53 protein-coding genes and 5 pseudogenes (2 of these 58 only partly in view) are annotated in these 57212 nt (G+C 64.0%); 47 read left to right on the forward strand and 11 right to left on the reverse strand.

The annotated features are described in order from the left end of the window. From IED13_RS16735 to IED13_RS16765, 7 genes and pseudogenes are all read left to right on the forward strand, one after another. Positions 1–263, forward strand: partial view of a sensor histidine kinase gene (locus IED13_RS16735; protein WP_191124825.1) — the 3' end only. The gene continues 1105 nt to the left of window position 1, outside the view; the window shows 263 of its 1368 coding nt (coding positions 1106–1368); its start codon lies off the left edge, out of view; it ends in the stop codon at positions 261–263. Between the two features lie 721 nt (positions 264–984). Then, positions 985–1839, forward strand: a complete 855-nt coding sequence (locus IED13_RS16740; protein WP_248307713.1) for a class I SAM-dependent methyltransferase — start codon at positions 985–987, stop codon at positions 1837–1839. Positions 1840–2087: 248 nt separating this feature from the next. After that, positions 2088–2360: a hypothetical protein gene (locus IED13_RS16745; RefSeq protein ID WP_089172820.1), complete on the forward strand. Its 273-nt coding sequence runs from the start codon at positions 2088–2090 to the stop codon at positions 2358–2360. A gap of 590 nt (positions 2361–2950) precedes the next feature. Continuing rightward, the gene (locus IED13_RS16750; RefSeq protein WP_191124826.1) at positions 2951–4678 is read left to right on the forward strand and encodes a sensor histidine kinase; all 1728 of its coding nucleotides are present in this window, start codon (positions 2951–2953) and stop codon (positions 4676–4678) included. After that, positions 4675–6051 (forward strand): sigma-54-dependent transcriptional regulator, encoded by a 1377-nt coding sequence (locus IED13_RS16755; RefSeq protein ID WP_089172824.1) that lies wholly within the window; start codon positions 4675–4677, stop codon positions 6049–6051. Before IED13_RS16750 ends, IED13_RS16755 begins: the two co-directional genes overlap by 4 nt. A gap of 92 nt (positions 6052–6143) precedes the next feature. After that, complete coding sequence (locus IED13_RS16760) at positions 6144–6962, forward strand: MipA/OmpV family protein (protein WP_157732855.1); 819 nt, start codon at positions 6144–6146, stop codon at positions 6960–6962. A gap of 104 nt (positions 6963–7066) precedes the next feature. Continuing rightward, positions 7067–7812, forward strand: a pseudogene (locus IED13_RS16765) (IS5 family transposase). 1301 nt (positions 7813–9113) lie between these two features. On the opposite strand, the gene IED13_RS16770 reads toward IED13_RS16765, so the two are convergent. Both IED13_RS16770 and IED13_RS16775 read right to left on the reverse strand, forming a co-directional pair. After that, positions 9114–9416, reverse strand: coding sequence for a hypothetical protein (locus tag IED13_RS16770; RefSeq protein ID WP_089172826.1), 303 nt, complete (start codon positions 9414–9416; stop codon positions 9114–9116). A 312-nt stretch (positions 9417–9728) separates the two neighbouring features. Next, entirely contained in the window at positions 9729–10469 is a 741-nt protein-coding gene (locus IED13_RS16775) for a hypothetical protein (protein ID WP_089172827.1), read from the reverse strand. A gap of 804 nt (positions 10470–11273) precedes the next feature. On the opposite strand from IED13_RS16775, the gene IED13_RS29360 reads away from it, so the two are divergent. From IED13_RS29360 to IED13_RS28580, 4 genes are all read left to right on the forward strand, one after another. Then, positions 11274–11630: a TFIIB-type zinc ribbon-containing protein gene (locus tag IED13_RS29360; protein ID WP_089172909.1), complete on the forward strand. Its 357-nt coding sequence runs from the start codon at positions 11274–11276 to the stop codon at positions 11628–11630. Positions 11631–12298: 668 nt separating this feature from the next. Continuing rightward, positions 12299–12883: a DUF4337 domain-containing protein gene (locus IED13_RS16785; protein WP_089172829.1), complete on the forward strand. Its 585-nt coding sequence runs from the start codon at positions 12299–12301 to the stop codon at positions 12881–12883. A gap of 218 nt (positions 12884–13101) precedes the next feature. Continuing rightward, positions 13102–14112: a diacylglycerol/lipid kinase family protein gene (locus tag IED13_RS16790; RefSeq protein WP_089172830.1), complete on the forward strand. Its 1011-nt coding sequence runs from the start codon at positions 13102–13104 to the stop codon at positions 14110–14112. Next, the gene (locus IED13_RS28580; RefSeq protein WP_157732856.1) at positions 14109–14606 is read left to right on the forward strand and encodes a hypothetical protein; all 498 of its coding nucleotides are present in this window, start codon (positions 14109–14111) and stop codon (positions 14604–14606) included. The genes IED13_RS16790 and IED13_RS28580 overlap by 4 nt, the downstream gene beginning before the upstream one ends. Positions 14607–14838: 232 nt before the next feature. On the opposite strand, the gene IED13_RS16800 is transcribed toward IED13_RS28580, so the two are convergent. Continuing rightward, positions 14839–15057 (reverse strand): hypothetical protein, encoded by a 219-nt coding sequence (locus tag IED13_RS16800; RefSeq protein ID WP_068078947.1) that lies wholly within the window; start codon positions 15055–15057, stop codon positions 14839–14841. A 101-nt stretch (positions 15058–15158) separates the two neighbouring features. Here IED13_RS16800 and IED13_RS28585 point away from each other — a divergent pair, with 101 nt between their 5' ends. The 7 genes and pseudogenes from IED13_RS28585 (at position 15159) to IED13_RS16825 (ending at position 19094) form a co-directional block, all read left to right on the forward strand. Beyond that, the gene (locus IED13_RS28585) at positions 15159–15473 is read left to right on the forward strand and encodes a cold-shock protein (RefSeq protein ID WP_157732857.1); all 315 of its coding nucleotides are present in this window, start codon (positions 15159–15161) and stop codon (positions 15471–15473) included. A gap of 13 nt (positions 15474–15486) precedes the next feature. Continuing rightward, positions 15487–15819, forward strand: a pseudogene (locus IED13_RS29365) (HAD family hydrolase); the annotation flags it as partial. A 55-nt stretch (positions 15820–15874) separates the two neighbouring features. Continuing rightward, positions 15875–16183 carry a hypothetical protein gene (locus IED13_RS28885; RefSeq protein ID WP_248307694.1) on the forward strand — a complete coding sequence of 103 codons (309 nt, stop codon included), beginning with the start codon at positions 15875–15877 and terminating at the stop codon, positions 16181–16183. A 104-nt stretch (positions 16184–16287) separates the two neighbouring features. Further along, positions 16288–16923, forward strand: coding sequence for a peroxiredoxin (locus tag IED13_RS16810; protein ID WP_089172834.1), 636 nt, complete (start codon positions 16288–16290; stop codon positions 16921–16923). Positions 16924–16960: 37 nt separating this feature from the next. Then, positions 16961–17581: an MBL fold metallo-hydrolase gene (locus tag IED13_RS16815; RefSeq protein ID WP_191124828.1), complete on the forward strand. Its 621-nt coding sequence runs from the start codon at positions 16961–16963 to the stop codon at positions 17579–17581. 142 nt (positions 17582–17723) lie between these two features. Continuing rightward, a complete protein-coding gene (locus tag IED13_RS16820) occupies positions 17724–18557 on the forward strand; it encodes a DsbA family protein (RefSeq protein WP_248312629.1) in 834 nt (277 codons plus the stop codon). Between the two features lie 99 nt (positions 18558–18656). Beyond that, on the forward strand, positions 18657–19094 hold the full coding sequence (locus tag IED13_RS16825) for a MerR family transcriptional regulator (RefSeq protein ID WP_089172836.1): 438 nt from the start codon (positions 18657–18659) through the stop codon (positions 19092–19094). Positions 19095–19156: 62 nt separating this feature from the next. Here the strand turns inward: IED13_RS16825 and IED13_RS16830 are convergent, their stop codons facing one another. After that, positions 19157–20062: a DUF1223 domain-containing protein gene (locus IED13_RS16830; protein ID WP_157732859.1), complete on the reverse strand. Its 906-nt coding sequence runs from the start codon at positions 20060–20062 to the stop codon at positions 19157–19159. A gap of 486 nt (positions 20063–20548) precedes the next feature. Between IED13_RS16830 and IED13_RS16835 the strand changes: the two genes are divergently transcribed. From IED13_RS16835 to nadE, 6 genes and pseudogenes are all read left to right on the forward strand, one after another. Continuing rightward, positions 20549–22177, forward strand: coding sequence for a B12-binding domain-containing radical SAM protein (locus tag IED13_RS16835; protein WP_210323645.1), 1629 nt, complete (start codon positions 20549–20551; stop codon positions 22175–22177). A gap of 98 nt (positions 22178–22275) precedes the next feature. Next, a pseudogene (locus IED13_RS16840) lies at positions 22276–22455 on the forward strand (IS5/IS1182 family transposase); the annotation flags it as partial. Positions 22456–22873: 418 nt separating this feature from the next. Continuing rightward, positions 22874–23503, forward strand: coding sequence for a DsbA family protein (locus IED13_RS16845; RefSeq protein ID WP_157732860.1), 630 nt, complete (start codon positions 22874–22876; stop codon positions 23501–23503). Next, positions 23500–24132, forward strand: coding sequence for a DsbA family protein (locus IED13_RS16850; protein ID WP_377801176.1), 633 nt, complete (start codon positions 23500–23502; stop codon positions 24130–24132). The genes IED13_RS16845 and IED13_RS16850 overlap by 4 nt, the downstream gene beginning before the upstream one ends. Positions 24133–24255: 123 nt before the next feature. Next, entirely contained in the window at positions 24256–24561 is a 306-nt protein-coding gene (locus IED13_RS16855; protein ID WP_089172841.1) for an ArsR/SmtB family transcription factor, read from the forward strand. Positions 24562–24837: 276 nt separating this feature from the next. Beyond that, positions 24838–25213: pseudogene (gene nadE, locus IED13_RS28890) on the forward strand (NAD(+) synthase); the annotation flags it as partial. Between the two features lie 657 nt (positions 25214–25870). Here nadE and IED13_RS16860 read toward each other — a convergent pair. Then, the gene (locus IED13_RS16860) at positions 25871–26620 is read right to left on the reverse strand and encodes a tetratricopeptide repeat protein (protein ID WP_191124830.1); all 750 of its coding nucleotides are present in this window, start codon (positions 26618–26620) and stop codon (positions 25871–25873) included. A 221-nt stretch (positions 26621–26841) separates the two neighbouring features. Between IED13_RS16860 and IED13_RS16865 the strand changes: the two genes are divergently transcribed. After that, a complete protein-coding gene (locus IED13_RS16865) occupies positions 26842–27015 on the forward strand; it encodes a MucR family transcriptional regulator (protein WP_089172843.1) in 174 nt (57 codons plus the stop codon). A 17-nt stretch (positions 27016–27032) separates the two neighbouring features. Here the strand turns inward: IED13_RS16865 and IED13_RS16870 are convergent, their stop codons facing one another. Further along, entirely contained in the window at positions 27033–27236 is a 204-nt protein-coding gene (locus tag IED13_RS16870) for a hypothetical protein (protein ID WP_157732861.1), read from the reverse strand. Here IED13_RS16870 and IED13_RS16875 point away from each other — a divergent pair. The 8 genes from IED13_RS16875 to IED13_RS16910 all read left to right on the forward strand — a co-directional run bounded on the left by IED13_RS16875 (position 27229) and on the right by IED13_RS16910 (position 40992). Beyond that, positions 27229–27516, forward strand: a complete 288-nt coding sequence (locus IED13_RS16875; RefSeq protein WP_089172844.1) for a hypothetical protein — start codon at positions 27229–27231, stop codon at positions 27514–27516. The two genes, IED13_RS16870 and IED13_RS16875, sit on opposite strands and share 8 nt — an antisense overlap. Positions 27517–27767: 251 nt before the next feature. Continuing rightward, positions 27768–28289 (forward strand): helix-turn-helix domain-containing protein, encoded by a 522-nt coding sequence (locus IED13_RS16880; protein ID WP_089172845.1) that lies wholly within the window; start codon positions 27768–27770, stop codon positions 28287–28289. 93 nt (positions 28290–28382) lie between these two features. Further along, positions 28383–29102, forward strand: a complete 720-nt coding sequence (locus IED13_RS16885) for a hypothetical protein (protein WP_191124831.1) — start codon at positions 28383–28385, stop codon at positions 29100–29102. 9 nt (positions 29103–29111) lie between these two features. Further along, the gene (locus IED13_RS16890) at positions 29112–33110 is read left to right on the forward strand and encodes a PIN domain-containing protein (protein ID WP_089172847.1); all 3999 of its coding nucleotides are present in this window, start codon (positions 29112–29114) and stop codon (positions 33108–33110) included. A gap of 546 nt (positions 33111–33656) precedes the next feature. Next, positions 33657–34700 carry a DUF3991 and toprim domain-containing protein gene (locus IED13_RS16895; RefSeq protein ID WP_248312630.1) on the forward strand — a complete coding sequence of 348 codons (1044 nt, stop codon included), beginning with the start codon at positions 33657–33659 and terminating at the stop codon, positions 34698–34700. A 65-nt stretch (positions 34701–34765) separates the two neighbouring features. Further along, entirely contained in the window at positions 34766–35368 is a 603-nt protein-coding gene (locus IED13_RS16900) for a DUF1419 domain-containing protein (protein WP_089172848.1), read from the forward strand. Positions 35369–35380: 12 nt separating this feature from the next. After that, the gene (locus tag IED13_RS16905) at positions 35381–35779 is read left to right on the forward strand and encodes a DUF3085 domain-containing protein (protein WP_089172849.1); all 399 of its coding nucleotides are present in this window, start codon (positions 35381–35383) and stop codon (positions 35777–35779) included. Positions 35780–35886: 107 nt separating this feature from the next. Beyond that, positions 35887–40992 (forward strand): DEAD/DEAH box helicase family protein, encoded by a 5106-nt coding sequence (locus tag IED13_RS16910; RefSeq protein WP_191124832.1) that lies wholly within the window; start codon positions 35887–35889, stop codon positions 40990–40992. Here IED13_RS16910 and IED13_RS16915 read toward each other — a convergent pair. Together IED13_RS16915 and IED13_RS16920 are read right to left on the reverse strand one after the other, a co-directional pair. Beyond that, positions 40989–41420: a type II toxin-antitoxin system MqsA family antitoxin gene (locus tag IED13_RS16915; RefSeq protein ID WP_089172850.1), complete on the reverse strand. Its 432-nt coding sequence runs from the start codon at positions 41418–41420 to the stop codon at positions 40989–40991. The two genes, IED13_RS16910 and IED13_RS16915, sit on opposite strands and share 4 nt — an antisense overlap. Before the next feature lie 2 nt (positions 41421–41422). Then, a complete protein-coding gene (locus IED13_RS16920; RefSeq protein ID WP_089172851.1) occupies positions 41423–41728 on the reverse strand; it encodes a type II toxin-antitoxin system MqsR family toxin in 306 nt (101 codons plus the stop codon). Positions 41729–42022: 294 nt separating this feature from the next. Between IED13_RS16920 and IED13_RS16925 the strand changes: the two genes are divergently transcribed. The 4 genes from IED13_RS16925 to IED13_RS16940 all read left to right on the forward strand — a co-directional run bounded on the left by IED13_RS16925 (position 42023) and on the right by IED13_RS16940 (position 45455). Continuing rightward, positions 42023–43690, forward strand: coding sequence for a ParB N-terminal domain-containing protein (locus IED13_RS16925; RefSeq protein ID WP_089172852.1), 1668 nt, complete (start codon positions 42023–42025; stop codon positions 43688–43690). Between the two features lie 90 nt (positions 43691–43780). Further along, on the forward strand, positions 43781–44254 hold the full coding sequence (locus IED13_RS16930; RefSeq protein ID WP_191124833.1) for a hypothetical protein: 474 nt from the start codon (positions 43781–43783) through the stop codon (positions 44252–44254). Then, entirely contained in the window at positions 44251–45135 is an 885-nt protein-coding gene (locus tag IED13_RS16935; protein WP_089172853.1) for a DUF7007 domain-containing protein, read from the forward strand. The genes IED13_RS16930 and IED13_RS16935 overlap by 4 nt, the downstream gene beginning before the upstream one ends. Beyond that, positions 45132–45455, forward strand: a complete 324-nt coding sequence (locus tag IED13_RS16940) for a hypothetical protein (RefSeq protein ID WP_089172854.1) — start codon at positions 45132–45134, stop codon at positions 45453–45455. The genes IED13_RS16935 and IED13_RS16940 overlap by 4 nt, the downstream gene beginning before the upstream one ends. A 77-nt stretch (positions 45456–45532) precedes the next feature. Here the strand turns inward: IED13_RS16940 and IED13_RS16945 are convergent, their stop codons facing one another. Both IED13_RS16945 and IED13_RS16950 read right to left on the reverse strand, forming a co-directional pair. Next, a complete protein-coding gene (locus IED13_RS16945) occupies positions 45533–45967 on the reverse strand; it encodes a type II toxin-antitoxin system VapC family toxin (protein WP_089172855.1) in 435 nt (144 codons plus the stop codon). Next, the gene (locus tag IED13_RS16950; protein ID WP_089172856.1) at positions 45967–46206 is read right to left on the reverse strand and encodes a type II toxin-antitoxin system VapB family antitoxin; all 240 of its coding nucleotides are present in this window, start codon (positions 46204–46206) and stop codon (positions 45967–45969) included. The genes IED13_RS16945 and IED13_RS16950 overlap by 1 nt, the downstream gene beginning before the upstream one ends. Positions 46207–46393: 187 nt before the next feature. Here IED13_RS16950 and IED13_RS16955 point away from each other — a divergent pair, with 187 nt between their 5' ends. The 8 genes and pseudogenes from IED13_RS16955 (at position 46394) to IED13_RS16990 (ending at position 56113) form a co-directional block, all read left to right on the forward strand. After that, positions 46394–46579 (forward strand): hypothetical protein, encoded by a 186-nt coding sequence (locus tag IED13_RS16955; RefSeq protein WP_089172857.1) that lies wholly within the window; start codon positions 46394–46396, stop codon positions 46577–46579. Between the two features lie 592 nt (positions 46580–47171). After that, a complete protein-coding gene (locus IED13_RS16960) occupies positions 47172–47759 on the forward strand; it encodes a hypothetical protein (protein ID WP_191124834.1) in 588 nt (195 codons plus the stop codon). 368 nt (positions 47760–48127) lie between these two features. Further along, positions 48128–48844, forward strand: a pseudogene (locus IED13_RS16965) (ArdC family protein); the annotation flags it as partial. A gap of 331 nt (positions 48845–49175) precedes the next feature. Continuing rightward, a complete protein-coding gene (locus IED13_RS16970; RefSeq protein WP_254985791.1) occupies positions 49176–50531 on the forward strand; it encodes a tyrosine-type recombinase/integrase in 1356 nt (451 codons plus the stop codon). Next, positions 50528–52369: a hypothetical protein gene (locus IED13_RS16975; RefSeq protein ID WP_172241057.1), complete on the forward strand. Its 1842-nt coding sequence runs from the start codon at positions 50528–50530 to the stop codon at positions 52367–52369. Before IED13_RS16970 ends, IED13_RS16975 begins: the two co-directional genes overlap by 4 nt. After that, positions 52369–54531 (forward strand): hypothetical protein, encoded by a 2163-nt coding sequence (locus IED13_RS16980; protein ID WP_246705995.1) that lies wholly within the window; start codon positions 52369–52371, stop codon positions 54529–54531. The genes IED13_RS16975 and IED13_RS16980 overlap by 1 nt, the downstream gene beginning before the upstream one ends. Continuing rightward, the gene (locus IED13_RS16985) at positions 54528–54968 is read left to right on the forward strand and encodes a hypothetical protein (protein WP_089172863.1); all 441 of its coding nucleotides are present in this window, start codon (positions 54528–54530) and stop codon (positions 54966–54968) included. The genes IED13_RS16980 and IED13_RS16985 overlap by 4 nt, the downstream gene beginning before the upstream one ends. 221 nt (positions 54969–55189) lie before the next feature. Beyond that, a complete protein-coding gene (locus IED13_RS16990; protein ID WP_089172864.1) occupies positions 55190–56113 on the forward strand; it encodes an ArdC family protein in 924 nt (307 codons plus the stop codon). 14 nt (positions 56114–56127) lie between these two features. On the opposite strand, the gene IED13_RS16995 is transcribed toward IED13_RS16990, so the two are convergent. Further along, positions 56128–56556, reverse strand: coding sequence for a MerR family transcriptional regulator (locus IED13_RS16995; RefSeq protein ID WP_089172865.1), 429 nt, complete (start codon positions 56554–56556; stop codon positions 56128–56130). A gap of 86 nt (positions 56557–56642) precedes the next feature. Here IED13_RS16995 and IED13_RS17000 point away from each other — a divergent pair, with 86 nt between their 5' ends. Then, on the forward strand, positions 56643–57068 hold the full coding sequence (locus tag IED13_RS17000; RefSeq protein WP_089172952.1) for a mercuric transporter MerT family protein: 426 nt from the start codon (positions 56643–56645) through the stop codon (positions 57066–57068). Positions 57069–57091: 23 nt separating this feature from the next. After that, a protein-coding gene (locus IED13_RS17005) for a heavy-metal-associated domain-containing protein (RefSeq protein ID WP_089172866.1) crosses the window boundary here: on the forward strand, positions 57092–57212 show its 5' end (the start). The gene runs 167 nt beyond the window's last position; 121 of the gene's 288 nt are visible here — the first part of the coding sequence; the start codon lies at positions 57092–57094; the stop codon falls past the right edge of the window.

Genomic DNA, 57212 nt, shown 5'->3' on the forward strand with positions numbered 1-57212 from the left:
CGCTGATTACGATGCATTTGACGAGACAGTTCTCGGAAGCCGTCGCGGAGGTTGCCGATAATGGACCGGGTATTCCTGAGCAGGAGCGTTCGAAGGCGTTCCGGCGATTTTATCGGCTCGAGCGCAGCCGAATCACGCCCGGGAACGGCCTTGGCCTCAGCATGGTCGCCGCGATTGCCGATGTGCATCACGCGACGGTGCAGGTTCTCGACAACGCTCCAGGCCTGCGGGTCGCGGTTCGGTTCGCTTCCGGCGACTCCTGATTTCTCCGAATTGGAGTCCCCCCTTGAAGCGCACATGGTGACGGCCAGCAATTAACCGGGGAGCCGGCTTTCGCAGGATGAAAGCCGATGGTTCCGCGATCTGCTAATCCGGTCGCCGCCAAAAGTGAAGACGCTCGATGGCTGAACGCCTGTAACGCCAATTAGCGCGTCGCCTATGCACGGAGGGCAAGGCATCCCGAGTTCCGCGATCAGGTCAGTCATCGAGGTCTTCGGAGAGCCCGCTCTCCGAGCACCCTGTTGGCCACAGGCGCATATGCCGGGCCCGTGCCCCAGACTGTGCGCCGAGGTTGAGGAACACGTCTTTGCTTCGCGCTTGCTGCTGATCGAGTCGCGCCGGGGCTTTTGACCGCGTCCACATTGCGTGCGTTTAGGCGTGAAGGCGGCGCGATCCGTGTTTGCCCTCCGTAATACCGGAGATTGCTAGCCGGTCTCGCGCGAGATCAGTGCGACCTCGAACATTACCGATCCGTATAGTCCCGGTCGAACTCCCGGGACCGGTATTGCTGCATTGTTCGTGCGCTCGTCCCTGGGTGAGAAGCCTCGTCCGGTTGGAGCGCGACCGAATGCAACCGTTCCAGCCGAGGAGGCTCAACTCCCGATGCCTGCAGTTTGGTATACGCTGCGCCATCTCGTGCCTTGGACGGGCTATCCTTATGTTGGACAGAGCGTTCAATGCAATCTATGTGGCTCGAGGGAGACTGTGATCATCGGACGCATCGATCGCCGACTGAAACGTCTGACAAGCGTCTGCTGTTCGCAATGCGGCCTCATCCGTACCGATCCGATGCCCACGGCCGAGGAGCTCGCATCGTATTATGCGGATAGCTACCGGTTGGACTATCAGGGAGCATTCGGCGGTCAACCTCCCCGGTTCCATGTCACCCGCAGTCTGCGGGAGGCTCGAGCGCGTGCAGCGCTACTGGCACCGGCTCTCCGCCCAGGCGCACAGGTGCTTGATTTCGGTTCCGGTTCCGGCGAGTTCATCGCACTAGTTCAAGAGGCCGGATGTGAGGTCGTTGGGATCGAGCCTAGCCGCGCTTATGCTGCCTTCGCGCGGCGACGGTATGGGGTGACGGTGATCGAGGACGAGAGTCAAGCAAGCTTTGCCCCGGAATACTTCGATGTCATCACCACCCATCACGTGCTCGAGCATTTGCGCGATCCCGTGGACGCGTTGAGACGACTGGCGCGTTGGCTCGCACCGAATGGTGTTCTCTATGTCAGCGTTCCGCATATGGCCGCCGAGCACAAGCGGCCGCACGAGCGGTTTCATTTCGGCCATACGCACGGCTTTGTACCAGAAACGCTCAATCTCGCTGCCCTGTGCAGCGGCCTCGAGCCGGACCCGCGCTTCTGCCCGGAGGGAACCACGGTCGTGTATCGGAAGACGAACGGCCCCGCTCCCCCTACGATCGCGGCACCCGAGATTGTGGCCCGGATTATCGACCTCTACTCGCGCCAACGTCTTCTGCCATACGTTGCTTCGGGCGCATGGCTTTGGCCGGTGCTCCGCCGAAACGCCAAGGTCCTCCGGGATAGCGTATTTTTGCGATGACGCGCGATCCACTATGGCGCGAAATGTGTGGAACGACCCGCGGTGCAAGGGCGTTTTCAGTTGATTTCATCGGCCGGGAACGGTGCGGTCATTTGTCCCGCGGTCCGGTCTTTCAGCGCGGCTCATGATCGCTGGGTTCGATGAAGTCCGCGAAGTTCGGATTCCGATTGAAGCGGGCGGGGTATTCGGAAGCGAAGTCGGCAGGCCATTCCGATTTGGAGCCGACACCCTGAAGGCGTACGGGAGGCTTGGGTCAGCTCCTCTGGCAGACGATTTCCGTTTCGACCGCGACGGAGATTGTGATGCCCACGGAGTGGAAGCTGACCATGCGACAACTGCGGCAGATGCTGCGTTTGGCAGAAGCCGATGGCGCGGACATGCATTTCATAAGCCTCGTGACTCTTGATGTCCTGCATGACTTTTCTCTTGACCCTCTAGTGACCTCAGCTTGGACAGAGCACTCCTTGCATCGCCAAGAAGCGGAGACGATCCATGACCGGCGCTCGGAAACCGAAGGTTGAGTTTGTCAGTTGGAAGGTCGGCGGCATGGATTGCACCAGCTGTTCGGCCAAAGCCTTGGGTAAAGGACGAACGGATTGAGCTTCTGCCGTTTGCATCACGTTGATTCGCCTCAGTAGTCCTACCCGGCGGGCAGAATGGGCAGCCCTGGTTTGCGGATCGCACCCGTTCCGCCGCGCTGATCGGGCTTCTACCGGACAGCGCCGATACGATGACCGACCTCGTCGGCCGCTGGTCCGCTTCCGGAGGGGGGCAGAGATTGCGGCCGCCCGCTGCGGTACAGCACTATTTGGCCGAACCGTCTGGCTGAAGGAGCTGCATTTCGACCAATTCACTCCCGACGAAAGGTTGCGCCAGTTCTTGAGGAGGTTTTGTTCTTGGTGAGGACGGGAGGTTGGCTAACAGCGGCTCCGATCCCGTGGACCGCAAGCTTTGTCGTTCAACGCCGGAACCGGTGGCACCATTCACCCGGGCGGTGTGAGGCTGCATCTTCGGCGGCCTGATATACGACGACGACATTGGGTCGCGGCAGTTTTGAAACCTGGCCATCGCGGGCAGGTAAACCATCGTCGAACGGGACTGGGAGCCCAGCATGCTCATAAAGATGACCACGCTCAGGCTCAGGCTGGTGATCGGTTTCATGCTGGTCAGCGTGCCCGCCATGTTAGGCTCGGCTTATATCGCCGCCCAGTTGATTTCGGACGCCTTCGAGGACAATGTCGAGCAGTGGCTCGGCGAGACTTCCCGTTTCTTCTCGCTTGATATCGCCGAAGCGCAGCAGGAGGCGCAGCGCGTCGCGAGCGTCGTCGGCCGCCGGCTGGAGCAGACGACCGACGACCAGAAGATGCAGCGCGCCGCCGAGGGCGAATTCGCCGTGCTGAGTACCGTCGGCTACGACCTGATCGCGATTTACCGGCCCAATGGCGAGATGCTGTTCAAGACCCGGGACTTCACCAGCATCGGCCCGCTTCCGACCGAGACTGGCCAAGGGCTGTTCCGCATCGAGGCAGACGGCAAGCGCTGGATCATGGCCGGCGCCGTCCAGTCCGTGGACCTCAACGGCCAGCAGACCAATGTCCTGGTCGGGACCTGGCTCGACGAGGCACATCTCGGCGGCATCAAGGTCGTGACCTCGCTCGACGTTCGCCTGTTCGCCGATTTCGACGGACAGCTCCAGCCGGTCGTACAGACCCATCCGGATCGGCGCGCCGCTATCCCCAAGGCAATCCGCGCGCGGCTCGCGGCCGGCGAGGAGCGGATCTTTGAACCGGCCGCTGACGGCGGCAACTATCGCGCCGTCTATTCCGGCTTTCGCGGCATCGACGGTGGGCTTGCGGGTGTCAGCTTCATCGGCCTGCGCCGCGAGGCCGGTTTCTTCGAGCAGCTCGGGCAGGAGAGCCTGTTCCTCGGCATCTTCGTGCTCGGCAGCGTCATCTCCATCCTGGTCGGCCTCCTCATGTCGGCGGTGCTGGTGCGGCCGCTACGGGCGCTCACCCGTGGCGTGCGGGCGATCGCCGCCGGCGATTTCGACCAGCGCGTCCCGGCCAGCGGCGGGCGCGAGATCGCCGAGCTGGCGACGGGCTTCAACGGCATGGCCGAGCAGCTCGGCAAGCTCCAGGCGCTGGAGCAGGAGCTGCGCCGCCGCGACCGGCTTTCGGCGCTCGGCCAGGCCGCGATGGTGATCGCGCATGAGGTGCGCAACCCGCTCGGCATCATCAAGACCTCGACGGAGGTGGTGCGCAACCGCGCCAAGCTCGGCGACTCCGAGAGCAAGATGCTGGGCTACGTCATCGACGAGGTCCGGCGCATCGAGACCCTGATCCGCGGCTTTCTCGACTTCGCCCAGCCGAAGGCGCCGGTTATGACCGCCTTTCCGCTGCGCAACGTGATCGACCGCGTCGCGGCGATCGCGGAGCCCGAGCTCGCCACGCGCAAGCTCTCGCTGCTGGTGGAGGACAAGACGGACAACGCCATGATCAAGGGCGATGCCGACCAGCTCCACCAGGCCTGTCTCAACCTCGTCCTCAACGCCATGGACGCGATGCCCGAGGGCGGCGTCATCCTCGCCACCGTGACCGGCGACAGGGAAACCGTCTCGCTGACGATCCACGACGAGGGCGACGGCGTGCCGGAAGAGATCCGCGCCGAGATCTTCAACCCGTTCTTCACCACCAAGGCGAAGGGCACCGGCCTCGGCCTTGCCAAGGTCCAGAGCGTGGCCGAGGCTCATGGCGGCCGGGCATCTTGCGAAAGCCCGGATGGACAGGGCGCAGCCTTCACGATGACGTTGCCCCGCGTAGAATCCGGAGCGGCGCCATGACCCAGAGCATCCTGGTCGTCGACGACGAAGAGCGGCTGGCCGACGTGCTGGCGGCCGCGCTGGAGGATCTCGGCTACCGCGCCACGGCGGTGACGAGTGCCCAGGCCGCGCTGGCCGAGCTCGAGCAGGCCCATTTCGACCTGGTTCTGACGGATCTGCGCCTGCCGGTCATGGGCGGGCGCGCCCTGCTGCGGGAGGCGCGCAGCCGCTGGCCTGGGAAGCCGGTCGTCGTGCTGACCGCCTTCGCCACCGTGCGCGACGCGGTCGAGCTCGTGAAGGAGGGGGCTTTCGACTACATCGCCAAGCCCTTCGAGATGGAGGATGTCGCGGCCACGATCCGGCGTGCGCTGCGCCTCGCCGAGGTCGTGCGCGACAACGAGCGCCTGCGCAGCGAGCTGGAAGGGCGCTACAGCTTCGACACGCTGATCGGCAACAGCCCGCCCTTCCGCCGGGTGATCGAGCAGGTCACCGAGGTCTGCGAGACGCGCGCCACCGTGATGCTGAACGGCGAGAGCGGCACCGGCAAGGAGCTCGTCGCCCACGCCGTGCACTTTAACAGCCCGCGCCGCAACCGGCCCTTCGTCGCGGTCAACTGTGCCGCCATTCCCGAGGCCCTGCTCGAGAGCGAGCTCTTCGGCCATGTGAAGGGGGCCTTCACCGGTGCGCTCTCCGACCGGATCGGCCGCTTCGCCGCGGCCGATGGCGGCACCCTGTTCCTCGACGAGATCGGCGACATGCCGATGGCGATCCAGGCCAAGCTGCTGCGCGCGGTGCAGGAGCGCAGCTTCGAGGCGATCGGCGCCAATCGCAGCCAGACCGTCGACGTCCGGCTGATCGCGGCGACCCACAAGGACATGCGCCAGGCCGTGGCGGACGGGCGCTTCCGCGAGGACCTGTTCTACCGGCTCAACGTCTTCCCGATCCAGCTACCGGCCCTGCGCGAGCGCGCGGAGGACATCCCGCTGCTGGCTGGCCATTTCCTGACGGAGCTCTCCGATTCGATCGGCAAGCGCGTCACCGGCTTCTCGCCGGCCGCGCTCGCGGCCATGGCCGGCCATGACTGGCCGGGCAACATCCGCGAGCTGCACAACTGCGTCGAGCGCGCCGTGATCGTTGCCAAGAGCCCGACGATCGACATGCCCGACCTGCCGCGCGACCTCTTCGGCGCCCCGCGCCGCAACGGCCGCGACGCGCTGCCGCGCGATCTCGACGCCGAGCTGGAGCGGATCGAGCGCGACTTCATCCTGGAAGCCCTGCGCCGCAGCGATGGCGTGCAGGTCAAGGCCGCACGTCTCCTGGGCATAGCCGAGCGCAGCCTGTGGCATCGCATCAGGAAACTTGGCATCAAGCTCGGACGAACGGTGGCGGAATGACAGGCCTGCACGAACCGGCGGCCTGCCGGGGTGATTGCAAGTGCGAAGCCTGATAGAGACAGCGGGCCCTCGCGGCGCGCCGGAGAATGTGGATGGCTATGCGTACCCTGAGTGCCTGCTGCCTGGGCCTCTTCCTCGCGACCGCGGCGAGCGCCCAGGAGGCGGCGCCCAACCTCGCCGATCCGACGCCCGCCAAGGGCTGGATCGTCACGCTCGGCGGCTCGCTCCAGCTCGGCCCGAAATATGACGGCTCCAGCTCGGCCGGCCTCTCCTTCATGCCCTCGCTGAGCTGGCGCCGCGTCGGCGAGAAGCCCGGCTTCAGCGCACCGGATGACAGCCTGGACTATGCGCTCTACGAGACCGACCGCTTCAGCGTCGGCGTGGCGGGCGCCTTCAGGAGCGGTCGCTATTCCGGCTCGAACAACCGGCTCTTCGGCCTGCGCGACGTGCCCTGGTCGGTCGAGGCCGGCGTCTTCGCCGAATTCTGGCCGATCCTGGATCGCCTGCGCACGCGCGTCGAGGTCCGTCAGGGCTTCCACGGGCATCACGGCGTCGTCGCGGACCTCTCCGCCGACTGGGTCGAGCGCTTCGGCCGCTTCACCCTCTCGGGCGGGCCGCGCCTGGCGCTCGGCTCCGCCTCCTATATGCGCCGCAATTTCGGGATCACGCTGCCGGAATCACTGGCAAACGGCTATCTCGCCGCCTATCGCCCGTCCGGCGGCGCCAAGAGCATCGGCCTCGCCTCGGCCCTTGAATATACCTGGTCCGAGCAGTGGTCGACGACGCTGTTCGCGCGCTATGACCGGCTGATAAGCGAGGCGGACCGCTCGCCGCTGGTGCGCACCAGCGGCCAGCGCGACCAGTTCACGGTCGGCCTCGGCATGAACTACTCCTTCCAGTTCGGCAATTAGGTTTCGTGGACAAAGCTTGACGGCAAGACTCGGGATTGATTCAAGGCTGCCTTTTGGAGGCAGCTTTGGGCGAACGGATCGGTCTTTCGGATGAAGAATGGGAATTGATCGGCCCGCTGCTGCCCTCGGAGCGCGGGCGCGGCTGCCGACCCGCGGGTGACAACCGCCCCTTCTTCGAGGGCATGATGTGGATGGCGCGCACCGGCTCGCAGTGGCGCCACCTGCCGGACGAGTATGGCAAGTGGAACAGCGTCTTCCGCCGCTATCGGCGTTGGGTCGAGACGGGAGTTTTCGACGCCATGCTCGAAACCCTGGCCGAGATGGCGGGCCGGGAGCGATCCGCCGACATGATCGATAGCACCATCGTCCGGGCGCACCACTGCGCTGTCGGCATAAAAAAGGGACTCAAGCGGCCGAGGCGCTTGGCCGATCGCGTGGTGGGTTCACCACGAAACTCCACGCCTCTTGCGACGGAAAAGGCCGCCCGCTCGGCCTCGTCCTGACGCCGGGCGAAGCCCACGACGTGAAGGGCTTCGGCCCGCTGTTCCGGATGATCGCCGATAAAGCCAAGGCGCTGCTCGCCGATCGTGGCTATGACGCGGATGCCATTCGGGAGGAGATCGCGTTCCACGGTGTCCGGGCCGTGATCCCGGCGAAGCATGGCCGTCGCAACCCGGCCCTTCATGATCGCGACAAATACCGCCAGCGCAGCCGTGTCGAACAACTCTTCAACAAGCTCAAGAACTGGCGTCACATCGCCACCCGCTATGACAAAACCAGAGAGTCCTATCTCGGCTTCGTCAGCCTCGTATCAGCATTGCTGTGGCTACCCTTTGTCCACGAAGCCTAGTTACTAGATCGGAGGCCGCACTGCGGCGTCGAGAGCAGCAGTCCGTTCCAGATCAAGCTTGCCGGACTTAACGCGTCATTCTCTTTTCTTCCAGAAAAGTACCCGTTCCCGCAATATCGTGCCGTACATCCGCGGCGCTGGCGAATGACACCTGGGTCGATGACGGCAAGTCCCGCTTTCTCGCACAAAGCTATGACAACTCGCTGTCTTGCCATAGCATCCCTAGACCCGCAAAATGCGTAAAGCTGTAGCGCCATCCAGACGATCGATATCCGGCACTGGTGCCGGACGCGCCGCCGGCAGATCAGAAGCGATCGAGACAGCCGCAAACTCCGGCGGCACGCGCCGTCCAAGTAGCCGGTCTCGCCAGCGATAGGTCTGTTGAGCCTGGATGCCATGGCGCTTCGCTGTGGCAATGACGTTACCGCTGGTTGCCGCCTCCTCGACGGACGGCGCGCTTCTCTTCCCAGTTCCAATGCCTACGCCGTACATAGGTCTCGTCGCACACAGCCGTTCTCCAGCACCACTGCTGGCATCGATGCCAAATCAGCGTGACGGCAGGCTGGACAGACACTCACCTTCGAACAAGGCGCCCTCGGCGGAGGGGTACCAAAATGCGCGTGTCGCTAAAGGTAGAGTACTGCGCACCTCTCGTGCGGCGGCGCGATCGGCGAACTGCAGGTCGGGTCGGACGAGATCGTCGCTGCTGGGTCAGCCGCTGGCGGTGCAGATCCAGGATCGTCATCAGTTCTCGAAGCTGGACCACCGCCACCGCCACCGCCTCTCGCCGACTCCGATCGGCGGGCATGATCGACCACAGGTGGAAAGCCCGATGCTGCGGGGGGCGCCCCGCAGCATCGGGCCAGGACACCAGCCAGAGAATTTTCGGCGCCCACTTTCGGGGAGAATTCAACGCCCGGCCACACGGTCAGCGCGGTTCACGAGATGGATGACGGTCATGTCCCGCTCGATGCGCGACGCGACCGGCGGTCCGATGTCGGAATTCACCCGAGCCTTGAGGGTTCGCCATCGGCGTCGAGACGGATCGCAGGCAGTTTAGGGGGACGGTCAGCCACCGTCGCAGCCGATGCTTCAGACACTTGTCGAGAGGGGCCGCCTCGGAAGGCTCTTCATCCTGTCAGGCGGCTTCGCTGCTGCTCGTTGTTCGCCGCCTGCTTGTATCACGTCAGCCGCGAGATGTGCGGTCCGGCGGCAGTAGGGCCGAACCTAGCGAGAATCGATCTTTGCCCACCATGCCAGCGGTCAAGCGGACCTGCTTACGGGTCCCGGCATACGTCGCGTCAAGTCCGCCGGCCGACAGCGAGCTTGGCCGCCTCCACGGCGCCGGTGCACTGCGGAGCAATCTCGACGAGGACGACGTCCGGGCCAGCCGCCCCAGTCCAGAAGCGGATCACCTGGGTGACGCCCCAGACCGGATTCTCGCTCACACGTGTGACGACCACGGGCGCTGCGGCGCGGGCGCAGGCAACGACTTTCTCAGCGTTTTCGCGCGGGATGCCGAGCGCCGAGAGCTGGCGGGTGATGGCCCCCTGGACCGGATCGAGGATCAGGAGCGAGACCAGCGCGGCGATGAATGTTTGCATGACGATTGATCTCCATAAGGTCGCCCACTTCTGAGCGCTAGCCACGGATCGTCTTCGCTGGTTGGCGATGTGACCTCACCTTCTGTACAAGCTGAGGTCGCTCGAGGTTCAAGAGAAAAGTCCGGCGTGCTTTCCGAGCAGACCGGCATCCTGAAGGAAGCATTCGCCATGCGCGCCGCCGCATCCCTCGTACGATGGAACACCACGATGCGTCGGCCTGGCCAGCATTATCCTCACAGTGATCTTGTCGTCGAACGTGCAACGGAGCATCAGGCTCTTATCCGCGCATTTCTACGTTCGCTTTGTCCCATGCTACGGGACGAAATCGTTCATGCGAATGGTGTCCAACTGCAAGCTGATCACTCTCTTCAAGAAGTCTAATCGCCCCTTCCGGACATAGAGCTTGTAGCTCGCGACCGCGAACGCATCAGGGTTCAATTCGTACGTCGTATCGTTAACCTCCAGCGTATTCACGAAACCTTCTTCGGAGCGATACGGCTCAAGAACTCGCGCCTTGAGATTAGGAGGCATAAGATCAATCTGTACCGCGTAGGCTAGGGCTTCGTGCCATGAGCGTGGAAGCTTATCATAGCTGCCCGCCATAAGTTGAGCCAGCTCCGCATGAACAATCTCGTGCTGCAGGATTGAATGAGCGAATTCCTGGTCCCAGGCGAGTCCCCAAGGCCTTCGCTGGGAGATCCAAGGCGAATGAGAGCTCGTCATCTGCAGTTCTTTGGTTCCAGCCCGATAGATGCCGCTGACGCGGATGAGGCTGGTTTCGTTGGTTAGCGGGTTGACCACATCGACGTAGACTTCGCGTTGAAATCGGATCGTCAGCTCGGGATCAATCCTCAACTCGCCTCGCTCGAAATAGTGAAGGACTTCCTCGATAGCGCGACACGCTTCATCACGTTCGTCCAGAGAACCATCGACAAAAAGCCGTGTATGACCACAGGCGGCCTGGACGGAAGTTAAACCGAATGTCGATGCGAGCAAGCCGGCCCAAAGCCAAATGGAAAAAAATCGAGCTTTGCGTCTCACCGCAACATCCATCACGAGGCCCGCCTTGGCGCGCTGCTCAACCTAAAACAACGGCGAGGCAAGAAAAACCTTAGTGCATGTGAACCTGTCGTACCAGCCCCTGCGCCTCCAACTTGGCGCTTGACACATCGTCCGTCTTTTTACTTGTGCCGCCTCATGCGGATCGATTGGCTTCCGTGCGAGCTTGCCTTCCGAAGAAGGCACCTCGCCGCTGACGAAACTGTCCTCCAGGGGCCAGGCCGCGCCACACAGGATCCCGACATCGGCGACATTCGAGGCTGACCCGTCGGGCTTGAAGAGCATGCTCAGGCCGGAGCCGGCGAAGAGCGCGTTCTTTCGGGTCAGGGCAATGATGGAGTCATTGTGCTCCCGAGCAATCCCGACCGGAGCCGCCCCCCACGGCCCGACCCTAGATGCGCAGCCGAGCTCCGAGGCATCGTCATGGATTGACGCCGCTGTGCGGAACGAGACCGCGCCTGCAGCTGCGGTGCCAATCCCCTTACCATTGCCCCCTGGCCCGACCTTCGCGCCGCTCCTCGAGCCAAGGGCAGACAAGATCAGCAGCATCCGCACAACATTACCGATCTGTATAGCTCAGGTCACATGGCTCCAACGGTGGGACGCCCATATCTAATGGGTTCCATCGTCGCCGGATGCTTTGGCGCTACCTTGCGAAGCAATCCGGAGGCCCGAGTGCGCATTCGTCTTCAGTAAGACCCGGAGGCGCAGCCTCAATATTTGCCCGGGCAGAGTGGCTCGGGAGGGAGAGCGACTATGTCAGACCAAGTGCAAGCCGCGCAGGCAACAGCGGAAGGAATGCAGTGCCCGATCTGCCGGGTGGCCTTGGTCATGACCGAGCGGCAAGGGGTCGAGATCGATTACTGCCCACGATGTCGCGGTGTCTGGCTGGACCGTGGCGAGCTGGACAAGATTATCGAGCGAAGCGCGATGCAGCCCGACGCTTCGGCCCCGCCGGCGGCAAGCTTCTTGCCTCAACCGTCGCCAACCCCAGCGCAAACCCCAGGCGGATTTCTGCCGCAGCCGGGGTCTGGAGTCTATCCGCCGCACTATCCCGCTGGCCAGTACGCTGCCGATCCACGTTACCGAGACAGTTGTGACTCTCGGGAGGGCGACCGGCGCCGAGGTTCGTTTCTGTCTCGGTTGTTCGACTGAGCAAGAAGCCGTGCCGCTCCTGAGACCGCTCCCGTTCACACCCGGCCAGTTGACCCGAATGACAGCAGTCCTTGTTGCTGAAACCGCCAGAATGCAGAACGCGCCCGTATTCCGCAACGCCGGCGCGGGCCAGCAGCGTGGCTCGTCTTAGCGGGCATTCTAACCGCCATTGTGGCTCTCCTCGCCGTTGTCCTCGGCGACCGGCATCAAGGCCGGTTCGAGCCGACCCTCGTCGAAAATGGTCGATTGCTACCCGGCCGCTTTCGATGGCCTCGAACCTTGCTGACAAGCCGCTGTCTCCCTCAACTCTTGGCTTGCAGCATCCTCGGTACACCCACCGGCTCGTGAGTTCGCTGTGTCGGACTATTGAGACCGGTCGCGGCGCGCGGCTGCTCGCTCGAGCCGCGCCGGGGTCGAGAGCGCGACAGCTAGACTATGCTCGCCCCACGCGGAATTCCGTTGGAGATCGGTATCGCGCGGCACGGACTCGAGTTGCCTGACCTGGCGCGCTAGGCCGTCGACAAGGACTGGCGGACCATCATCGCGGGCGGCGGCAACGGTACCATCAACGCCGTTGTCGCAACCTGGTCGGCAGAGACGTGATCACCCGCGACGCTGCTCACGAGCGCCCGTCCGCGAACCCCGACCGATTATAGGAGAGAGCCAGCATGGACACGCGAGAGCACCAAGAGGCGATCAAAGAGGCGGTCCACAACCACGGCAACCGGCGGGTCGCGCTCCTGATCGCAGTCCTTGCCGCCTTCCTTGCCCTCACCGAGATGCGGGGCAAGGGTGCGCAACTCGATTCGCTCGCCGCCAACATCGAGGCCGCCAACCTCTGGTCCTTTTTTCAGGCCAAGACGATCCGGCAGACCACGCTGCGGACGGCTGCGGAGGGGTTGGAAGCAGTCGGGGGCGCCGGCCTGCCGACGGATCGCGCGGAAGCCGTCGTCAAACGCGTTCAGGCATGGCGTGCGACGGCCGAGCGCTACGAGACCGAGCCCTCCACCAACGAGGGTCGCAAGGAACTCATCGCGCGCGCCAAGAGCGCCGAGGCGCAGCGTGATCGCGCCCTCTCCGCCTATCACCTCTATGAATATGGCGCCGCCGGGCTGCAACTCGCAATCGTGCTGGCCTCCGCGTCACTGATCGCGGGGGTGGCCTGGCTCACCTGGCTTGGTGGTGCACTCGGTGCTGTCGGAGTGGCTTTCGCCGTGCTCGGGTGGCTTGCTCCGACCCTGGTGCACCTATGATGGCACTGGATTGGGGCGGGGCATCCGCCAACATGGCGCCGGCCGTCGCGGCCCGGGGGGCAAAGTACCGAAAGGCCGAACGGCGCGCCCTCCTCTTCCGGGAGAGGCGGACGCTGGGCGCAGCGTGAATTGAGTAGGCACACGTGGAGCGGACGCATTCTCCTTGCGAAAGAAGATTTCGCGAGCCTGTCCCCAATGCAGAGCAATCCGGAGAAGCCATGACCACCAGCCACTCTGCACAACATCCAGCGTTTGACCGTCGTGTGGAAAAGGCTGCACTGGCGCAAGAGATTAAGGAAAGCCGCCGCGCAGTTCTCGTCGTGAACACGCGGTCGCGGCGCGGTGCGCGGGCCTATTCGGAGGCGAAGCGGCGACTCATTGAAGCGGGAATCATTCTGGACGCTTCCTATCCGGTCCGGCATTCTGAGAGATTGCCGGAGATCGTGCGAGAAGAGATCGCCAAAGGGCGCAAGTTCATTATCGTAGGCGGAGGCGATGGCACCATCAGTTCGGTGGTCGACCATTTTGCCTATGTCAGCGTCGTCCTCGGAGTGTTGCCGCTGGGTACAGCCAACAGTTTTGCCCGCACGCTCGGGATTCCACTTGATCTGCCTGGAGCGATTGACATCCTAGTCAGCGGGAAGGTCTTTGATGTCGATCTTGGCAAGATCAACGATGGCTACTTTGCCAATGGGTCATCGATCGGAATGCCGGCCGTTATTGGACGGGCGACACCGCACGCCTTGAAAAAATGGCTTGGCCGGGGCGCGTACCTTCTGGTCGGGGCAAGCAAGTTCATGCGTTATGGGCCTTTCCGATGCATCATCACCATCAATGGTGAGGAAACCTCATTCGATGCGCTCGACGTTCGGATTGCGAATGGAGGATATCAAGGCGGTGTTCTGGTTGCGCCCGACGCCAACCCTGATGACGGCCAGATCGTCGTCCATATCCTCACGGGGCCGTCCAAATGGGCGTTGGGCAAGGAATGGGCGCGCGTCGCCCTCCGCGCCCCGTTTAGGGCTGCCGATATTGAGGTCCTCAAAGCCCCAGAGCTGGTGATCGACACCGTCCCAAAACAGGACGTTGCCGTCGATGGCGAGGTCATCACGAAGACGCCGATCCGAGTGTCGGTCGGACGTGAAGCCCTCATTGTGATGGTGCCCCCAGCGTTCGTTGAGCGCGTTGACCCCGGTTCAGAAGGCACAAGCCAGGGGACCATGACGTGAGATGGATCCTGATCTATTTTGCAGAACGGTTGGCGCGTGATCCGGCCCTGCGGACTCGCCTCCGCGCTGTGCTCAACGGCCTTGGAAGACGGGGCGGACGTCGTCGTTCGGAGGACCTCACCATCGATCAAGCCGGGTCAAGGCCGTCCTGGCAGGCGTCACAAGAGGCTCTACCACTCCCCCGTGGCGGCGGCAGGCGTGCTCAAACCCTCATCTGGATGCTCGGCAGCGGACTGCTCTTACTCTGGGTGGTACTGGTCGGCCTCGCTTACGGACTTTGGGCAATGTTCGGCGACTGGGCTATCACGCAGGCGGGCGACATCAGCCGCGGCGTGGGGCTATCGGAGTTGGCCGGCCCGATTGCGTCGTTAGGAACTCGCGTCCGTGAGCTGGTTGGGCCGGCTCTGGCGGTAATGGGTATTACGGTTTCGGCGGTGATCCTGATCGTGACCGCCTTTACGGCCCGGCTGCTGGGCGGTCCGATAAGGCGCTGAGGTGTGTGTGACATCCCGCTGTCGCTCGACGAAGCCTGTCTCGCTGTCACTGAGAACAAGCAGGCGATTGATCGCGACGGACATCGCGATGTTGAGCCGGACCGGGTCCGAAAATCGATCGGCGCCACGGCCAGAGAGCTATCCACAATGATCAGCCCATGAGGTCTCGATTGCTCGCCTGAGACATTTCCGCGCCGACATCGGTCGCAATGCGGCTCCCGACCGCTGGTGGCTACTCGACCATTTTCCGGTATCGATCCAGGGTTCGGCGCACGAGGTCGGCCTCGTCGAGCGCGACATGTGCGAAGTGTGCGACGAGGGAGGCAACGCGCGTCCGCTCGCGCTCCTGATCGCCGTCAGGAACACTCGGTCTCACCTCGTTCCAAACGAGATCGAACGCCGCATGCGCGCGGGCGACGTCGATAGGATCGTTCAACGAAGAAAACGGCATGGTCCGATCATCATGTTCCGGTGGTCGCCTTCGCGAACCGCCGGATTGTGCAATCCCAGCATCCTGCGACGATGGCGCGCCTTTTTTTAGGAGATGCGACGATGGCGACTGGCACCGTGAAGTGGTTCAACGCCACGAAGGGTTTCGGCTTTATCGGCGCAGCGGCGAAGCGCGGTCTGCTGATCAAGGGCGGCAAGTATGTCGAGGCGATCAAGAGCGCCGACGTCGTGCTCGTCGATAAAGCCGGCACACTGACCACCGGCAAGCCCAAGGTCACTGATGTCGTATCGCTCGACGGAGCCGCAGAGGCGACGTTGCTGCGGCTCGCCGCTACGGCGGAACGCCATTCAGAACACCCGCTGGCCGAGGCGGTCCGCGTTTACGCGCGAGCAGCACCCGCGCCCCGGCGAACCTGAGCGATTTGAAGCCTTGCTGGGCAGGGGCATCCGTGCTGTGATTGAAGGCCAGACGGTCGTGATTGGCAATCGTCGTCTTGTTCCCATCGACGATGGTCACCCGATCGTCTCCCGTCGGGAATCCGAAGGAAAGACGTTGCTGATCATGGCGATCGATGGCCCACCCAGCGGCATACTGGCTGCGATGGATAATGTGCGGCCGGAGGTTTCGACGGCCATCGATGAAATCCGGAAGCTCGGCATTCAACGCCCCGAACTGCGGACCGGAGGCAACGAACGGACTGCGGCTGCCATCGCCAGTCCGCTCGGGATCGGCTTCCAGGCAAACCTTTTGCCTGAAGACAAGATCCGCGCTGTCCGGGAATTGCAGGCCAAAGGCCATCGCGTGGTCATGGTCGGAGATGGCCGACGACGCGCCTGCCTTGGCGCAAACCGACGTCGGCATCGCCATGGGCGGCGGGACGGATGTTGCCATGGAGGCTGCACACATCGTGTTGATGCGCGAGGATTGGGGCTTGATGGCCGATTGCTTCAGGATCGCGCGGCGAACCATGGCCGTGGTGAAGATCAATGTCGCCGCGTTCTACAACCTGGCGGGCCTTTCCCTCGCGGCCTTCGGGATAATCCCATCGGACCCTGGCGGCTTCGCTCCAGGCGATCCTGATATCGGCATCCTGGCGAATTCGTCGCGCCTGATCCGACAGAAATGAGGTTTCTCGGCCGGGGCGTGTTCGATTGCCCCTGCTGGAAACTAACCCGAGGCTGACCACGGTCAGACCACCATCGCCAATCCCAACAGGAAAGGGAAACGACCATGACACTGCAACTCGGCGACGTCGTTCCGGACTTCACCGCGGAAACGACAAAAGGAGCAATCAGCTTTCATGATTGGATTGAGGGCTCCTGGGCAGTGTTGTTCTCTCATCCGAAGAACTTCACCCCCGTCTGCACCACCGAGCTCGGCGATGTTGCGCGCTTGAAGCCGGAATTCGACCAGCGCGGCGTCAAGGTGATCGGGCTCAGCGTGGATGAGCTCGCCAATCACGGCGAGTGGGAGGATGATATCGAGGAGACGCAGGGCCAGCGCGTCAACTTCCCGCTCATCGCCGATTCCGATCGGAAGGTCGCCGGCCTGTACGGGATGATCCATCCCAATGCCAGCGACACGATGACGGTACGCTCGGTCTTCGTGATCGGACCCGACAAGAAGCTGAAGCTGTCGTTGACCTATCCGGCGAGCACCGGACGCAACTTCGATGAGATTCTGCGCACGATCGATTCACTTCAGCTCACAGCGAAGCACAGCGTGGCAACCCCGTCGAATTGGCAGCAGGGCGGCGACGTGATCATCGTCCCATCGTTGTCCAGCGAGGCCGCCAAGGAGAAGTTTCCGGCCGGCTGGAAGGAGCTCAAGCCCTATTTGCGCGTGGTGCCGCAGCCCAAGGGCTGAGGCGAGAGCCTCGTCCCCATGACGCAGGAGGAGGTCTATGAAACCCGACGTCTGGTGCGCTCGATCCAAAGCCTGCGCAGTGATCGATCCAGTATTTGACCTCGATCCCGCCTCGGGGCACACCAGTTGTAGGCCAGTCGAGCTTATTCCGAGCTTCGTGCGAGAGCGAGGATTGCGGCTCGACTGGATCCTCGACACCCACATCCATCACGACCACATCTCCGGGGCCTCCGAGCTGAGACGGCTTTTGGGCGGGGCAATCGCGATCGGTGATCGCGTTGGCGAGGTCGCTAACGCAATCGCGGATGTCTACGGCTTGGAACCCCGCTTTGGCACGCTCGATCGGTTCGACAGGTTCCTGGCAGACCGCGAAGAACTCCCGCTCGGAGACTTCACGATCAAGGTGCTCGCTACACCGGGCCACACCTTTGATCATCTAAGCTTTGTCGTCGGTGACGCCGTATTCACAGGCGATACGCTGTTCATGCCCGATTCCGGTACCGCACGATGCGATTTCCATCGCGGCAACGCCGGCGCGCTCATTCAATCGATCAAGCATATCCTCGATAGAGCCGACGATGTCGATTTGTTCGCGTGCCATGATTATGGCGCGGGCGGGCGACGTGTTCCTGCTTGGCAAAGCACGGTCGGAGCGTAGCGTCGCGCAAACATTCATATCGGCAATGGCACCGATAAAAGTGAGTTCGTTGCCCTTCGCGAGAAGCGCGATGCCAGCCTCGATATCCCGTGCTGATGTTGCGCTCGTTGGGGCGAAACTGCGCGCCGGCGGACGCCCCACTATGGTCGTGAATCAGGGTGATGAGCCACACGAATTCAGGGACAGAATGATATTGATGCAACGCGCTCCTTCCGGAGGCAGAGTTCGATCAAAGCTGGTGGGCCGAAAGCTTGGGTACCTCGCGGGGCTGCTCTTCGGAACGATTGCTTCGGCCTCAAACAGTCACGCCGAGCAAATCGACAGGGGCCAGATCCAGACGATCATCCGCGAATATATCCTCGAAAATCCGCAGATCATCGAGGAAGCCCTGACCCAACTGCAGCTTCGCGCTCAAAAGGCGGAGGCCGAGGCAAAGTCCGCGGCACTCCTCGCTGAGCGATCCGCACTGCTGGAGTCAAAAGGCGATATCGTCATGGGCAACCCCAATGGCGACGTATCGCTGGTCGAGTTCTTCGACTTCAACTGCGGCTACTGCAAGCGCGCCGCTCCCGATGTCGCTGCTCTCGTCGCCGGCGATCCGAAGCTGAGGGTCGTGTTGAAGGACCTGCCCGTTTTGGGACCGGGCTCGGTTGAAGCGGCGAAGGTCGGCCTAGCCGTGAAGCAAGTGGCCGGCGAGACCACGGCAGGCGAGTTCCACAAACGTCTCATGGATTCTCGAGGCCGCATCGATGGTTCGAGGGCTTTACAAGTGGCTGGCAAACTTGGGATCGACACCCAACGCCTGAAATCGGTTGCGGCGACCAAGGAGATTGAAGTGCAGATCTATACGAATCTCGATCTCGCGCAGCGGTTGGGCGTGACCGGTACCCCATCATTCGTGGTCGGCAATCAGCTTATGGTCGGTGCCGTTGGTCAAAAGCCGTTGGAAGAGGCCATTCGGGCAACACGAAAATAGGACGTTCAACCGTAGCAGCTGCCGGTGGCGCCATGTCTCTTCACTATCGCGCTCTGGCTCCCAATTCTGATCGGCGCTGTTGCTTTGGGGAACAGAGAGATGCGTGAGAGCAAGGTGCCTCGCTGTTCGCTGCCGATCGGAAGGTTGGCCGAAGACACTGGTGTCAAGGTTGAGACGATACGATATTACGAACGGATCAACCTACTTCCGAGGCCAACGCGGTCGGGCGGCAATCAGCGTCGCTACGCTCAGGGCGATCTCAAACGCCTAGCATTCATCAAGCATGCGCGGGATCTTGGCTTTTCCGGAGAAGGGATTAGGGCTTTACTGCGGCTCTCTGAGAGCCCCGAACTAGCCTGCGGCGAAGCCCATACCGTTGCTGCCGGCCATCTGGCAGAGGTCCGCTGCAAGATCGGCCACCTGGGCTCTCTTGAAGCCGAGCTCCAACGGATTGCAAAGGCGTGTTCCAGCGGCGTCGGCGTCAGCGATTGCGCTCTTATCGAGGCGTTGGCAGGCCGTAATTTTACTCAGGGATGATATGGAGAACTGACTGGATGCCGGCCTTCGCGCAGTTTTGCAGCAACATCAGCGCGACCTCGCTACGGAACCGCAGTTGTTTGAGACGAGGCGATTTCGGCAGCGCCAAGGATCGCGCCCGGTCCTGCATCCGTAAGCAATTGAACAAGCACCACCAATGCGTCCGCGTCGCGTGCATTAGCGGGGCGGTCTATGAGCAATGGCTCGTTGCCTGCGAGCTTGAGATCGCCGATCTTTAACGCAAGGCGCGTGGCATTACGGTAGGTCACCGTCTTACCCGAATTTTCACCACTCTCCATCAAGACCGTGACCCGCCGGCGCACCCAGAATGCCCAAATCTCCGCGCGCGGCTTGGTTTGCGTCATCGCAAGCGAAGGCTTCACGTCAATTGCGATCCGGCTCCCAACATGCCGCAGTATGACCCCTAGGTCGGGCGCGGCAGAATCAGTTTGTGCCTTCGCGATTGCCGCCAGGATCTTATTTTTGTCGCTTCCGATAACATGGACTTGACCGTTGATGACGGCCTGTGGGGTATAAACTTGGCGATCGCCCCGGCTCATTCCATAGGCCTTCTGGCGCTTTGTGAAGACCGGCTCGGCTAAAGTGTCCTTCCAGCCGAGATAGTTCCAGTAGTCGACATTCAGCGAGAGCACGATAAGATTCTGATCGTCCGCAAGCGTGTCCAGCAAGCTGTTGGCAGGCGGTGATACCGAGCAGCCTTGGCTGCTGAAAAGCTCGATGACGGCAATCGGCTTCACACCTTCCCCTGCGACTACGGGAGCTTGAGCAACGGAAATCAGTGCCGCAGTCATGACGAAAGCTACTAGCGCCTTGCGCAGTCTTAAGGCGGGTCTGGAAGGCGATTTCAAGTACTCAGTCGCAAACACAAGTGCCGCGCCTCCGAAGCGTACGGCTCCGGCTCGAAAACGTCCCGCCACCTGCGGCACATTTTTGTCGTTTTGGTTCAAGCCAGAAATCGCGTCCTGTATGGGTGGCAAACTGCAGAACTAGGCTGCCGCCCCGCGCACTATAACTCTTGAGCCGGCGAGATTAAGCCAAAATTAGCATCTCTCGGCAGGAGACCTGGGATTGAGGGTAGATCGGTTTCGTTCTCAACCGAGCCAAGCTTAGCTCTAGTTTTTGGAGGTATCCTCGCGTTTTCGTGCCAACTTCGAGCGGCGCTTTCGCAGTGGGACGGCATTAAACCCCGTACAGCGCGCACGTCGCGAAATTTCGCTGTTCTGGCACGGCCATTGCCATGCGAATTCCTGGAAGCCTGAAGAGCCGTTTCATCAGGCTATGCTCACATACGGGTTTGGAGCACGGTCTGAAGCACATTCGGCAAGATCGATCCGGCCCCGGGCCTCTCAAGCTCTTCGGCGCCACGGAGTGCCCGCTGTTTCAATGTCACCGGCCACGCGCGCCGTATTGCGCCGCACAGAGAAGGAGCCGGCATGCAAACCGCCCGCAATCGGATCTTGATGATCTACCCCGCCTTCAACGCCAACTCCTTCTGGAACTACAAGGCGACATGCGCGCTCGCCGGAGCTCGCCATCCTGCCGCTCCGCTGGGATTGATCACCGTCGCGGCCCTGCTCCCGACGACATGGGAGGTCCGGCTCGTCGACCTCAACACCGAGGAGCTTGGTGCAGGCGATCTCGACTGGGCCGATCTCGTCATGACCGGAGGCATGCTGCCGCAGCAGGACGGTGCCCTGGCGGTCATCGAGATGTGCCGATCGCGCGGCAAGCCCGTCGTGGTCGGCGGGCCTGACGCGACCTCGACGCCGGATATCTACGCCGCCGCCGATTTTCAGGTACTTGGGGAGGCGGAGGAGATCATGGCCGATTTCGTCGCCGCCTGGACGGGTGGTGCGACGAGCGGCGTCTTTCGCGCCGAAATGGGCAAGACCGACGTCACCAAGAGCCCGACGCCGCGTTTCGACCTTCTGACCTTCAAAAACTATCTGCATGTCGGCGTGCAGTTCTCGCGCGGCTGCCCGTTCAATTGCGAGTTCTGCGACATCATCGAGCTTTACGGACGCGTGCCGCGCACCAAGACCAACGCGCAGGTCATGGCGGAGCTGGATGCCCTGCACGCGCTCGGCTATCGCGGCCATGTCGATTTCGTCGACGACAACCTGATCGGCAACAAGAAGGCGCTGAGGCAGTTTCTACCGGCTCTCACGGACTGGATGAGGGAGAAGAACTCCCCATTCGAGTTCTCGACCGAGGCCTCGATCAATCTTGCCGACGACCCCGCCTTGATGCAGGCGATGAGCGAAGCCAACTTCTTCACGATCTTCGTCGGAATCGAAAGCCCCGACGCCGATACGCTGGTCTCGGCGCAAAAGAAGCAGAACACCCGCCGCAGCCTGGCGGAGAGCGTTCACAAGATCTACCAGGCGGGGCTCTTCGTGAACGCCGGTTTCATCCTCGGCTTCGACAGCGAAAAGGGCAGCGTCGCGCGCGGCATGATCGACTGCATCGAGGATACCGCGATCCCGATCTGCATGGTCGGCCTTCTCTATGCCCTGCCAAATACCCAGCTGACGCGGCGCCTGGACCGTGAAGGCCGCCTCACACTTCCCGATGATGCAGACCATTCGCAAGGGCTGGGCGACCAATGTACCGCCGGCCTCAACTTCGTGACCAGCCGCCCGCGCCGCGACATTCTGTCGGACTATAAAGCGGTCTTGGAGGCCGTTTATGCGCCCAGCGCCTTCTTCGGCCGCGTTCGGCGGGTCGGGCGGATGCTCGACTGCACCCATCGCCGGCTGGAACTGCCCCAGTCAATGGAATGGCAGGAGCTGAAATCATCCTGGCGCCTGTTCTGGCGGATGACGGTCGCGAAGGGGGACGTACGGCGTGAGTTCTGGAAGACCGTGCTCGATTGCCTCGCCAATAATCGTCAAGCATTGCCCTATGTGCTGATGATGGTGGCGCTCTACCTGCATCTCGGCCCGTTCTCCCGGCATGTTATCGCCCAGGTGCAACGGCAGATCGACAATCTGGCCGACGCTCCATCCGCAGCCCTTCCCGGCCGGCTGGAGAGATCGGAGGCCGTTGTGGCTCTGGCGTGAAAGCAGCTCAAGGGTGAGCCGTCTGTTTGTGAATGATCTGAGCCCTTAAAACTGGATCGCTTTGAGCATTGCCTGCAAGGGAAGGACGCAACCAGGGCTACGGTCCACACAAGACGTTGTACAATCGCTTCGTCCGCTGGAGCCGGTTGGGCGTGTTCGACCGCATCTTCGCCGGGTTGGCGGGCGAAGGGCCGAAACCTGAGCGGATCATCAGCAACGCGACGCATCTGAAAGCGCATCGAACCGCGGCAAGCCTGTCAAAAAGGGGCTCTTTACCACTGCATCGGGAGCACGAAATACCGCAGCAAACCTGATGGTGTCGCGGGGCTTCAAAGCCGCTACGGGCTTCGCTACCAGATGCCGGTGTAGGAGGCATGCGCGCAATACCGTCCGCGCGACGACTCCCGCTATGGCCGCGGCGGGTGTGAGCAGCCGGCGCCGCCGACGAATTAAGAGCGGCGACGATAACAAAGATGCGGATGTACATGATGGTGGTGGCGACGGCGATAGCGCCGCCTAGAGGCACCTCAGGGACAAGGCTCGCTGGAGCCGCCCTGGATGACCGATGTTTATTTGGCAACGACAGCCCGGCCGAGGGAACGGCAAACCGCATAAGGGCTGTCGGTTGCATGATTGCGCCGCCTTTCATATCATCAATAGGAAATATAATGATAACATAGGAAAGGATCGGCGCTGGTGAATGCGGCTGTGATGATTCGCGCTGTGCTTTTCAGCGTGCTTGCCTTTGGGCCGACAGTTGGCCACAGCCAGCCCGCCGTGGTCGACGCTCCTGCGGGCGACGTCGCTCTCGTCGAGCTCTTCGACTACAATTGCCCCTACTGCCGGAAAGCAAAGGGCGACATCGATGCCCTGATCAAGGGCGACACGAGGCTGCGCGGTGTACTCAAGGAGTTTCCGGTCCTTGGGCCGGACTCGGTGGAAGCTAGCCGAGTAGCAGTAGCTGCCAAGCTCCAGCTTCCCCCAGATAAAATGCGAATGTTTCATGACAAGCTGATGGAGACGCGCGGGCGCGCCAGTGGGGATCAGGCCTTTGCCCTCGCCAAGGAACTCGGGGCCGACGTCGCGAAGCTCCAGAAGGACATACAGGCTGGAGCCATCAGCACGGTCCTCCACGAGAATGCGGCCCTTGCTGACAAGCTCGGCATCACGGGCACTTCAACCTTCATCTTGAACGAAGACATTATCGCGGGCGCCGGCGGCCTAGAGCCTGCGCCGAGCCGTCGAGAACACGCGACGCTGCGGCAGAGCAGCGTGCGAGTGATCGAACAAGCTGCCAACGCCCACAGCATCGGAGAACCATCGTGAGAACGCGACGTCATTTGGTTGGGCTCATGGCGGCCTGCGTGCTGGCCCCGCTGCCGCACGGCCCCGTTTTCGCACAGAACGCGTCGGTTCAGGAGCTCGGCGAAGTCGGCCCGCTCGGTGACGTTACACTTGGGCCCGCCGACGCCAAGGTGACGATCATCGAGTACGCTTCCTTGACTTGCTCGCACTGCGCAGCATTCCACAAGGATACGTACCCGGAGCTGAAGAAGCGCTACATCGATACGGGTAAAGTGCGCTTCATCCTGCGCGAATTCCCGCTCGACCCGCTCGCGACCGCGGGCTTTATGCTGGCGCGATGCGGGGGAGCGGACAAATACTATCCGATCACCGACCTTTTGTTCGACCAGCAAAGGGCTTGGGCATTCTCGGACAAGCCGCTCGAGGCGCTGCAGGGCATGGTGCGGCAAGCCGGCTTCTCGCAGGAGAAGTTCGAGAGCTGCCTTAAGGACCAAAGGCTCTATGACGCGGTGAACGCGGTTAAACAACGCGCGGCCGAGAAGTTCAAGGTCAACTCGACGCCGACGTTTTTCATCAACGGGCAGCGTCATCCAGGCAATCTGACGATCCAGCAGATCGAGAAGGTCATCACCCCAATGCTGGGATCGTAGGTCAGGAATCCCGCATCCGGACAGCTACCGAGCATGACAGTGATCGTATCAGACACCGCGCGAGTTGGCGAAAGCTCACTTGGCCAGAGGGGCCCCTTGGCTCTGCGCCGGAAGGCCGAGCACATGGCCAAGCTGTGCCGGGGGTTGTCCGACCCGTCGCGGCTCTCGATCCTGGAGGCGCTGCGCTCCGGCGCGCTCACCGTGTCCGAGATTGTGCAGGCAACAGGCCTCGCTCAGTCTAACGTCTCCAACCATCTGGGATGCCTTTACGATTGCGGCTTGGTTCGGCGTGGCCAAGAGGGTCGCTTCGTGCGCTATCGACTCAGCGATGCACGTGTCGAGATGCTGCTTCGTCTCTCGGAGGAACTCTTGGCCGACACCGCACGTGGTGTCCTGGCCTGCACCAAGCTCGGCAGCCGCGACGCATAACGTCTATGTTTAGGGAGAGTCTCGGATGCAAGCCGGCCCTTGAGCTCGTGCCCCTTTTCGGGTGCCACGGCGCTCGCACCGGGCTGCGAGGGGCGCGGTTGCGCTCTCAAGGCCCTCGTTGGCTCGTCAACCGGCCCTTATCAGCGTCCGGGATCATTGTTGCGGCGGTGGTCGGCTCTGCTCGAGCGCTTGACGGATTTCGTGGCCTGGCCGGCTTGGCTTGCTGCGGTTGTCCTCGGTGGTCAGCTATGGCCGGGGCAGCTGCCCGACGAAGCGGGCAAGGTGCAATCGACTGAGTCCACGATCGGCCCCTGCGCGCTGCAGGACTTCAATCTACTACGCCGCCCGCTACGGCTTCCGGCCGTCGAAGGTCGCCTACCTGGCTTTGAACGCTTGGAAGGATGTGGAAGAGGGGACCGAGCCGCTGAACACCCTGAGAGCGCGCGGAGGGCTTACGATTTCGCCACCATCAACCGCTGGCTTCAGGTGTTCGTGGTCCGGTTTTTCGCCACGAGCCAGTTCACGCGGCCGGCCATGCCGAATGGCCCCCAGGTTTCTTCAGGCGGTTCGCTGTCACCCCGAGGTGACTGCCGCGCACCATCTGATTCCGTCTGCTCGAGTGTGGCTCGAGGAGTTCGAACGCGAGGTGCCGGCCGGCGTAGAATCTGTACCCCCTGACCGGATTGTCGCGCATATCGGGGGGAAACCATGGCTACTCGATCTCCTGTCGGCACCACCGCCTGGACGCTCCGCAGCCCATTTGCGAAATGGTAACCCAGACCCGGGAGTATGATGTCATGAGATGGTCTCAGCGTTTCGTTGGATCTGGTGACCCGCGCCGAGAGGCGTGTAGCGGTCTTTCGCGACGCCAACTCGCCCTTGGTGTCTTCGCTTGCGCACTCGTGCCTCGCACAGTAGCTGGGAGGTCGGTCTCGCCTGGTGCACCGCCGGTACTCGACCTGGAGAATCTCTATGCCGGCGCGATCGGCCGCACCCGGTTTGCACCCGAGGTCGAGGCACTTGCCGGGCAGGTCGTCGCGGTCGATGGCTATTTTCTTCCCCACCTGCGCCCCGGCGCTGGGTTTACGTGCATCGCGGGGACACCCGCCATCACGTGCCCACACTGCCGCGAGAACATGTTCACAATCCCTTGGGACATGGTCGTGTGGTATCCCTCGGAGGATGACAGACCGATCGTAACCGAGGAACCGGGCCGTGCTGTCGGGGAATTGGAGCTCGGCGCCCGCCGGGATCCGCGGACCGGCTTCGTGTCTGTCATACGGCTGAGAGGTCGTCCAGCACCTACGTCCTAGCGGCGCGGCCGAACGGGGCGCCACGCCTTCACGCGCGCGACCGCGTCTTCGACATCCCCCGGCGACATGCGTTGTTCGAGCGGGCCAATGGCCTCATCAGCCATCAGCATGATCGAGTCGTCGCCAAGCGCACGGGCAATCGTCAGCCATTTGTAGGCTTCCGCATCGTCCTGAAGCACGCCATCGCCGGCGGCGAAAAGCCCACCGAGATGGAACGCGGCGGACGCATTGCCCTGTCCCGCTGCGGAGAACAGAAAGCGTATGGCGCGGTCCCGGTCCTTCGGTCGTCCTGCGCCATACAAATAGGCTGTAGCGACAACATTCTGGGCCTGTGCATGCCCGAGCACAGCGGCTCGCTCGTACCAGTCCAGCGCCATACCTTGGTCGCGCGCCACTCCGTCGCCGCTCTCATGCAGCAGCGCGAGATTGTACATTGCCTTGGGCTCACCAAGCTCCGCCGCCTGGCGAAGTAACGAAAGAGCCCTGGCCGTGTCCTTTGGGAAGTCATCAGTGCCTGAGGCAAGGAGGCGCCCGAGGTTATTCATTGCCTCGGCGCTGCCCGCAGCAGCGGCCTGCTCGTACCAGAACGCGGCCCTTCTCGTGTCCCGGCGAGCGGCGCCATCCTCACGTTCGGCCAGGAGACCACAATGTAGCGCCTGTGCCGGCGGCAGGTGTGCCGCGGCGCAAGGCTCGGTCGCCGGTTCGGCGCAGGCCGTCGTGACGCTTACCAGGAAGAAGATCCCCATTGAGATGGAGGCTCGATCCCTGGGCGCTCGCAGCTGCCATTGTGCTAGTCGCATGGCTGTCCCTTAGGCGTCAAGGCGGCAAAGGTGGAACTGTTCGATTTCGTCGGGATCGGCAGCCAGGTCAAAGGAACCAGCCGAGCCGCCCGTCTCGAACTTCAGCCGCCTGGCCATGAGTGCGACGCATGACAACCTGCGGACCTTCCGCCAAACGCTTTTAGTCGATGAAGAGGTATCTTAGCACGCGGTACGGATTAACATCCGCCCAGTACCGCTACAAATGGAACTTGCCGGCTCATTATCCGATGGTCGCCCCGAGCTATGCCAAGGCCCGTTCCCAGCTCGCCAGGAGCCAGGGGCCTGCTGCGGCGAAATCGCCCGCGCAAGCCCACGGCTGAAATCAAGCCAGCGCCTTTTAAACCTCGAAGTCGATCCAAAGCGAAATCCGGTTGAGCGACTTTGCAGCCCTTGCGGGCGCGCTTTCCTGCGCGACGAGTTCGCGCGCAGGCGCATCCTGACCTGCATGGAGGCGGTCGCTTACCGGGACCGGCGTCAGGTCGACGCGCCGGCCTCGTGCTGGTGCAGCAACGGCCGGGTCGGCGAAGGGCGTGATGTTCATGACCATCGAGGACGAGACCAGCGTCGCCAAAATCCGCGGCTACGTCCAGGCCGAGGGGGAGGTCGTGCATGTGATCGCGCGCCATCTCTTCGACCTTTCGGCGAAGTTCGCGAGCGTTGGATCGCGGGGCTCGGCTTTCCCGCAGCCGCACGGCCGCGGCGACGAGTCCCATCATGGCTCGCCGACGGCTGATCCGCGCGGCATGCCGAAGGCGCGGAATGTGGTCGATCCCTATGGTCATATCCATGAGATCAGGGTGAGAACACGGGATTTCCGGTAACGGGGCCATTTCGAAACACCCCTTCCCACTAGACATCGCTGACCGGGTGTAAGGCGTTACTCGTTTATCCGCATCGTCCTTAGTCCGGATTGAACGATGCATCTTTCTTTTTTCTTTAGGAGACGCTCTTGTCGTAACCCCTACGGTCACCTATGTCCACTTGGAGGCGTCAAGTATGTCCGTTTGCTGGATGTTGCGGATTGCCGTAACTGCCTGCATCTGTTGGTTCAACAGCCAACCGGAGATTTAGCATGACTACCGAAACCGAACAACCGCCGGCCGAAGAGAGCTCCGCGCCGGCTGCGAAAGCATCAAAGAAAGCTTCGGCTGAAAAATGGGGCCAGGCGGTGATGGACCTAGGCTTCTGCGTTGTGCCGTCTCTGCTGTTGCGCGCCCAGCGTCGGCTGAACCTGAATCCGACCCAACTCGCGGTGCTGCTGCAGCTCTGCGACTTCTGGTGGGACAAGGAGCGCAAGCCGTTTCCCAGCAAGGAGACCCTGTCACAGCGCCTGAGCCTGAGCGAGCGCCAGATCCAGCGCTACATCGCCGAGCTGGAGCGTGAGGGGCTCGTTCAGCGGATCGAGCGGCGCGCCAGCAACGGTGGCAAGCTCAGCAACACCTACGATCTGACCGGTCTCGTGAAGAAGCTGCAGGCGCTCGAGCCGGATTTTCGCGAGGCGGAGGAGACCGCCCGTGCGGCGCGCAAGGCCGTTGCCAAGCGCGGCTACAGGTCGCCGAAATCCCCCGTTGCCTCGAAGGAGGCTGCGGCGTGACACAGAGTTTACGGGAGAAAAGCGCCGTAGAAACAGCTGAGCCCCGGGCGCATGCCAATGGCAGAGGCGGATCCAGGGCTTACGGAGAACAATATGGTTGACCGGGGGGCAGTGGTCAAGAACGCCTTCTCGTACAGCGATGCCGTCATCGATGCCCTGGAGACATCGCTATCTCCGGAGCGCATGGCGACCTATGTCACTCATGCTGCTGGTGATCGCCAGAAGGCGGTCCGCGTCTATACCTGGAACACGGCCGTCAGCGCAGCCTTCTATGGCCCGCTGCAGGGGCTGGAGGTCGCGCTCCGCAATGCCATGCATCGCGAGCTTTCGGCGCGCTACGGCACGGACTGGTATGACAATCCGGCTGCCGGCCTTGATCTGGGGACGACCACGAGGGTTTCGGCAGCGCGCGCCGATCTCCGCCGTGACGGCTATCCCGATGATCCACCTCACATAGTCGCGGCGTTGTCGTTCGGCTTCTGGGTCGCGCTGCTCGGGCCGGGCGGTCGTCTTCAAGGCTACGGCAAGGCCAACTACGACATGACCATTTGGCGCGCCGGGGTCTTTCGAGCGTTCCCGTGCGCGCGGCTGAGCCGCAAGGCCGCGCATGCGCCGCTCGACTACCTGCGCACCTTCCGCAACCGGATTGCGCATCATGAGCCGATCTTCGATCGCCACCTCGCCGCGGACTATGCCTCCCTCTTGCAGGTCGCCGGCTGGATCAGCGTAGAGACGCAAGATTGGATCGTGCACCACAGCCGCGTGCCGAGGGTGTTGGCACAACCGCTCGACGACCCCGGACTCCTGTTCTGACGCCTACGAATGTCGCTCCTCGCCGCAACTCAAATCTCCAAACCCGCCGACGAACAGGCCTTCGAGCGCGCATCTGTCGCGCTGTGGCGCGGTCTACTCGATGATCCGTCGGTGCAACGCAATGGCCGCAGGGGCCAGCGTCAGAACGGCGTCGATCTCTTCGGGATCCGCAACGACGATGCCGAGTGGCATGTCGGTATTCAGTGCAAGCTGAAGAGCGAGGGGCATTTCCTAACCGAGCAAGAGGTGCGCGACGAGGTTCGGAAGGCCCTGACCTTCAAGCCGCCGCTCAGGGAATATTACATGACCACCACAGCGCCCGATGATGTCGCGATGCAGGAGCTTGCGCGCGAGATCACGCAGGCGCTGGCGAAGGAGGGCAAAAAGCTCCGCGTGTTCGTCTGGGGCTGGAACACGCTGGAAGAAAAAATCAGCGAGGATGCCGCAGCCCGCAAGGCCTTCGATCCCACCTACGGGTTGTTCAGCGAGGAGCTTCTCGACGAAACTCGGAAAATTTCCAGCGTGCAGGTCGACACCCGCTCTGAGCTGCACGCGGGATTTTCGCGAATTGAGGCGTTGATCGTCGAGCGGGGGCTTGCTGTTCCACCAGGTGATGCGACTGTCGCCTTGAGTGCGATGGAGGCTCAGGTCGATGCCGAAATCGACGGCTACCGTGACCTCAACAACGACGGGAAGACGCTGACTGCGTTGCCCTTGCTCGAAAAGCTGCTCGAGCGCGTGAAGGCTTCGGCCTCTGGACGGATCCTGTTTCGCATCAAAGCAAATATCGGCCATTGCCTGCTTTCTCTGGGCAAGGAGGAAGAGGCTGCGGCCATGCTGCTGGCTTCCTATGAGCATGCGCCTGACGAACCGAAGGCGATTGCGAACAAGGCTTTCGGGCTCCTGTTACAGGGGAAATGGCGTGAGCTCCTCGCATTCGGAACGCCGCTGCTCGGGGCAGATCCTCGTAACGAGTGGCTTGCCGGCTATCTGGTGCAGGCGGCGCGTTTCGACCCCACCATCAGCGATCCGCTCAGCATCATCCCCCAACCGCTTCATAACTTCGTTGCCGTCCAGATCGGCTACGTCGACTTCGTCCGGCGGCGCAGGCCAGCCGGCGAATGGTGGTCGATTGCGCGGAAGACCGTGCACGCACACCCCCTCGACCCGCATGCCATCCGTTTCGCCGCGGAGGCCGATATCGACGAGATCTCCTCGAGCGAACGCTTTCGGAGGACCCAGCTTCTGTCCCCAGCGGACCGGACACGTCTCGAAGCGGCGGCGGCGGCGCTGACGGCCCAGTGGGAGCGCGCGCGGCTCAAGGACGCCGGCATCCAACCAGATGATGCAGCCCTTTGCGGCAACTTGCTCGTCGCGTTGCGGGCGCTCGGCGATCTGCGCACCGGTCTCGAAATCGCCCGTCAGGGCGTTTCCCTCGCCTCTGACGATGTCGAGCTCATCACCCGCGCGGTCGTCCTCGCATTCGACGCCGGCGATCAAGCGATGACGGCCGAGCTCATCGCAAGAATGCCGCGGAATCACGACTCCGTTTTGCTGCGCTTCCAGTTCCACGCAGCACGGGCGGAATGGAATGATATCGTGCGTCTCTGCGCGGAAGATGCCGAGCTATTTCCGCCGACCGAGGCGGCGATCATGGCGGCGACCGGCAGGCTTGCCGCGATCAAGGTCGGCGTGGCTGACCGCAACGAACGTGCCGAGCAGATTGCCGCTGTCGCCCGCGATGTTGCCGGCGACGCGCGCGCGAGCATCATCGTCGCGGATTTCGCCCGCCGGGAGGGTTTGGAGTCGGTTGCTGGCGCGGCCTTCAACGCCGCTTTGGCACATATCGATGCCGATAGTCATGCCGCGGATCGGCAGATGGTTGCGCATCACGCCGCTCGGCGTGGCGACTGGTCGATCGTTGCCGATCTCCTGGATGGGCATGTCGAAGAGCATCACGATAATGACGAACTGCGAATGCTTGCGCAGGCTCTCGTCAACGACAGCCCGATCCGGAAGCGGGCTCTGTCATTCTTCGAGCGGCTTTCTGATGCTGTGCGGGCACTCCCGTTCTATCTCCATGCGGAAGGATTGCTGCACTTCAATCGCGGGGCTTTGCCTGAAGCAGAAGCCGTTCTGAGGAAGGCTGTCGCGAAGCGGCCCGATCTCGACGATTACATCGCCTTGTTTTCGGTCTTGTATCGTCTCGACCGGGGAGACGAAATCAAGCCGATCATCGACGGGATCGACCTCGACAATGTCGCCGGCTCGCCGGGGCAGAAGATGTTTCTGGCGCAGGTGATGCGTAAGGCCGGGAACGGGGATGAGGCGCTTCGCTACGCCTATAGCGTGCTTCAATCCGCAAAAAACGATCCTGATGCCTGCTTGCGCTATTTCGGCCTGATCATGATGGATCCGGAAGATGGATACATTCCTGGCGCCGAGATCGTAGGCATCGATACCTGGGTTCGGCTGGAGAACGATCGCCACGAGGTTCATGCCTTCCTTATCGAGGCGGGCAAGGACCGGCCGGCCGAAGATGTCCTCGGACCTTCACACCCGACCGCGGCCGCAGCTTTGGACCGAAAGGTCGGCGACGAATTCGAGATGCCGACGGGTTTTGGCGAAATCCGCCGCTGGCGCGTCACAGCGATCAAACACAAGTACCTGCACGCCCTTCACGATGTGATGGAGAACTTTGAGAAGCGGTTCCCCAACGCCGCAGGCTTCTACACAGTCACGATGGAAGATGGCGACATTCAGCCCGCCTTGGAGCAGGTGCGGCGTGTTTCTGAAAGCAACCGCAAGGTTGCCGATCTGTATCTCGTCCACAACTGCCCGATCAACTTCGTCGTTTCAAAGCGGAGCCGTGGTACGGTCGGGTTCGTCGAATACATACGCTCGCTCGATTTCGATATTCGGACTTGCGATGGGACAGAGGTCGAGCGCGTCGCCGCACGTCAGCTTATCGAGCAGTATCGAGATACCGGCGCCGTCCTCGATACCTACACCGCCTGGACGGCCGCTACGATGGACGCCTTCGACGTCCTCAGATCCGTCTTCGGAACGATCATCGTGCCGCAATCCGTCATCGACGAATTGCGAACGGTGCGAGACGAGCAGGAGGTGCGTGCCGAGCCGTCTATGACCGTCGCCTGGCACAATGGCGAGTTCATCCGGCAGGAGCATACTGCCGAAGAGACTGTGGCGCGGCGAAGCTACATCGAAGAGCAGATGTCCCGCATCGAGGCGGCTTGCGAAATTCGTCCGGTCAGCATCCCTGACGAACCTTCCGAGCTTGCCGCGGTGATCTACCAATCCTTCGGACCCCATGCTCTCGACGCCGCCAATCTCGCGGACGCGAAGCATGTGCTTGTTTCGGAAGACATGTATTTCCGACAGTATGGCGAGGCCGCTTGCTCGACCAAAGGGGCCTGGCTGCAAGTGGTGTTCTCATTTGCCCTTGACCTGGGAATCGTGAATCATCGCCGTTATGTCGACTTGGTTGTCGGTCTAGCTTGGCGTCGTCACGGCCATCTTGCTTTAAATGCGGACGTGATGCTTACGGCGATCCGCGAGGATCAAGCGCGAGATCTCGGAAATTTTGCAGCGCTTGCCAATTTCATGGGCACGCGCAACGCCGAGTTGAGATCGCATATCAATGTCTGCGTCGAGTTCCTCAACCAGCTCTGGCTTGAACATGGTGAGTTCGACCTAGCCTGCAAGCGCGCGACGAGCATCCTGATCGAGCGAATGGTTCGGTTCCGGTCCAAAGACTGGGCGTTGGTGCTTGCCTTCATCAAGCGCGGCTGCGCCCCCTCCATAAGGCAATTTCTCGATGGCTGGATTGCTGGGCACTGCCTCTCCGATGACGCCGTAACAGCTGCTGGCGCGGAGATTGAAGTCGTGGCGACGCAATTGCGCGAGCGTCGTTCAGCGCGGACTGTCGCGGGCGAGCCAAAGACACCACGCGAGCGAGTGCGCAGGCGCCGCAAAAGACGTAGATGAGTCCGGCGTCTCCCGTCGGGCCGGGCTGTAGGCAAAGCCGAAGCCCCTGCGGGTCACCGCCCGCGCCGGCTTCCATCCCTGACGCGACGTTGAGCGTGGATGCGCATCATAGAAGTGGCGCCGCAGTGTATGCCGCGTGGTCGCTGGCTGGAACGGAGGCGTGCTAGACACGACCGAGCCATCGAGCGGGAATAGGCGCGCTCCCGGATGGAACCTTCATGAGGTCGCGCAATCGGGCTCTTGCCTAGAACCATGCGTTCCAGCTCGCCTGGGTTCTCGGCGTTCCGGTCACGCTCTTCCGGACGGACGGGCCATTCTCCGTCCCGCCTTCCGCTGAATTCGACCCCCTTGAAATCCGGCCGGCTCGTTGAGCCGGCCTTTCTCCTTCCGGGAGTGCCGCTTGCGAGCTGCGGCGGCAAGGGAAGCTCACGCCGCTAGCGCGCCCTTGCCGCCTTTGCTCTTCGCGGCGTCCGGAAGCCGCTCCGCGAGGTGTGGAGATAGGAAACAGGCAAGGAAAGGCGGACGCGAGCGCGTGCCGGCAGGATCATGGAACGGAATGAGCTGGAGGAGTTGCGGGTCCGCGTGCCGTGTGCCGCGGTGCTCGAGCAGGCGGGCTTCACGATCGACCTGCCGGAAAGCAGCCGCAAGGCGATCAAGTATCGCCGCGGAGAGGCGATCGTCATCGTGATCCATGCTGGGCGGGGCTGGTTCGATCCTCGGTCCGATGCGAAAGGCGATGTGTTCGGCCTGGTCGAACATCTCAACGGCGTATCCTTCGTCGAAGGCCTCGACCGTGTCGCTGCACTGGTTGGCTTCGTTCCGAGAGATCCAGCTTGGCTCCGGCCGCCGCGCGACTCCAGACCGGTACGGTCTATCTTCGAGCGATGGTCGAGCCGTCGCAGACCGTGGCCCGGCTCGATGATGTGGTGCTATCTGCGCGACGATCGCTTCCTGCCGGAGGCCGTCATCCGGGCTGCGATCCGCCAGGATGTCCTGCGTGAAGGCCCGTATGGCAGCATGTGGGCAGCGCACGGCGACGAGGCCGGCGCGGTCATCGGTTGGGAGGAGCGCGGTCGGGAGTGGCGCGGTTTCTCGACCGGTGGCGCGAAGTTGCTGTTCCGGTTTGGCTCGCCTGAGGCGGCGCGCCTCTGTGTGACCGAGGCCGCGATCGACGCCATGAGCCTCGCCGCACGTGAGGGCACAAGACCCGACAGTCTCTATCTCAGCACCGGCGGAGGATGGTCGCCGGCGACCGCCGCCGCGATCCGTATGCTGGCGGGGCGCACCGGGGCCTTGTTGATTGCCGCGACCGACAACAACCACCAGGGCGAGACCTACGCCCAGCGGCTGATGGTGATAGCCCGCGAGATCGGCTGCGGATTTGAGCGCCTGCGACCGGTGCAGGTCGACTGGAACGCCGGCTTGCAAGCGGCGACGGCGAGCGACCAGGAGGAGAAAGGAAGGAGAGAAGGGGACCGGGCTGCCGCATTCCCGCCGACCGCCTCAAGGGTGACGCTTCGCCCGGCTGCGCCGGCCCTTGACCCGCCCGGACGGAGAGGCGGCTGCAGGGGAGGGGTCATGAAGGGCTGAAGAGAGGATGGTGATCCCGTGACGGGGAGCCGCGCTCCGGCCCGACGAGGCTGAAGGAGCCCGCCATGAACCTCTCTCCCGCCCGCAAGGTATTCCAGGGCGTCGCCGATCGGCGCCAGATGTTCCGGATGTTCGACCGCCACACGCAGCGCCCGAACCGTTTCGAGGGCAATGACAGCGCGCTCTATCGCGGTGAGTGGTTCGAGATCGGCCAGGCCGAGCACGACTACATGCTCGCGGTACTGCCCCCGCTCTGGATGCGCGGGGGCATGTTCTCGATGCGCGAATTCCTGACCGGGTCGATCACCAGCATCTTCTTCACGCTCTCGATCGACGGCCGGGTCCGCTACTTCCACGGCTACTGCGATCTCGCCGCGAAGGCCTCGCCGGCGTTGATGCGCGACGCGATCATCGAGCGTGAATCCCGCCCGGTCCGGGCCATGACGCGGGAAGAGCGGCTGGAGCATATCTGGTCGAGCACCCATGACGCCTATCGCGGCTACGCCGATGGGCGCTTTCCGAGCGCCCAGCACGGACAGCGCATCGTCATGATGTGCGCCTCCTGGCAGGCCCGAGACTTCAAGCTGCTCGACGAGCTCTCCGATGCGGAAATATCGGCCAAGCTGCCGGTCGATCTGCGCTACCTTCCCGAGCGACAAGCAGCATGACGGGTGGCGGCGATGTTCACCTTCACCGTCACGGAGATCCGCGCCATCATCATGCGCGGACGGATCGACGCCTTCAATAATGGCGGCTTCCGCAATCCCTATTACGGCCTCCGCCCAGGCGAGGGCGAGAAGCCCGGTCTCTGGCTCGTCGGTGACGAGGGCGTGTACGCGCTCTCCAACGGCAAGCTCGCTGAAGGCCAGCGTGCGCTCGTCGTCTACGCGCAAGAGTGCGATCCCAAGACCAATCCCGACTGCTGGCACTACAAGCGCCAGCATTTCGGCGGGGATGACGGCATCGAGTTCCTCGATGCCGAGATGCTCATGAAAATGATCACGGGCTCGCCCACGGCGACCCATCTAACGATCACGATGACCGACGCCAGCCTCTCGGTCTCCCTGATCCGCCGCTGACCGCCGGCCGCTCAGGCCCACTCCTCGAACTCACTCGCGATCATCGCTCCGGCCGGGCAGCGCCCGGCTGGCCGATGACGCGCGCCTTCAACCCAGGAGAATCTCTCATGGCGCAGGACGATCCTTTCACCATCGACCTCTTCGGCAACACGGCTCTGTCGTCGGGGCTTGGTCTCGGCGTTACGGCGTTCGCCGGCGACTTCACGGTGGAGTCCAATGACGACGACGATCCCGAGCCGCCGAAACCCGCGCCGGCTGGGGCGAGGCAGGCGCTTGCTCCTTCGGTTTCGACCGAGGAGCGCTTGCGCGGCAGCAATTTCTATCTCGCCGGCGACCGCGCCCTGGCTGAGGGCTGGAAGGCGCGTGCCCGCGACAACATCGCGGCGATCCGATTGGCTGTCGAGATCGCGGCGGAGGATCGGCATGCGACGGCAGAGGAACAGGCGAGCCTGATCCGCTTCACCGGCTTCGCCGCGTCCGATCTCGCCAACGGCGTCTTTCGCCGGCCCGGCGAGACCACCTTCCGCAAGAGTTGGGAGGAACTCGGCGCCGAGCTGCAAGATGCGGTTAGTGAGATCGACTACGCCTCGCTCGCCCGCTGTACGCAATACGCCCATTTCACCCCCGAATTCATCATCCGGGCGATCTGGGCGGGGCTGCAGCGTCTCGGCTGGCGCGGCGGTCGCGTGCTCGAGCCCGGCATCGGCACGGGACTTTTCCCGGCGCTGATGCCGGAAGCCTTGCGCGACCTGTCCCATATCACCGGCGTCGAGCTCGATCCGGTGACCGTGAGGATCGCGCGCCTGCTCCAGCCGCGGGCCCGGATCATTGATGGCGACTTCGCCCGCACTGAACTGCCGGCCGCCTTCGATCTCGCGATCGGCAATCCGCCCTTCTCCGATCGCACGGTGCGCTCGGACCGCGCTTATCGTTCGCTGGGTTTGCGGCTGCACGACTATTTTCTGGCGCGCTCGGTCGACCTGCTGAAGCCAGGCGCCCTCGCCGTCTTCGTCACGAGCTCTGGCACGATGGACAAAGCCGACGCGACGGCGCGGAAGCATATCGCGAAATCCGCGGACCTGATCGCCGCGATCCGCCTGCCGGAAGGCAGCTTTCGAGCTGACGCCGGCACGGACGTCGTCGTCGACATCCTCTTCTTCCGCAAGCGCAAGCCCGCGGAAGCGGATGGCGATCTCGCCTGGCTCGATCTCGACGAGGTGCAGCCGGCGAGCGAGGACGGGGGCGCCATTCGCGTCAATCGCTGGTTCGCCCAGCATCCGGAATTCGTGCTCGGCACGCATGCGCTGACTTCGGGGCCTTTTGGCGAGACCTATACCTGCCTTCCGCGCCCCGGCGAGGATCTCGCCGCAGTGCTGGGTGCAGCCATCCTGTTCCTTCCGGAAGCCCTCTATGACGGCGAGCCGAGCGAGATCGATTTCGATCTGGCGGATGCCGACGATCGCGATGATGCCAGCTCGGCCGCCGGACGACATATCCGCGAAGGCAGCTTCTTCGTCGACAACGCCCGCGGCCTCATGCAGCTCATCGATGGCACGCCCGTCGCGGTGCAGATCCGCAAGGGCCGTAGTGCCGAGGGTATCCCCGAAAAGCACGTCAGGATCATTCGCAAGCTGATCCCGATCCGGGATGCCGTCCGCGAGGTGCTCAAATGTCAGGAGCAAGATCGGCCCTGGAAGGACGCACAGGTGCGTCTGCGGATCGCCTGGTCGAGCTTCGTCCGCGACTTCGGTCCGATCAATCACACGACCGTGTCGGTCACGGAGGACGAGGTTAGCGGCGAGCTCCGCGAGATTCATCGCCGGCCAAACCTGCAACCCTTTCTCGACGATCCCGACTGCTGGCTCGTTGCCTCGATCGAAACCTACGATCTCGATACCGACACGGCGAAGCCCGGGCCGATCTTCTCGGAGCGCGTGATCGCGCCGCCGGCGGCGCCCGTCATCACCTCGGCGGCCGACGCGCTCGCTGTCGTGCTCAACGAACGCGGCCGCGTCGATCTCGAGCATATCTCCGAGCTGCTGCATCAGGACGTCGCCGGCGTGATCGCGGAACTCGGCGATGCGATCTTCCAGAACCCCACCGATGGGGCCTGGCAGACGGCGGATGCCTATCTCTCTGGTCCGGTCCGCGACAAGCTGAAGGCGGCCGAAGCCGCCGCGGCGCTCGATCCGCCCTTCGAGCGCAATGTCCGCGCGCTGCTCGACGTCCAGCCGAGCGATCTCGGCCCCTCCGAAATCACCGCCCGGCTCGGCGCGCCCTGGATTCCGGCGGCCGACGTCGTCGCCTTCGTCAAGGAGACGATGGGCGCGGAGATCCGCATCCACCATATGCCCGAACTGGCGTCGTGGACCGTGGAGGCACGTCAGCTTGGCTGGATGGCGACGGGCACCTCGGAATGGGGCACGGATCGGCGCCATGCCGGCGAATTGCTCGCGGATGCGCTGAACAGCCGCGTGCCGCAGATCTTCGACACGGTGAAGGACGGCCACAGCGAGCGCCGCGTGCTCAACGTCGTCGACACGGAAGCGGCGAAGGAGAGGCTCTCCAAGATCAAGACCGCGTTCCAGACCTGGGTCTGGTCCGATCCCGATCGCACCGATCGCCTGGCGCGGGTCTACAACGACCGCTTCAACAACATCGCGCCGCGAAAATTCGATGGCTCCCATCTGAAACTACCTGGCGCCTCTGGCGCCTTCGTTCTTTATGGGCACCAGAAGCGCGGTGTCTGGCGGATCATCGCGGCGGGCTCGACCTATCTCGCCCACGCCGTCGGCGCCGGCAAGACCATGACGATGGCCGCCGCCGTCATGGAGCAACGCCGCCTCGGCCTGATCGCCAAGGCGATGCTCGTCGTTCCCGGTCACTGCCTGGCGCAGGCGGCGCGCGAGTTCCTGGCGCTCTATCCGTCCGCACGCATTCTCGTCGCCGACGAGACGAACTTCACCAAGGACAAGCGCGCCCGGTTCCTATCGCGCGCCGCGACCGCGACCTGGGACGCGATCATCATCACGCATTCGGCGTTCCGCTTCATCGGTGTGCCCTGGGCCTTTGAGCAGCAGATGATCCAGGATGAGCTCGAACTGTTCGAGACACTGCTCACCAAGGTGGAAAGCGATGACCGCGTCTCGCGCAAGCGGCTTGAGCGCCTCAAAGAAGGGCTGAAGGAGCGGCTGGAAGCGCTGGTGACGCGGAAGGACGATCTCCTGACCATTGCGGAGATTGGCGTCGATCAGATCATCGTCGACGAAGCCCAGGAGTTCAGGAAGCTCTCCTTCGCGACCAATATGTCGACGCTGAAGGGTGTCGATCCCAACGGCTCGCAGCGCGCCTGGGATCTCTATGTGAAGTCGCGCTTCATCGAGACGAAGAATCCGGGCCGTGCGCTGGTGCTCGCCTCGGGCACTCCGATCACGAACACGCTCGGCGAGATGTTCTCGGTGCAGCGGCTGATGGACCATGCGGCGCTGCAGCAGCGTGGCCTGCATGAGTTCGATGCCTGGGCCTCGACCTTCGGCGACACCACGACCGAGCTCGAATTGCAGCCCTCCGGCAAATACAAGCCGGTCTCGCGCTTCGCCAGCTTCGTCAACGTGCCCGAGCTGATCGCGATGTTCCGCTCCTTCGCCGACGTCGTGATGCCAGAGGATCTTCGTCAGTACGTGAAGGTGCCGGCGATATCGACCGGTCGGCGCCAGATTGTCACCGCCAAGCCGACCGGCGCATTCAAGCGCTATCAGCTCCAGCTCGACGCCCGCATCAAGGCGATCGAGGAACGCGACCGGCCGCCGGAGCCCGGCGACGACATTCTGCTCTCGGTCATCACCGATGGTCGCCATGCCGCGATCGATCTGCGCCTGGTCGATGCCGACAATGACAACGAGCCCGACAACAAGCTCAACCGGATGATCGATACCGTCTTCCGGATCTGGCGGCAGACGCGAGAGCAGACCTATGTGCAACCGGACGGCAAGCCCTATGAGCTACCGGGCGCCGCGCAGATGATCTTCTCGGATCTCGGCACGATCAGCGTCGAGAAGACCAGGGGCTTTTCCGCCTATCGCTGGGTCCGGGATGAGCTCGTTCGCCGCGGCGTGCCGACGGCCGAAATCGCCTTCATGCAGGACTACCGGAAATCCGAGACGAAGCAGCGGCTCTTCGGCGACATCCGCTCCGGCCGCGTTCGCATTGTCATCGGTTCATCCGAGACGATGGGCACCGGCGTCAACGCGCAGCTCAGGCTGAAGGCGCTGCACCATCTCGACGTGCCCTGGCTCCCCTCGCAAATCGAGCAGCGAGAAGGCCGGATCGTCCGCCAGGGCAATCAGCACGATGAAGTCGATATCTACGCCTATGCGACCGAGGGCTCGCTCGACGCGACGATGTGGCAGAACAACGAACGCAAGGCACGCTTCATCGCCGCCGCGCTCTCGGGCGACACCTCGATCCGCCGGCTCGAGGATCTCGGCGAGGGCCAGGCCAACCAGTTCGCCATGGCCAAGGCGATTGCCTCCGGTGACCAGCGGCTGATGCAGAAGGCTGGACTTGAAGCCGACCTCGCCCGATTGGACCGCCTGCGGGCCGCCCATATCGACGACCAGCATGCGGTGCGCCGGCAAATCCGTGACGCCGAGCGCGACATCGACGTCTCGGTCCGTCGCATCGCCGAGATCGGCGAAGACATCGAGCGCATTGTCCCGACCACCGCCGAGGCCTTCGCGATGAGCGTCACCGACAAACAGTTCGCCGAACGCAAAGAGGCGGGCAGGGCGTTGATGAAGGAGATCCTGACGCTCGTGCAGCTTCAGCACGAGGGCGAGGCGATCATCGCGTCGATTGGCGGCTTCGATCTCGCCTTTTCCGGCGAGCGCCTCAGTCGCGACGGCTATCACTTCAGGACGATGTTGCTGCGGACGAATTCCGAACAGGAGATCAACCTGCCCATGACGGTGACGCCGCTCGGCGCCATCGCACGCCTCGAACATGCGCTCGATGAGTTCGAGGCCGAGAGGGAGCGCTATTGCGAGCGCCTTGCCGACGCACGCAGGCGGCTTGTCTCGTATCAGGCGCGCGGCGAGGGCGAGTTCGCCTTCGCCGATGAGCTCGCCGACAAGCGGCGGCAGCTCGCGGAGATCGAGCGGGCGCTTGCCCTCGACATCGAGAGGGGCGGAGAGGGCAGTGCCATCGCCGCCTAGGCGGCCGTCCCGCGCAGTTCTTCGACCAGCTCCGGGTGCTGGTCGAGGAGCCGAAGCAGCTGGCTGGTCGGACCGCTCGGCTCGACCAGGCCACGCTCATATTTGTCGAAGGCGTTCTCCCCGACCTTCAGCAGGCCCCCGGCCTCGCGCTGCGACAGTCGCAGTTTCTCGCGGACCCGCTTGATAGTGGTCGGCGACGGGATGCCTTCGACCTCTTCCTTGAGATTGCGCAGGGCCATGTCGGTGACGGCCATGTCATCGCCGACATGGACGCCCTCGTCGCCGTTTTCCGGGTAATAGCCCGGCAGCTCGACGGTGATGCTCTTGCCCTTGTAGCTGACGATGAAGGGACGCACATCGCGGCGCAGCGTCTCCCCGGTTTCCGGAGAGACCATCGTCTCGGGCAGCTTCTGCTTCGATAGCGCCATGGTCATTTCTCCTTGAACGACATTACCGTGAACTCGGTGATGATGTCGGCCTGGAACTTGACGTAGAGCATCAGGCCCCGCGCCCGCACATGATAGACGTCCTGCCAGATGCGGTGATCGGCGAAGGTCGTCATGGACTTGTAGAACATCGGTCGTTCGATCCCGCTGATCGTCTCGACCACGCCGGCTCGGTCGAAGCCCAGCGCCGTCGCATCGCGCAAGGCCGACGATGTCATCGCGAGCTGGTCGACCGATCCGAAGGCAGCCTTGATCGCTTCGAGATCATAGGTCGGACGGCGCTTCTCCATGCCTCTGTATGCCACCATTAAGGTGGCAAATCAAGAAGCGAGAGGAGGAGGAGGAGGAAAGAAGAGTTACCTCGCGGATCGGCAGGCCCGGCAGCGCTGACGCTCAAGTGCCGCGGTCGCGATCCCAGCCCGTCATCCTCGCAGGGCTTTGAGCCCCGCTCGGTCATCCGGCCAGGGATGCTCCGCCGCAGTTGTGCCGATCCCGCCGCTCCGCAGGCCGGGGGGTGTCTTCGGGAAGAAGACGGAAAAGGACCGGCGAAGGGCCGCGTCCGCAACCTCTGACGGAGCACCGTGATGCATCTCACCAAAGTCGATCCGCGCGCGCTGAAGGACAATCCCGACCGCACGCGCCAGACCAAGGCCACGTCCCAGGCCGACGCACTGCTGCTTGCGACCATCAAGGCGGTCGGCATCATCCAGCCGCCGGTCATTTTTCCGGAAACGGGTGGCGGTAATGGCTATATCATCGATGCCGGCCATCGCCGGGTTCAGCAAGCCATCATCGCCGGTATCGAGGAGATCGAGGTCCTCGTGGCCGAGCCCTCGAACGATAATGGCGTGATGCGGTCCCTGGTGGACAACATCGCCAGGGAACCGCTCAACGCCGTCGACCAATGGCGCGGGATCGAACGCCTCGTTGCCCTCGGCTGGACCGAGGAGGCGATCGCCGTCGCACTCGCGCTGCCGGTCCGGCAGGTCCGCAAGTTGCGCCTGCTCGCGAATATCCTGCCTGCCATGCTCGACTGCATCGCGAAGGGCAACATGCCGAACGAGCAACAGTTGCGTGTCATCGCGGCGGCGTCGCTCGATGAGCAGTCGGCGATCTGGAAGGCCAACAAGCCGAAGAAGGGCGATCCGGAGGTGTCCTGGTACAGGATCGCAAATGGGCTCACTAAGAAGCGCATGTATGCGCGCGACGCCAGCTTCGGCGACGATCTCGCTCAGGCCTATGGCATCGAATGGGTCGAGGACCTGTTCGCGCCGGCGGACCAGGACAGCCGCTACACGAACAATGTCGAGGCGTTTCTGGGGGCTCAGCAGGAATGGATGACGCTGCATCTGCCGAGGCGCGGCGTCATCGCGGAGACCAACAGCTGGGGCGAGGCCACGCTGCCGCCGAAGGCCGAGCGCGTTCACGGCAAGCCCGGCAAGACCGATCGGGCCGCCATGTATCTCGATCGCGAGGGCAAGGTCCAGACGGTGCATTTCCGGATGCCCGAGCCGCAGAAGCCGAGCCGGAAGGTCGACGATGCCGGCGAAGACGACGTCGTCATGGCGAGGCCTCGGCCCGACGTCACACGGCGCGGAATCGCGATGATCGGCGATTTTCGGACGGATGCGCTCCACGATGCGCTGGAGCGCGGCACGATCGAGGACGACACGCTGATGGCGTTGCTGGTGCTGGCGCTGGCTGGGCGCAACATCACGGTCGCATCGGGCGCCGGTGACGATGTCTACGGCTTCGCCCGCATGGAACGCCATGCCGTCAGGCTCGTCGCCGACGACGGCACGCTCGCGCAGGACATGGTCACGCTTCGCTCGGCGGCGCGCGCCGCCCTGATCGATGCGTTGTCCGCCCGCGTGAACCGTAGCGACAGCGGTATCGTCGCGCGCATCGCCGGCGTCGCCATCGGCGCGGATGGCTTCCTGCCCAATATGGGCACGGAGGACTTCCTCGACTGCCTGTCGCGAGCGGCGCTGGAACGCTCCTGCAAGGAGACCCCTGTCCTGCCGCGTGCGCGCGTCAGGGAAACGCGTGCGGCGCTCGTCGAGCATTTCGCGACGGAGCGCTTCGTCCATCCGGCCGCGTTGTTCGCGCCGGATGCTGCCGAGATCGCGAAATGGCTCTCGTCCAACACCGTCGCCGCCAATGACGACGAGGACGTCGACGCCGCCGCTGCAACGGTCGCCGAGGACCCGGCCGATCAGGAGCCCGGCGAATTCCTCGACGCCGCCGAGTAGCAGCGCCTCGCCACCCTCTTCCGAACGACGTCCCGCCGCCGGCCATGCCGGCGGCGGGTTCGTTTTCACACCACGCTCACGAGGTCTTCCATGTCAGCGCACACTATCTTCGATAACGCCCCCCTCGGCTCGATCGTCGCCTGGTCGGACGGAACCCCACGGCCCCCGGACCACCATCGCAAGAAGCTCTCCGCCTGGCAGGGCAACAACAGCCAGGGACGCCTGATCCAGAAGCAGGGCACGCGAAGCGTCGGCAACGTCACGCTCTCGGCGAGCTTCACCTTGCACAAGGAGGATCTCGGGGCCGGCGGCGTCATCGCCATCCGGGTCCATCGCTCCTTCTCGCTGGAATCGCAGCTGCAATTCACGATCCTCGAGCGTCCGGCGATCGGGTCAGTGCGTGTGTTCAGCCATGCCGGCACAGGGGCCGAACTCGTGCACCTCGCCGCGCGTCGCGCCGCGGCCGAGGAATGGCTCTCGCGCCACGGATATTCCCGCGCTGTTCTTGAAGAGGTTACGGCCGATGAGGAGGGCACTGATGTCGTCGAGGGGAGGGCAGCATGAGCGCGCCTCCCTCGGAGAACGCGGCAGCCGGCACTGAGGCTTTCCCTCCGGTCGAATTCGGCCGATCCAGCGAGGGCTTCCCGGTTGCACGCGTCGGCGACAACGCCTTTGCGATGCTGCCAGGGCCCAACCAAAGGCATTATCTCGCATCGGGCTGGCGGATCAGCCGGCCGCTTGTCGAATGGCGTCGGTCGGACTTCTTCGGCCATGACGGGGCGCTCTCCGATGAGGCGGCGTTTCGCGCCAGGGTCGCGGAGAACGCCGAGCACCAGCGCGAGCGCAAGGCGCTCGGGCGCCGCGAGGCTCATTCCCGCGCCCCCACGCCCTGGGGCACATCGCAGGGCGCGACCGAATATGCCGTGGGCGTCATATGTCATTCCACGGCAGGACATGGCGGCTTCCATCTCTCGGCCGAACGCAACCGCAAGGTCCACCCGATGCTGCGGGTGCCCAGCGGCTATTATGAGGAGGATGAAGCCTGGGCGATCGTCGCGATCACCTTTCCAGAACTCTTCACAGGCTTCGAGCGTCGCTGCGCCGAAAAGACCCTGCAAGACAGCTGGCCTGACGCCTGGGAGGCGATCTTCGCGACCGTTCTGCAACCGGGCGAGTCCGTAGAGAAGGACCGGCGCGCTTTCGAGCGCGAGCATGCCACGGACTGGATCGTGGTATCGGCGATCACCTCGAGCCGGCAGAAGGGTATGATCGAATGCGTCGCGACGCTGGGCCGCAAGCGCGCGCCTGGTACGGAGAAACGACGCTTTCTGGTCCCCGCCGGCGAATATGAGGTCGGCCGCTTCGGCTTCGTGATCGATCCGGACCGCCACCAGGTCTATGGCGGGCCATCGGACTTCGTTGGCTGGCAGGGGAGGGCCTCATGAACCCTTCCCCGGATCGCCGCGTGCAGCTCTGCCGGATGGAAGCGGCTCGCCGACAGACGCAGCGCCAACTCGACATCATCCAGCGCCAGATCACGCGTCGCATGACGGCGCTGATCCCGACACTCCAGCCGCGCCGAACCAGCTACCGGCGCGGCAAGCCGCCTGATCCGCGCGCCTTCCTCGAGCGCTACCGCTCGAATCTCGCCGCGCTGACCGCGGAGCGGCAGCCCGAGATCGATGCGCTCTCGCGCAAGCTCGTGCGGCAGGACCGGGCGATCGCCGCGCTGCGAGACCGCCGCGGAATTTCGCCATCTCCATGACGTATCGGCGCGCTTGCGACGGCGAAGCCGGATCATGCTGTCATAGCGTGCATGATGCATCCGGCGCGGTGCTGCCCTTACCAGCCCAGATCGGTTTCGGCGAAGTCGTCGCCCTTATAGGCTACCTTGATCCGGTAGGCCTTTGCACAGGCGTAGGAGAAGCAATCGCCCATGTTCAGCCTCGCGGGATGATTGACGATCTTGCCGAACCGCTGGGCCGCATCGAGGGCCTTCGTGCCGACGTCGCCGGAGATCATGGCCTCCTTTGCCTCGATATCGGCGATGAACTGATCGACAAGCTGCCGGGCCTGCGCCAACATGTCAGGCGTCGCGGGCTTGTCGCGGCCTTTGGCCTCGGCCATGCGCCGCGTCAGGGACAGCGCCGCTTCCATCCGCACGACAGCCGACACGTAGAACGGTCCGTCATGCTCCCCGAGCCTGTCCATAAGATCACCGGCGTCGCTCTCCTGCGCGAGGATGGCGACGATCACCGACGCGTCGACGAACAGCATCAGTCTTCGCCCCACATCTCATCGGTTTCGCGCTTGTGATCGCCGGGCGCGAACGGACCTGCCGCCCGCGCCATGGCGAGGGACTTGGCAAGCCGATCCCGCATAGGCAGACTGCCTTTTCGATGGGCGATTTCGTGCTTGAGGGCGGCTTTCACCGCCTCCACCTTGGAGGTTCTGGTAAGGCCGACCAGTTCCGCGGTCAGCTTATCGACCTCCGGATCCTTGATATAAAGGGGCATGGATCATATCCTTTTGGGGATATAAGGATATGCTCGTTTTCATATCCCGGCAAGTTTCCGTGTTGGGGATCGTTCACGACAGGGGCGAGGTCACGCGCTCCCCGGCACCCAGGCAGCGCTCATAAGAGCCTCGCGGCTATCGCGCAGCACGCTGCTCCTGCTTCGCTACGGCCGAGGCAATCCCACTTTGAAGACCTTGACCACGCTCGCCCATGGTCTCGACGTCTCGGTCTGGAGCCTGCTTGGGGTCCACGACGAGCATGTGCGGGAGGACATTGAATCCTTCGGGCTTCCGCCTGACGGCATCGTTGAGCTCCTGGCGAGCGAGATTGGCGCGGACGCGCCGAGTGCTCAACCAGGCCGACAGCTCTGAATCGCGCGGGGGAGATGGCTGGGAGCTGCGAGCTACATGCTGGACCGCACGGCGCCGGCGAAGGCAGGTGGATCGCTTCGTTTCCCTCTCCGTCCTGATCGACCGGCGCGAAGTCCCGGCACGCCCGTCATTTCGGCCACGGCCTCGGTCGATCGGCAACGCCCGAGAATCCGGTTGCGCGCCTGGCACTAACCCAGGCCGCCGGCCATAGTCACGCCGCGCCAGCATTTGCGGAGCGGGAGGCTCATTCGAGGGGAGCGGAGGCCACGGCGCCTTCCTCCGGCAGTGTTCCCGGCTGAACCGCGCTCGCTGGCATCGCCTCGGGTTTGTTGCGGTCTGAACCGTCGGCCGTGCGTTTCAAGGCCGCGTGCCGCGCCGCGTGGCGGCCGGCCTCCGCCGATCTCGCAAGCCGGGGGGCGCCTCCTTCGCGAGGGCTGAAAGCCCTGCTCCTCCGCGTCCCCGGCCCGCTCGCCTGGCAAAGGCCGGACCTGTGAAGCGCCCGGCTTGCGCCGGTTCCTGTCGACCGCACCCGAGGGGATGCCGGCAAGCGCCGGCCAGACTCCCCGGGAGCAATCGAAGAAAGGATGACGACATGGCCACGACCGCTCAATCTCACCGTCAACCCGCCCGCGTCGTGCAGCTGCGCAAGGGCACCACCCTCGAAATGGTCCGCCTCGCCTGCCCGGATACGACACAGGCCATGCGCATCTCTGAGAGCTTCGGGCTTACCGTTCTCGACAGCGACGGTATCCGTGACCTGCACGAGCGCATGCTCGTCGAGACCGCCGACAGTCTCCACGAGGGGCTCGGCGAGCGGGCGATGCAGATCCACCTCCAGCGCATCGTTGGGGCCTATGTCGGCTCGGCCCATGGCGCTGGCCAGTTCTACTCCCGCGCCGTCACCGAGGCGCGAGATGCTACGGCCAAATCGGCCTGTGACGCCCGCGACGAGGACCTCAATGGCCCGGTCGGCTTCGATGGCCAGGCCCAGCGCCGCCGCGAATTCGCAGCCGACATGGGGCTTCAGGCTCATGCGTTGCTCATGGCGGCCGAGGGCGCCGTCCGAGCCTACGAGCAGGTCGTCGGCGAGAACTGGAAGCCCTTCGAGCGGCCGATGGACAACATCGGCGCCACCGTCGACCGCAAGGCGGCCGATCTCCAGATGGCTGCTTTCGGATAAGCCGCACGGGGCGGAGCTCCGGCTCCGCCCTTTCTCGCGTCGTCCGTCTCGATCGTCTCGACGGGCTTGCGCTTCGCTTTGGTCCGATGGCTCTGCCGCAGCTCGGTTAGGGGGCTTACGCGCCGACCAGGGCAACGAACGAAAAGCGAGGGGGAAAGCGCTCGCCGCGTCCCGTCCCGGCTGCGGTCCTGCCGGGGCGAGGAGCCGCGCAACGGCTGCGCCGTCCTCCACATGCGTTCCGGCCGTTCGCCACCCCATTGGCTTTGCCATGGGCTCGGCTCGGGTGCGCGCCGTCCTGACGCCCCGGCCTTGCGGACCGCCGTGACGGGGTCGCGAGCGGCGCGACCTCCAAATCGGAGATCAGGACCATGAAAAGGAAGAATGCAGGCGAACGGGCGGACATCTACACCCGGATCACCGAGAAGATCGTCACGGACCTGGAAAAGGGCGTGCGGCCCTGGATGCAGCCCTGGCGGGCTGGAAATGCCATCGGCCGGGTGACGCGCCCATTGCGGCACAATGGCCTGCCATACGCTGGCATGAACGTCCTGTTGCTCTGGTCCGAGGCGATGGCGCGCGGCTTCACCTCGCCAACCTGGATGACCTTCAAGCAGGCGATCGAGCTCGGCGGGGCCGTCCGCAAGGACGAGACCGGGACCACCGTCGTCTTCGCGAGCCGCTTCACCAAGACGGAGCTCGGCTCCGGCGGCGAGGAGTTCGATCGCGAGATCCCGTTCCTGAAGGCGTACACAGTCTTCAATGTCGCACAGATCGATCGTCTGCCCGATCGATACTATGCCCGGTCAGAGCCGGTCCTGGATCCGGTCGCGCACATCGAACATGCTGATGGCTTCTTCGCCAACACAGGCGCGGTGATCCGGCACGGCGGCGACAGGGCCTTCTTCTCGCCTGCTGGCGATTTCATCCAGATGCCGCCATTCGCGACGTTCCGCGACGTGGAGTCTTATGTCGCGACACTCAGCCACGAAGCGACGCACTGGACAGGGACGCCCCAGCGCCTGAACCGCGATCTGACGCGCTACGCCAAGGACAAGAGCGAACGTGCCCGCGAGGAGCTGATCGCGTTATCCTGACACTGTGATCCTGTCTCAGAATCAGGCATGGGGAGGCATCATCGGCGGTTCCGATGAGGCTCTTCAGACGTCCGAGTCAAGCGTTCCCGCAGCGTAAGCGAGGACAACGCTTGACGCGGCGGCGACTCCACAAGCTTGTTCATGGGGTGCAGGCAAAGTCCTGCACCCCTGCCACGTGGCGAACGGGAGAGCGCGAGGGGAACCCCTCGCATTCCAAACAAAAGAGTTGCGCCGAAGGCGCTCCGTTCAGGTATCGTGCGTGCAGTTATATTTTACCGACCTTGGCGCTGTTTCGCGCCCGCTTTCCATAGATGGTTTCGCAGTGAACACTGCGCCCGGCGCGCTTGACACGGCCGAGCGCGCCGGGCTGATCGATGACATGCCCTTCATCCTGATGGATGACGGCAGCTACGATCTTGATCTCAACCGGTTCTTCCGCGCCTGTCCCGCTATGGGGGCGCGATCGCCGAACACGTGGCGCTCCTACGCACGCGATATTCTTGTTTGGGCACGCTTCCTCCACGAACGCCGCGGCGGCAAGACGGTCTGGCAGGCCGACCGCCATGACGTGTTGGCGTTTCATCGGGCACGGCGCCTGTCGGACGCCGCATACCGCATTTCGGCGTCGAGCTGGAACCGTTGCGTTGCCGCGCTTGACAAGCTTTATCGCTGGGCCGTTGAAGAGGAGATCATCACGACCTCGCCCTTCGGCTACGGCGTCGCGCTACGGCGGGCGTCGGGTAGGCGCGCCATGGTGGCCGTCACGACGAACCGGGCACGTGAGCGCGCAGCGCGTCGGCACGATACCCGATACATTGACCTCGGCCGCTACCTGCTTTTTCGCGACGTCGGGCTGAGAGGACGTCTGCCGGACGGTTCCGAGGATCCTGCGTGGCGTGGCCGCAATGGGGAGCGGAACGCCCTCTTCGCCGAGCTTCTCGTCACGACCGGTTTGCGGCTGACCGAGGCCGGCAGCCTGCTCCTGACGGAGCTTCCGCGCCTGACCGAGGCTGGATCGCGCTCAGCGCCGTTCGATCTTGCCGGTCCGATCGCCAAGGGCGGACGGCCACGGCGCATCCCTATTCCCCGCAGGGTGCTGAGGATGATCGCCGACTACATCGACTTCGAGCGCACGATTTCCGCCTCCCGGTCCGAACCGGCGCTGTCCGATCCGCTCTGGCTAATGCCGGTGGACAGGAAGGTAAGAGATGACGCAGGCAAGCGTGTTCGGGTCGACCGCCTGACGCCACGCGAGCGCCGGCGCGTGCTGATCGGTGCACCCGCTACGGCGCAGCATGCCGTGCTCTGGCTGACCGAATGCGGCCAGCCTGTCCCGCCGGCCACCTGGGAAGCTGCCTTCCGCCGGGCCTGCGTCCGCTGTCGTCGCTTCGGCATCGAGATCGACGTGACGCCGCATACCTTGCGGCATACCTTCGCCGGCAACATGCTCTCCATGCTGATCCGCGAGCAGATCGGCTCGGTGTTCGATCCGCAGGACCGGCACGGCGCGGCCTACCGGCGGATTCTCTGCGATCCGCTGCAGAAGCTGCAGCACCTGCTGGGGCACGCCAGCGTGACCAGCACCTACATCTATCTCGACAGCCTTGCCGAGGCGCAGGAGCTGGTCGAGGCGGCCGCGGATCGCTGGGCAGAAGATACGGCTGGAGATGCCGCATGATTGCCGCGATGACTGCCTTAAAGCGGTGGCCGGGCCGCCGTGCACTGTTTCCCGAAGCCTTGCCCGACCCCGAGGGTGAAGCCGTCGCTGCGATCGCGTCGCTGCGCTTCTCCGTCACGCTTGCGGACCGTAGCAAGACAATCGACCTGACGATGCTCAGCGGCCGCAGGGCGTTGGCCCGGAGTTTTGCCGGTGCTCTCTGGCGCGCCTGCCAGGTCGGCGGTCCGGCCGGCTCGATCTCGACCGCTTCCGCCTATGCCAATGCGCTTAAGACGTTCTGGCGGTATCTCGACGCCGTTAGTCCCCACGTCGTCAGATTGTCCGACGTGAGCGCCGCCTGCATCGACGGCTTCGACGCCTGGATGGAGGAGAGCGGCCTGCATCCCAATCACCGGCTGCGCCGGATGAGCAAGGTGCTCAACTTGCTGCGGCTCGCCGAAGCCGCCGAGCCCGGCCGCCTGCCGCCCGATGCCTCGCGGCGCTTGATGTACACGAGCGACCGGCCGGGCGTGCGCGCCCGGCCGCGTGATGCCTATGGCGACGATATCGCGAAGGCGTTGCGGACCGCGGCACGCACCGATCTGGCCGCCATCATCCGTCGCTTCGCTGACGCAGATCGAATGCCGACGGTCGAGGACGCCTTTCGAAGCAGCGCGCTCGCGGCGGCACACGAAGCGGCCATGGCGGCGATCGATGCGGAAGGCGTCATTGGGCACAGGCATCCTCTCTTCAAGCGGCTCTACACACTCCGCCGTGAGAGCGGCTTGCCGAACGATCGCCTGATCCACGATCTGCATGGCCGCCGGCACCTGCTCGCCGCCGACCTCGTGTCGCTCATAGTCCTTGTCTCGCTCGACACGGGGCTCGAGATCGAAGCGATCAAGGACCTGCGGGCAGATTGCCTGAAGAATCCGGCGGGTGGCTATGTCGAGATTGAGTATTGTAAGCGGCGGGCGCGCGGCGCTGAGTGGAAGCGGCTGCGCGTGCGCGACGGCGGTTCCTCGACTCCGGGCGGTCTGATCCGCAAGGTGCTGCAGTGGACCGGCCCGGCGCGAGACCGGCTCGGCGCCGATACGCTCTGGGTCCACTACGCCTGGGGCCGCTTGATCCCGCGCGTGCTTGGCATGAAGGAGCCTGTGGCTTCATGGACCCGCCGGCATGACATCCGCGATGAACAGGACCAGCCCCTTCGTCTCAACCTGACTCGCCTGCGCAAGACTCACAAGGCGGCATGGTACCGGCGCACGGGCGGCCAGCTCGAGCGCTTTGCCGTTGGGCACAGCACCGCGGTTGCGGCCAATCACTACGCCGACATTCCCGCGCTTCGCCATATTCACGAAGCCACGATCGCCGACGCCATGAGCGATGCGCTTGACGCAGCCCTGCGTCCCTGCGTGCTGTCGCCGGACGAGGAAGCGGCCGTCCGGGTCGATCCCGACCACGCGACCGGTCTTCCCATTTCCGGCGCCGCCGCTGTCACCGCGTTGCTCCGCGGCGAACAGGATGTCTGGCTCGCCAGTTGCGGCGGGTTCTACGCGAGCCCGTTCGGCCCAGAGGGCGAAGCCTGTCCGTCGCCCTTTTGGGGCTGTCTCGAATGCAGCAACGCGGTGATCACGGCCCGCAAGCTGCCCGCGCTGCTGTCGTTCCTCAGCTTTATCAGGACGCAGAGACAAGCGCTCACCGAAGCCGACTGGACGACCAAGTTCGGCCGCGTTCATGGCCGGATCGCCGATCAGATCCTGCCCCGGTTCAGCGAAGCCGAGATTGATGAGGCGCGACAGGCTGCGGCTGCGGACCCGAGGCTGATCTACCTTCCGCCTGAAGCGGGAGCGCCATGATGCCAGCACCGATCACACTTCCAGCCAGACCTTCTTTGCCCTCGGTCATTTACAGTGACGACGAGCCCGTGCTCGCCGGCGTCGCAATCAGGGACGATGCCGACCGCGCGCAGCTCCACCGTTTCGGTGACGATCACTGGGATTTGAGCGCCGCCATCTTCCGGGTGAACGCGCGCTACAGCAATTACCGGCTCAACTTCGCCCGCATCGCCGATCCGGTCACGCGCCGTCTGGCGAAAGAGTATGTAATCGCCCGTCTGCGCATCCACTTGCCGGGATATCGTGCGCCCTGCGGCGCGACCTCGGCGATCCGGCTTCTGCGCTACATCCAGCACTTTGCCGCGTTCCTTCGGACGCAGCTCGGCGCCGTCGACCTCGGCCGAGTGGATCCGGCTTTGCTCGACGCCTATCTGGTGCATGCCCGCGACGGCGGCCGGAGAACGCCCCACGAGACGGTGAAGTATGTCGAGGTGCCGATTGACCTGCACCACCTGGCGCCGTGGCTGACCGGCGGCGGTATCGGCTTTCTGCCGTGGCGCGGGCGCGCCGCGCACCGTGTCGCCGGCCGGCCGCCGGCGCCTGCCGAGAACGCCACGCCGCGCATTCCCGAGCCGGTCATCGGCGCCATGCTTCGCTGGGCGCTCAAGTATGTTGAGATCTATGCACCCGACATTCTCGCGGCGCGGGCGGAGCTGGATGCTCTCGAGGCCCGCTGCGCCCGGCTGATGGCGCGGGATCAGCAGACCGGACGGGCCGTCGCCAGGACCTATCGGGCCCGCGTGGCGAAGTGGCTCGACGCGCGCCGGGCTGCCGGCCGGGGTATCCCGATCTGGGAGCGCGCGCCCAACGCCGCCCGCCGGATCGATCCGCTGACCGGCCAGGAGCTGCCACCCTACAATCTGCACTTGATGCGGCTGCACGCCGGTGCGCCGGAGAGCGGCCGCGTCAGCCAGTCCGAGGCGACCGCGCGACTGATCGAGGAGATGGCTGCCGAGCTCGGAACCGAGGTTGGCGGTCTCGATACGCCGATCTCCATTGATCCGGACACCGGCCTGTCATGGCGCGAGCGCTTCGACGGCCTCAGTCTCGCCCGCGAGGAGCGGATGCTGCAGGGCGCCTGCTATATCGTCTGCGCCTATCTCACCGGCATGCGCGACAGCGAGGTGCAGGCGATGCAGCCGGGCTGCGTGTCGCCGGTGCGTAGCGGCGACGGCCTGGTCGAACGCTATCGGGTGCGCAGCACCGTCTACAAGCGCCATGGCCCGCGCGGCGTGACGGCCGACTGGATCACCATTGAGCCGGTCGCCCGCGCCGTGGAAGTCATGGAGGTGCTCTCGGCGCGCAATCGCAAGGAGAAGGGACTCTCGTCCCTGTGGGTGACGCTGAAGGATTGGCCCTGGAGCGCCGATCACCTCGGCATGGGCGCAACGGCAACGCTCAATCTGTTCCGCGACGGCCTGGACGCGCGTTCGGAAGGCGGACCAGCGATCCCGCGCCCCGGCGACGAGCCGTGGAAGTTCACGACGCGGCAGCTGCGCCGCACAATTTCCTGGTACATCGCCAACCGGCCGTTCGGCACCATCGCCGGCAAGATCCAGTACAAGCACGCCTCGGTCGCCATGTTCGAAGGTTATGCCGGATCGGCGCGGGCCGACTTCCGCCTCGCCGTCGAGCGCGAGCGCGCGCTCGGCCAGCTCGACGACATTGTCGCCCATTACGAGGCCTATCTGCGCGACGAAGGTCCGGCCGGACCGGGTGCGGCGCGATTGCGACGGGAGTTCGCCCGCGTCCACGACGAGATCGGTGATCTTCCCGGCCGGATCATGGACCGCAAGCGGTTGCGCACCACGCTCGCCCATCTCGGACGGACGTTGCATGTCGGCTTCCTCAATGACTGCCTCTTCGATGCGGCGACCGCCCTCTGCCTCACGGACGTGGCGGATCCCGAGCGAACGGCGCCGGCGCTTTCCCGATGCAGTCCCGATCGCTGCCCGAACGCCTGTCTGACCGCCCGGCATCGCGAGCCGTGGCAGGCCTCGATCGCCGAGGGCGAAGGGCTGCTTGCCGACCGGCGCCTGTCGCCGTTGCAACGCGAAGCCATCGCGCGCGACAACGAACGCAAACGCCGGCTCATCGCACCCCTGATAGAGGGCGCCGCATGAGCGCGCTCGGCCCGAAGAGCGAGGCGGCGCTGCGGGCGGCGATGGCACGGCTGCTCGACGGCCGCCCCGAGCGCACCGACGGCGCGCTGACCGTCGCCAACCTGGCGCGCGAGGCCGGAGTCAGCCGGGCGACGGCGAACCGTGCGGTCGATGTTCTCGCCGAGTTCCGTGCCGCCGAAGCACGCCACCGGCGAGCCACTCCGAGAGCCCTCAAGGAGCGCATCCGCGCGCTCGAGGCCGAGCTGCGCGCCGTGCGCGGCGCCGAGATCGCCGAGCTGCGCGGCCTCGCCCGCACGCTCGCCCAGCACATCCAGGTGCTGACGCTGCAGATCGCCGAGCGGGATGCGGTGATAGCCGGTCTGCAGGACGAGCTTGACCGATCGCGCGAGGCCAAGGTCGTCGCGCTGCGACGCCCGCCGCGAGACGGCGCCGGCTGAGAGCCGCGCAACTGCCTATCGTCGACCGGTCTTGCGGTCGTCGGTCATGGGTGCCTCTTCAAGCTCGCCCGTCGAGGCAGGGGCTCGGGTGTGGCAGACGCTGCCAGCCCATCAACCCTGTTCCGCACCAGCACCGAGAACAGGGTGTGACGGGCCGGCCCCCCCGCGTCTGCCCCTGCCGCCTCGCCCTCGACGGAGAGGGCGAGCTGAAGGAGGCACCCATGACCACAGATCGCAGCAACTCGACCCGGACTGATATCTACGAGCGTGTCACCAGCCAGATCATCGCCGCCATCGAAGCCGGCGCCGGCGACTACCGGATGCCGTGGCATCACGACGGATCGGCCATCACCACGCCGGTCAACGTCGCCTCGTGCAAGGCCTATCGTGGCGTCAACATCCTCTCGCTCTGGGCCGCGGCGCACGCGGCCGGCTATCCCGCCGGCATTTGGGGCACCTACCGCCAATGGCAGGCGCTCGGCGCCCAGGTTCGCAAGGGCGAACGCGGCCATCTGGTCGTGTTCTGGAAGACCACCGATCGCGGCGATGCGGACGCCCAACACGGCGACGAGGATCGCGACGAGCCCGCCCGGCGGATGTTCGCCCGCGGCTACACCGTCTTCAACTGCGCGCAGGTCGACGGCTACACACCGCCCGAGACGCCGGAGCTGCCCGAGGTCGAGCGGATCGAGCGGGCCGAACGGTTCTGCGCGGCCCTCGGCATCGACATCCGCCACGGCGGACCGCAGGCCTACTACCGCCCGTCTACCGACCAGGTGCAGATGCCGGAGTTCGCCTGCTTCCGCGACGCGGTCGCCTACTACGCCGTGTTGCTGCATGAATGCGGCCACGCTTCCGGCGCCAGGCATCGCCTCGACCGCGATCTTTCCGGACGCTTCGGCTCGGCCGCCTACGCGATGGAGGAATGCACGGTCGAGCTCTTGAGCGCGATGATCTGCGCCGATCTCAACCTGAGCGTCGAGCCGCGACCCGACCACGCCCGTTACATCGCCTCCTGGCTCAAGGTGCTGCGTTCCGACTCGCGCGCCATCTTCACCGCCGCGAGCAAGGCGCAGGAGATCACCGACTGGATGCACGCGCAGCAGGTCGGCGATCGCCAGCACGAGGTCCGGGGCGCCGCATAGGCGCCCCTGCTCGATCAGTTGACGGTTCGCTCCTGGAACAGTGTCTCGATCAGCGGACACTCCGGGAGCGTGCCGTCGCCGCACTGGGCAACGACGTCCTCGAGCACCCGCTCCATGCGCCTTAGGTCGGCGATCTTCGCCCGGACGTCGGCAAGGTGGACGGCAGCGACATCGCGTGCTTCGGCACAGGGCCGGTCGCGCTCGTCAACGAGACGCAGGAGCTCACGGATTTCGTCAAGCGAGAACCCGAGCTCGCGCGCCCGCAAAACGAAGCGAAGCCGCCGCTCGTGAGTGCTGTTGTAGCTGCGATAGCCGCTCGCCGTGCGCGGCGGCTCGGGCAGAAGGCCGACCTTCTCATAATAGCGCACCGTCTCCAGATTGCAGCCCGTCCGCCGGGCGAGCTCGGCCCGCTGTATGCCCTTCATCCCGGCGTGATCGCCCATCGCAAAAAGCCCTCTTGACTCTGTAGTTGCTACAGACTGCACACTAGCGCCTGGATAGGAATTCGGCAAGGAAAGCGAGTCCTGACATGAATGCATCGCGATATGGACCAGCAGACATTGCACCGACTGCAGCGAAGCTGACGACGCCCGAGCAGAATGAGGTCCGGCGGCAGCGCCTGGTCGCAGTCGGCGGTATTCTCGGCGCCATCGGCGCCTCGTCCTGCTGCATCATTCCACTCATCCTGTTCAGCCTTGGTATCAGCGGTGCCTGGATTGGCAATCTGACGGCACTTGCCCCCTACAAGCCCTTCTTCGTCGCTGGGACGACAGGCGTTCTCGGCTACGGCTTTTACCTCGTCTACTGGAAGCCACGGCGAGCCTGCGCCGACGGCGAAGCCTGCACACGCCCCGCCCCCAGCCGCCTCGTCCAGATCGGACTCTGGATGGCAACGGTTCTCGTCGTTGCTGCCTTCGCCTTCGACTACGTTGCTCCGCTGCTGCTTTCCGCCTGATACCGAAAGGAGAGCCTCCCCCTATGAAGAGTTTGAGCGTTTGCACCCTGATCGGCTCGCTGATGCTGGCCCCTGCCGCCTGGGCCGGCGAGCGCACCATCACCTTCGCCGTCGACAACATGACCTGCGCCACGTGTCCCTACA

Source organism: Allobosea spartocytisi (assembly GCF_014764685.1).
Classification (GTDB): Bacteria; Pseudomonadota; Alphaproteobacteria; order Rhizobiales; family Beijerinckiaceae; genus Allobosea; species Allobosea spartocytisi.

Coding starts and splice junctions, on each gene's coding strand:
- IED13_RS16800 (WP_068078947.1), bottom strand. CDS start 15,057: ATGCCGTTTTCTTCGTTGAACGATCCTATCGACGTCGCCCGCGCGCAT.
- IED13_RS28885 (WP_248307694.1), top strand. CDS start 15,875: ATGGCCGACGACGCGCCTGCCTTGGCGCAAACCGACGTCGGCATCGCC.
- IED13_RS16865 (WP_089172843.1), top strand. CDS start 26,842: ATGAAGAGGTATCTTAGCACGCGGTACGGATTAACATCCGCCCAGTAC.
- IED13_RS16785 (WP_089172829.1), top strand. CDS start 12,299: ATGGACACGCGAGAGCACCAAGAGGCGATCAAAGAGGCGGTCCACAAC.
- IED13_RS16880 (WP_089172845.1), top strand. CDS start 27,768: ATGACTACCGAAACCGAACAACCGCCGGCCGAAGAGAGCTCCGCGCCG.
- IED13_RS16940 (WP_089172854.1), top strand. CDS start 45,132: ATGAACCCTTCCCCGGATCGCCGCGTGCAGCTCTGCCGGATGGAAGCG.
- IED13_RS16885 (WP_191124831.1), top strand. CDS start 28,383: ATGGTTGACCGGGGGGCAGTGGTCAAGAACGCCTTCTCGTACAGCGAT.
- IED13_RS16935 (WP_089172853.1), top strand. CDS start 44,251: ATGAGCGCGCCTCCCTCGGAGAACGCGGCAGCCGGCACTGAGGCTTTC.
- IED13_RS16760 (WP_157732855.1), top strand. CDS start 6,144: ATGGCTATGCGTACCCTGAGTGCCTGCTGCCTGGGCCTCTTCCTCGCG.
- IED13_RS28585 (WP_157732857.1), top strand. CDS start 15,159: ATGGCGACTGGCACCGTGAAGTGGTTCAACGCCACGAAGGGTTTCGGC.
- IED13_RS16855 (WP_089172841.1), top strand. CDS start 24,256: ATGGCCAAGCTGTGCCGGGGGTTGTCCGACCCGTCGCGGCTCTCGATC.
- IED13_RS16915 (WP_089172850.1), bottom strand. CDS start 41,420: ATGGCGCTATCGAAGCAGAAGCTGCCCGAGACGATGGTCTCTCCGGAA.
- IED13_RS16930 (WP_191124833.1), top strand. CDS start 43,781: ATGTCAGCGCACACTATCTTCGATAACGCCCCCCTCGGCTCGATCGTC.
- IED13_RS16810 (WP_089172834.1), top strand. CDS start 16,288: ATGACACTGCAACTCGGCGACGTCGTTCCGGACTTCACCGCGGAAACG.
- IED13_RS16910 (WP_191124832.1), top strand. CDS start 35,887: ATGGCGCAGGACGATCCTTTCACCATCGACCTCTTCGGCAACACGGCT.
- IED13_RS16775 (WP_089172827.1), bottom strand. CDS start 10,469: ATGGATGTTGCGGTGAGACGCAAAGCTCGATTTTTTTCCATTTGGCTT.
- IED13_RS16835 (WP_210323645.1), top strand. CDS start 20,549: ATGCAAACCGCCCGCAATCGGATCTTGATGATCTACCCCGCCTTCAAC.
- IED13_RS16945 (WP_089172855.1), bottom strand. CDS start 45,967: ATGCTGTTCGTCGACGCGTCGGTGATCGTCGCCATCCTCGCGCAGGAG.
- IED13_RS16960 (WP_191124834.1), top strand. CDS start 47,172: ATGGCCACGACCGCTCAATCTCACCGTCAACCCGCCCGCGTCGTGCAG.
- IED13_RS16815 (WP_191124828.1), top strand. CDS start 16,961: ATGAAACCCGACGTCTGGTGCGCTCGATCCAAAGCCTGCGCAGTGATC.
- IED13_RS16920 (WP_089172851.1), bottom strand. CDS start 41,728: ATGGAGAAGCGCCGTCCGACCTATGATCTCGAAGCGATCAAGGCTGCC.
- IED13_RS16820 (WP_248312629.1), top strand. CDS start 17,724: ATGGTCGTGAATCAGGGTGATGAGCCACACGAATTCAGGGACAGAATG.
- IED13_RS29360 (WP_089172909.1), top strand. CDS start 11,274: ATGCAGTGCCCGATCTGCCGGGTGGCCTTGGTCATGACCGAGCGGCAA.
- IED13_RS16900 (WP_089172848.1), top strand. CDS start 34,766: ATGAACCTCTCTCCCGCCCGCAAGGTATTCCAGGGCGTCGCCGATCGG.
- IED13_RS17000 (WP_089172952.1), top strand. CDS start 56,643: ATGAATGCATCGCGATATGGACCAGCAGACATTGCACCGACTGCAGCG.
- IED13_RS16790 (WP_089172830.1), top strand. CDS start 13,102: ATGACCACCAGCCACTCTGCACAACATCCAGCGTTTGACCGTCGTGTG.
- IED13_RS16985 (WP_089172863.1), top strand. CDS start 54,528: ATGAGCGCGCTCGGCCCGAAGAGCGAGGCGGCGCTGCGGGCGGCGATG.
- IED13_RS16990 (WP_089172864.1), top strand. CDS start 55,190: ATGACCACAGATCGCAGCAACTCGACCCGGACTGATATCTACGAGCGT.
- IED13_RS16825 (WP_089172836.1), top strand. CDS start 18,657: ATGCGTGAGAGCAAGGTGCCTCGCTGTTCGCTGCCGATCGGAAGGTTG.
- IED13_RS16875 (WP_089172844.1), top strand. CDS start 27,229: ATGTTCATGACCATCGAGGACGAGACCAGCGTCGCCAAAATCCGCGGC.
- IED13_RS16755 (WP_089172824.1), top strand. CDS start 4,675: ATGACCCAGAGCATCCTGGTCGTCGACGACGAAGAGCGGCTGGCCGAC.
- IED13_RS16895 (WP_248312630.1), top strand. CDS start 33,657: ATGGAACGGAATGAGCTGGAGGAGTTGCGGGTCCGCGTGCCGTGTGCC.
- IED13_RS16925 (WP_089172852.1), top strand. CDS start 42,023: ATGCATCTCACCAAAGTCGATCCGCGCGCGCTGAAGGACAATCCCGAC.
- IED13_RS16980 (WP_246705995.1), top strand. CDS start 52,369: ATGCCAGCACCGATCACACTTCCAGCCAGACCTTCTTTGCCCTCGGTC.
- IED13_RS16905 (WP_089172849.1), top strand. CDS start 35,381: ATGTTCACCTTCACCGTCACGGAGATCCGCGCCATCATCATGCGCGGA.
- IED13_RS16750 (WP_191124826.1), top strand. CDS start 2,951: ATGCTCATAAAGATGACCACGCTCAGGCTCAGGCTGGTGATCGGTTTC.
- IED13_RS16995 (WP_089172865.1), bottom strand. CDS start 56,556: ATGGGCGATCACGCCGGGATGAAGGGCATACAGCGGGCCGAGCTCGCC.
- IED13_RS16950 (WP_089172856.1), bottom strand. CDS start 46,206: ATGCCCCTTTATATCAAGGATCCGGAGGTCGATAAGCTGACCGCGGAA.
- IED13_RS16770 (WP_089172826.1), bottom strand. CDS start 9,416: ATGCAAACATTCATCGCCGCGCTGGTCTCGCTCCTGATCCTCGATCCG.
- IED13_RS16890 (WP_089172847.1), top strand. CDS start 29,112: ATGTCGCTCCTCGCCGCAACTCAAATCTCCAAACCCGCCGACGAACAG.
- IED13_RS16975 (WP_172241057.1), top strand. CDS start 50,528: ATGATTGCCGCGATGACTGCCTTAAAGCGGTGGCCGGGCCGCCGTGCA.
- IED13_RS16870 (WP_157732861.1), bottom strand. CDS start 27,236: ATGAACATCACGCCCTTCGCCGACCCGGCCGTTGCTGCACCAGCACGA.
- IED13_RS16860 (WP_191124830.1), bottom strand. CDS start 26,620: ATGGGGATCTTCTTCCTGGTAAGCGTCACGACGGCCTGCGCCGAACCG.